We start from the raw sequence: 57,671 nt of genomic DNA, 5'->3' as shown, positions 1-57,671 counted from the left end.
AGGACCTTGTCAGCGCCGCCTCTTTCGCCCTCCTCCCTGAAGACGACCTGTCTTTGGCCGAACTCCTCAAATCGCCTCTCATTGGATGGAATGAAGATCAACTCTTTGCCGTCGCTTATGGCCGAAAAAAAGAGGGACAGAAGAAATCTCTCTGGAGCATTTTAAAAGAAAAAGGAGACGCCGCAGTTCTGTCTTATCTGGAAGATCTGATCCGGCAGGCGGGGATCACCCGCCCTTACGAATTTTTCAGCCGTCTTCTCCAATCTCCCTGCCCGGCAGACGAACAAAGCGGGCTTCGTTCCCTGAAAAAACGGCTGGGTGAAGACGCCATTGACCCGCTGAATGAATTTCTAAATATGGCCCTTTCCTACGAAACAGACCATATTCCAAACCTTCAGTTCTTTTTAAACCTGTACGAACGAGACTCCGTAGAAATTAAACGGCAAATGGAAAATGCAGGAACGGCCGTACGTGTCATGACAATCCACGGTGCCAAAGGCCTGCAGGCACCTATTGTTATTCTGCCCGATACCATTCGAAATTCGAAGCCTGTCCAAAAAGAGCAGCTTCTCTGGCCGGACCGCTCCAACTATCCTGTCCCCATTTTTTCTCCCCAGAAAAGCGGCCTGCCGGAAAAAGCCGCAAATGCCTGGAAAAATATGGAAGAGCGGCTGGATGAAGAATATCGCCGCCTTCTTTATGTGGCCATGACCCGCGCCGAAAACAGGCTGTATATCGGCGGTTATACGGGATATAAAGCGCCGCAACCTGAAAGCTGGTATTATGAGGTCGAAGCAGGAATAAAAAGCCACCCCGGCACTGAAGCTCTTCCTTTTGAAAAGGAACCGGAAAAAATCACTCTGCAACTCTCCAACCCGGAAACAGGGAGTCCTGACAGAAAAAAGGAAGGGAAAGCAGAAGAAAAAGCTGCAATAGCGGCACCGGACTGGCTCTTCCGTCCGGCGCCGGAAGAGCCTCATCCCCCTCGTCCCCTCGTGCCTTCCCGGCCTGCGCAAGAAAGCCCGGCGGCGGCATCTCCGCTTGATGTAAAAGATAAAAACAGGTTCCAGCGGGGACTCCTGACCCATAAGCTGCTCCAGATTCTTCCCGAACTGCCACCGGAAAAACGAACAAAAGCGGCCAAACAATTCGTTATTCAGCACGGACATGCCCTTTTCGAAGACGTTCAGGAAAATATCGTGACGGAAACGATGTGCATTTTAGAAAATCCGGACTTTTTATCCATTTTTGGCGCCGGATCGATGGCAGAAGTCCCCGTAACGGGGCTTTTAGACGACAAAACGCTTATTTCAGGGCAAATTGACCGACTTTTGATTACAAAAGATAAAATTTTAATCATGGATTATAAAACCAACCGACCACCGCCGGAAACAGAAGAAGATATACCCGAAATTTACAAAGCCCAAATGGGAGCGTATAAAGCGGCCTTGCAAAAAATATATCCTGAAAGATCTGTGCGCTGCGCCCTCATTTGGACAGACGGCCCCCGGTTTATGGAGCTTTCGTTATAAGGGCGCAAGTAACCTTGGCCCTTGCCCTTCCGAATCAGATTTTATAGAAACGTATGATACATATTCAAAACAGAGGCTTTTAAAAAGGAACAATACATGACGCAGCAAATTTCCGATGCAGAATTTAAAAATGAAGTCCTGGGCGCAAACGGTCCGGTCGTTGTAGATTTTTGGGCGGAATGGTGCGGCCCGTGTAAAGCCCTCTCCCCGATCGTTGACGAGGTCGCCGGGGAAATGGAAGGCAAAATCAAAATGGTCAAAGTCAATATTGACGAAAACCCCCAAAGCCCGACACAGTACGGTGTACGCGGTATTCCAACCTTAATTGCCTTTAAGGACGGAAAAGTTCTGGATACGAAAATCGGCGGAATGTCCAAAGCCCAGTTGGTTCAGTGGATAGATTCCCTCGTATAAACTTAAACCTCCCTGAAATCCGGGAATACCGCTTTTAGACGTTATCAAGAGAACGGGGGCCGTCCAAATGAAGGACAGCCCCCGATGTAATATGTTTAAATTTTCTAAGACTTATTTAACGTCAGAGAACTCCTGAACGCCCCATGCATCAACAGATGTTGCGTTGGCGCCGTCTTCCCCGATCGTTGCCTGCATGGCTTCGTAGACGATCGGCAGGGCAAACAGACCACCACCGGCTGCCAGACGAATAGCACCATGTTGAAGAGGCGTGTTGCTCGGATTTTCAACGTGATCCTTGATTTTCAAAATCCCCAGAACCCCCAGAAGAATTCCGACCATGTAGGACACACCCGTCAGCAGACCGGGAAGATCCTGAATGGATTCGGAAATGTTATCCGAGATCGTGCTGAAGTTTTTTGCAGCATGAGCACTTTCAACACCGCTTACCATTCCGGTAAAAAGAGCTGCGCTCATCATCAAACTTTTCTTTCTTAAAAATTTCACCATGTTTTTTCTCCTTTTGAATATCATGTTATTAAAAGCTGGAAACTTTTAATAAAGAAAATGTTTTTAAAACCTATCTAACATTGTTTCCTGCTATACTTAAATTAGACCACATCTTGACCAAATAAGGCAAATTTGTGCGCAAGGAAAATGAACAAAATTCACTTAAGTTATTGATTTAAAACAGAATAAAAATTTTATTTTTTTACGAAAAAACACCCTTTTTCCAAATAAGGCCAAAATAAGGCACCCCGTTTCAAAAGATTACCGGCGGATGCAACATCCCTTTTCTTCAAAGAAACGTCTTAAAAACCCGGATATAGAAAGAATTATTCTTGATCGGACGCCGCTTCACCGGAAGGGAATTCCCCTTCTTTGTCTGCCGTGTCTCCCATATCTTGCGATGAGCTGACTTTTGGTTTTCCGCTCCCCGTAGAATCGGGAGAAAGAACCATAATCATCTGCCGGCCTTCCATTTTAGGAGACAACTCAACCTTGGATAAATCAGCCAAATCATCACGAAACCGACTGAGCATATTCATTGCCAGATCCTTATGCGCCATTTCCCGTCCACGAAAACGAAGCGTCACCTTGACTTTATTTTCATCCTTCAGAAAACGCTGCGCATTCCGCAGTTTGACATTGTAATCATGCACTTCCGTTGTCGGACGCATCTTGATTTCCTTGATTTCGACCGTTTTCTGTTTTTTACGGGCTTCATTGGCTTTTTTCTGCTGTTCGTACCTATATTTTCCGTAATCTAATATTTTACAAACAGGGGGATCCGCATTGGGGGAAATTTCTACCAAATCCAGACCAATATTTTCTGCGGCTTCTATTGCTTCCGAAAGGCTTGAAACGCCGAGCATTTCTCCATCCGCGCCAACCAGACGGACTTTTTCCGCTGTAATCTGGTCATTAATCCGCGGTCCTTGCGGTTTACGGGGCTGAAAAGGGGGTTTGGCTATGGTCGAATCTCCTTAAAATTATTAAAAAAACAGCTCATTAAAATCTATCAAAGACAAATGAAAGAATAGTGAACAGGGCATTAATAGGGGGCTTTAACCTCATTTGCAAGGGATTCCAGAGCCTGCTCCAGAGCTTGCACATCCTGATCGTTGCTGCCGAAACGGCGAATGGCAACCGTTTTTTCTTCCGCCTCACGCGCACCTACGACAAACAGGACAGGCACCTTCTGAAGGGAATGCTCCCGCACCTTGTAATTAATTTTTTCGTTGCGAATATCCAGTTCAGCGCGAATATTTTTCGCTTTCAGGGCTTCATAAACGGTCCGCGCGTACGCATCCGCTTCGTTTGTAATGGTTGCCACAACGCACTGAACAGGCGTAAGCCAGAGCGGCAATTTCCCGCCATAGCTTTCGATCATGATTCCGATGAAACGCTCCAGCGTCCCTAAAATTGCCCGATGCAGCATAACAGGACGGTGACGCGCACCATCTTCGCCAACATAGGAAGCGTCCAGACGCTCAGGCAAAACGAAATCCAGTTGCAACGTTCCACATTGCCACGTCCGGCCAATTGCATCCTGCAAATGAAACTCCAGCTTCGGTCCGTAAAAAGCACCCTCGCCGGGCAAATCCTCATAAGCGAGGCCCGCTTGCTCCAGCGCATCCCGCAAACCTTTTTCTGCACGGTCCCAGACCTCGTCCGTTCCGGCGCGCTGCTCCGGCCGCAGGGCCAATTTCACATCAATTTTTTCAAAACCGAGATCGGAATATATTTTTTGAAGCAATTCACAAAAAGAAACGCTTTCTTGCGTAATCTGGTCTTCGCTACAAAAAATATGGGCATCATCCTGCGTCATTTGCCGCACACGCATCAGACCATGCAGCGCACCATGGGCTTCATTCCGGTGACAGCAGCCAAACTCAGCCATACGCAAGGGCAAATCACGGTAGGATTTCAATCCCTGCCTGAAAATCTGGACATGCGCGGGGCAGTTCATCGGCTTCAAAGCCATAAGGCCCGCTTTACCTGACAGAACAGGCCCTTCATCGGAAGTATTCGGAACCTCATCCGGAACCACAAACATGTTTTCGCGGAATTTTCCCCAATGGCCAGATGCCTCCCAAAGCTTGTTATCAATAAGCTGTGGTGTTTTGACTTCCTGATAACCGGAATCTGACAAACGGCGGCGAATATAGGCTTCAAGCTGGTTATAAATCACGTAGCCCTTGGGATGCCAAAAAACAGAGCCCTGCGCTTCTTCCTGCAAATGGAAGAGATCCATTTCTTTTCCCAGTTTGCGATGATCGCGTTTTTCTGCTTCCTCAAGCTGGGTCAAGTAGGCTTTTAAGTCCTGGTCATTCCGCCAGGCCGTGCCGTAAATGCGGTGAAGCTGCGCCTTGTCCGAATCCCCGCGCCAGTAAGCACCCGCCATTTTCATCAATTTAAACGCCGTGCCCACATGTTTGACGGATGGCAAATGCGGCCCCCGGCAAAGGTCAAGCCACTGCCCCTGCTTATAAACCGTGATGGTTTCGTCTTCCGGCAAATCTTCAATGAGTTCGGCCTTATAGGATTCCCCCTTGCCTTTAAAATACGAAATGGCTTCGTTACGATCCCAGACTTCGCGCGTAATTTTTTCACCGCGCTCCACAATCCTGCGCATCTCTTTTTCAATTTTGTCGAAATCTTCGACCGAAAACGGCTCCTCACGGGCAAAATCGTAGTAAAACCCGTTCTCTATTGTCGGGCCAATCGTTACCTGCGTACCGGGAAAAAGATTCTGGACCGCCTCTGCCATAACGTGCGCGCAATCATGCCGGATAAGGTCCAGCGCCTCTTCATCCTCGCGCCGGACAATGGCGACGGCCGAATCTTTTTCAATGGGCAGGGATAAATCCGACAAAACACCGTCAATCCTGATGGCCACAGAAACCTTCGCCAGGGATTTGGAAATGCTTTCCGCAATTTCCATTCCCGTGACCCCCGCGCCATATTCGCGTGTAGAGCCATCGGGCAATGTAATTGTAATATTCTCAGGCATCCTGTTTTCCGCTGTTTTCATAGACATGATTATTAAATCCTAAGCCTGCGCAACGCCAGCTTTTATTTCATCTAAAAACATGAATTCCAGCGCCTTTTCAACATGGATTTTCGTGGTGTCAAACAGCGGCACAGATGAATCGCCGTGATCGATCAGCATTGTAATTTCGGTACACCCCATCACAATCCCCTGCGCGCCGCGCTTAATAAGCTCATTAATGACATCGCGGTAAGCAACGCGGGAAGATTCCTTCACCTGTCCCTTTGTCAGTTCGTCATAAATAACATTATTCACGATCTCCCGCCCTTTTTCATCCGGCACAAGAACGTCAATCCCTTTATCTTGCAACCGCTTTTTATAAAAATCCTGCTCCATGGTGTAGCGGGTCCCCAAAAGCCCGACCGTTTTGATTTTGCTTGTGACAATGCGGTCTGCTGTAGCTTCCGCCAAATGAAGGAATGGGATATGAATAGCAGACTCTATCTGGTCAGAAACTTTGTGCATGGTATTTGTAGCCAAAATAATAAAATCGGCGCCGGCACGCTCTAAAGCGCAAGCCTCTGCCGCCAGAATCTTCCCTTGCGTGTCCCAATCACCTTTATTTTTCAGATCAATAAACTCCTGAAAATCTACCGAGGAAAGAAGAATTTTCGCGTTATGCGCGCTGCCGAGGCGTACACGTACACCTTCATTGAGCCACTGGTAATATTTTACCGTTGATTCTGGAGAGAGGCCGCCGATGATACCGATTTTTTTCATGTCGCGTTCGGGAAAAACTACCGCTCGTTCATCGCCTTATCGAGCGTCTTGACGAAAGGTTTCAAGAGATATTCCATGACGGTTTTTTTACCGGTCATGATATCCACGCTGGCAACCATACCCGGAATAATAGGCAAAATCTCTCCGGCGCGCTTGAGGGAATTTTCTTCGGTCAGGATTGTCACCATGTAAAAACTTTCGTCTTTTTCGTTCATCACCGCATCCGGGGAAATAGAAACAAGCTTGCCCTTCAACCCCCCGTAAATCGAAAAATCATAGGCTGTAATTTTAACAACCGCCGGCTGGTCGGGATAAAGAAAAGCAATATCCTTTGGGTTAATACGGGCCTCAACCAAAAGCTGGTCGTCCTTGGGAACAATCTCGATAAATTCCTGTCCCGGCTGGACGACACCGCCAACCGTATAGACCTTCAGATCCTTTACGAAACCATTCACCGGAGATTTGATATCCGCACGGATTTTCCGGTCTTTAAGTCCTACAAGACCTTCCTTGATCGAGTTCATTTCGATCATTTTGGCGGACAGCTCCGTCTGGGCCTGCGCGCGCGCCTGGGACTTGATATCCTCAATCTGGGCTTCCGCCTCTTTAATCGCAGCTTTCGCGCGCGGAATGGCGGATAGAACCCCGTTCAGCTCCGTTTCCGTTTGCTTGATACTCCGGTCCAGTTGCAACAATTCCATTTTCGGGGCCGCGCCGCTTTCCACCAACGGCGCAACCATTGCCTTTTCTTCTTTGGCCAGATTAAGCTGCCCGCGCACGTCATTGGCCCGAATCTGAAGCTCCCGAAGTTCCTGCTCGCGCTGGCTTTTCTGCTGCTGAATAACCAGGGTTTGGCTCGTGATTTTATCCTGATTGGCACGGTAGGAATTCATTTCTTCCGTCACGGATTGCGGTGCACCCTCCATGACATTATCCGGAAATACCGGAATTTCACCGGCAACTTCCGCCTGAAGCCGCGTTACCGTAGCCAGCAACCCCAAATGTCTGGCCTGCCCGGACCCCAGATCGGATGAAGCAGCGACGTCGCTAAGACGCACAAGAACCTGTCCGGCTTTTACCTCGTCGCCCTTCTTGATAAAAAACTCCTCGACAATCCCGCCTTCCAGAGAGGAGATTTTCTGCACTTCACTGGCGGGAATGACTTTCCCGTCCCCGCGCGTTACCTCATCGAGCGCGGCCCAGTTCGCCCATAAAATGAACACCGTAAAAAACCCGATGATCCCCAGCATTAAAAGATGTTTGGACAGCCCCAGATCTTCATCCGTATCAAAAAACCGGTCCGCACGGGCTCCCAGCCTATCCATTCCGCCATGAATCCAGTGACGCTGCGCCGCCTGCCAGTCCGCCTCATTGTTCATGTTTAAGTCTTCAGGGGCTTTTTCCCCCGGCGACTGCCCGGCCATTTGCTGCATAGCCTTGGCCAGACGCGGATCATGTCCTGTCACTTCTTTGATCGGTTTTTTCTTCTTCGAAAAAAACATGTCTAGACCTTCGTTTTCTCTGCGGCAGTGCCATACTGGCGGCCCTGAAGTTTCTGAATTACTTCCTCTTTAGGGCCGTAAGCCACCATGCGCCCACGATCCAGCAAAATAAGCTTGTCCACCAGCGTCAGCATAGACCCTTTATGCGTAATCAGGATTGTCGTGCGGCCCTGACTCAGTTTTTCCAGACGCTTGCGCAGACGGTTTTCGGACGCCGGGTCCATGGCGGCCGTTGGTTCATCCAGAATAAGGATCGGCGGATCGTAAAGAAGCGCGCGCGCGATTGCGACAGACTGGCGCTGCCCCCCGGACAGGGATTCACCGCGCTCCCCTACCTGCGTATCCATACCGGCCTGTGAATCGCGTAAGAATTCCGCAACTCCTGCCAGCTCCGCCGCACGCAGCACCGCCCGGTCAGGCGCCATCTCATGCCCCATCGTAATATTTTCACGCACAGAACCGTAAAAAAGCTGCGGGCTTTGCTGAACGGCCCCGACATTCCGGCGCAAGTCTCCGGGATCGATTTGCCGGACATCCGTTCCGTCGAGCTGCACCGTTCCGCTTTCCGGCTGATAAAGATTGATTAAAAGCCGTTCGATTGTCGTCTTGCCGGACCCCACCGCGCCGATCACCCCGACATGCTCGCCGGGTTCAACCGCAAAGCTCAAATGGTTCAAGGCGGGAACCGTTTGTCCCGGATAATGAAACAGGACATCCCTGAATTCGATTTTTCCCCGGATAGTCGGCATGGAAATGAAATGCGTTCCTTTGGGCCGTTCCACGGGTTTTTTCATCAAGTCATTCAGTTGATTCAAAGATTCACGGGATTGATGCAGGCGTGTCAAAAGCCCCGCAATCTGTGCAAGAGGGGCCATCGCACGGCCCGTCAAAATAACGCAGGCCACCAGAGCCCCCATCGAAATTTCAGCTTCACTGATAAGGAACACACCCACAATCACAACCACGACGCTGGCAATCTGCTGAATAAATGTCGCAAAATACAGCGCTAGGGAATTCATCTTTTTTGTTCTAACGGAGGTACGGGAGGATTTTTCCGTCAGTTCCTCCCATTTACGCTGCGTATTGCCTTCGGCGGCCTGTACCTTAATCGTCTCAAGCCCGCTGATCGTTTCAAACAAAAGCGCATTTTTAAGCGCGCTTTCCATCATGGATTCCTTGACTGCTTTTCGAAGAGCCCCTTGCATGAAAAAGCCCATGACCAGAACAATGGGAATGGCCGCGAGCGGCACAAAGGCAATAGGACCGCCGACGATGGCAATAATCGCAATAAACAAAAAGATAAAAGGAAAATCTATCAGCGCCGCCATTGTTGCGGAGGTAAAGAAGTCCCGAATCGTTTCAAATTCGCGCATATTGCTGGCCAAAACGCCCGCGCTCGCCGGACGCGCCGCCATCGTCATGCCCATCATTTGTTCGAAGAGCCGCGCGGAAATTTTGATATCCGCTTTCCGCCCCGCATGGTCCAGAAAATGAGACCGCAAAATTTTCAGAATAAGATCAAAGCAATAAACGGTTGCCACGCCGGCAGCAAGAACCCACAAAGTCTCGAACGCGTTATTGGGCACGACGCGGTCATAAACATTCATTACAAAAAGGGACGAAGCCAGTGCAAACATGTTGATCATGGCCGCCGCCATAATCACTTCGGCATAAATACCCCTGTTTTCCCACAAAGCAGACCAAAACCAGTCACGCGCCGTATCAATTGCTGCGGGCCCCGCGCGATCGTCTGTCCGTGCGATAGGACGGATATAAAAAGCATAGCCGGTATAAAGGTTTTTAAGCTTTTCCAGATCAAGCGGCTGCCTCTCATCCTCGGTCTCAGGGAACTGGACGATAAACTTTGTTTCCGGATGCAGCCGTTCGATCGTCTTTGTGCCGCCGAAAAGCGTTTTCTTTTCCGCATGCTGAATACTCCAGAGCACGCAGGCCTGACCGTTTTCCAAAACCAGAACGCAGGGAAGGTTCGGAGCGATCGCCAGCGCCTCTAAAGAACGCTCCGCCAAACGGGCATGCAAATCGGCCCTTTCTGCCGCCCGCCCAAAAAGGACGGGGGTAATGCCGCTTTTAGGAATAGGAAGACCGGACGTTAAAGACGCCGTACTTGTACGTCTGCCATAATGGGCCGCCGTAATTCTAAGACAATCCACCAACGGATCATCGATCGCAATTCGATCGGCCTCCAATGGCCAGGAATCCATCTCCTTGTTGTGCTCATCGCCTTCCGGCAATCCGGGATCTGCGGCAGAATCGGACGCTTCCTCGACAGACGACTCTGGCAAAGGCGTTTCTGAATCAGGCTGTGTCTGGCCCGTCTTTTTCCCCGGGCCGGGTTTTGAATTCGTCACAAGAGAACCTTGCGTTTAGTTTTGTTTAGCGATCAACCTGTTCGATATTCACACTAATCTGATCGCTTTCACGCGGATAAGCAACGCCCAAAGTCGGCAGAAGCTGTCCCTTTACAGCGACCAGACGGAAGATTGAAAACATCTCCAGGAATTCAGCATTAATCGTATTTGTACGGGAAACAAACAGCTCGTTTTGGGCATCCAGAACATCCAGAAGCGTCCGGCGATCCAGCGAAAACTGATCCTTATAGGCCCGTACGACTTCGGCATTGGCAGCCGCCTGTGCAGAAAACTGACTGGCGCGCTCTCCGGAGGAAACCATTCTCGCCCATGTTTGACGCACATCGTCTTCCAGCGCACGGGCTGTCTGGTCACGGGATTCCTTCGCCTGTTGATGACGGTGCGTAAACTCGCGCACGCGGGCCATGTCCGCGCCGCCGCGATAAAGATTCCAGTTAACCACCAAAAGGGCGGAAGCGCTTGTATCCCTGCCTTTAACTCCTCCCAGGTTATCCCCCTGGGTTGCGTTCAGTTGCAGATCCAGTTCAGGATAAAGCGTTGAACCCGTGGCCTGATATTCAGCATAAGCCACATCAATATCGGATTCGACAATGTCCAGCGTCGGACTTTGAGTCAAAGCGGCCATCACCTCCTGCTCAACATCCGCACTAATCGCATCGACCGGAATGGCCGGCAAGACGAGGTCTTTGGGCATATCGCCAACGGCGCGGTGAAAGCTGGATTCGGCAATGCGAAGCTGCTCACGGATACTGGATTCCTGCGCCCGCGCCGAAGCCAGACGCGCCTTGATTTGTTCCATATCAGCCTGCGTCGAACGGCCGGCGTTTACGCCTTCCTCAATCATCGCCATAATAGCGACATGCTCGGCAACATTTTCACGCGTAATATCAAGAAGCTCGCGCTGGCGCATCACTTCAAGGAAAAACTCCACAATCGACAATCCAACGAGTTCGGCCGTTTCCTTCACACGGTGAGCGGAAGACTGAACACGGTGTTTCTGGCGTTCATTTTCATATTTTGTTGCCCAACCGTCAAAAAGCATCTGGGTCAGAGTCAGGCTGCTGTTATAGCGCCACAATGACTCCGTGTCGTCACCAACCCCAGCCCGCGTCGACACGTCATCCGTATATTCATATCCGGTATCTCCCCGGAAATCGATGGAAGGGTACCAAAGCCCGCGCGCCTGATTCAGCTCTTCATCCGTGGCCCGGCGGGACGCCGCAACAACGCCATATTCAGGATTCGTCATAACCCCTTCGGATACCGCCTCGGACAGGCTCATCTCCATCGGATTGTCCTGCGCCTGTGCAGAAGGTGAAAACACAAGAAGAGCAACGCAGGAAACACTCAGCGCTGCCAGCTTAATCCAGTCGGTTGTCATGATATGACCCTCATTTTTTAATAATAACTTTAACTCGCTTATCACGGTGCCAAAAGGTCCATTTTATACAGCTGTTTAGCCACCTGACCCGTCAGTTATCCCTTTTTTTAGGGCGCAGCGCAAGATGTTTTCACAAAAACAACGGGCTAGCACGGGGGTATAATGTATAAAATATGAAAAATCAAACGGTTTTTTTGAGGGGTAAGTCATAAACCAAGCGCCGCAGCTCCTGCTGCGGCGCAAATAGTTTATTTTATTAGACTTAATTAATGTTTAAATGATGATATTCCCGTCATTCACCATTTCCACGATATCAAGGTCGCCGACGTCTTCCAGACGGGCCACGTCAACCGCGTTCGCCGCATCGCCGGAACCGGATACGTCCACGGAAATCACCGTGTCGCCGCCTTCCTCGCGCGCATATACGAACTCATTGATCGCTTCGGCCACCGCCTGATCGTCCCCATCCAGCAAAGCAGACAGGTCCAGATTGTCGCCTTCCGCAGCCTTGAAGCCCATAATGGTCGCGGCGCTTTCCTGAATAGCCCCGAAGAGGAAACTATCCGTTTGTCCGTCCTGAGCATAAAGCTCGACAGCCGGTTCTGAAGCGCCCTCGACTTCCTGCGTCTGGAACCATGCATCCACAATCTGGCCAACCGTGCCGTCTTCATACGTGAATGTCGATTCATGGCTGACCCAGTTGCCTGCAAGCGTGTAGTCCACATCCGCCGCGCTCAGGCTGATCGAAGCGATCCCCATCTGCGCCAACGTATACATCTCCGCACTATCGCTCACGCCGTCCGCATTGACATCCTGCCACACAATCAGGTCGTTCCAGATCGCATCCCGCGCATCTATCACACCGTCATTGTTCGAGTCGTAGCTGGCCAGGTTCGCAAAACCGTCCGCATACACATCGGTGTTTCCGAACAGCTCGGACTGGTCGTTGATCACGCCGTCTCCGTTCCGGTCCAGCGCCAGCAGCGCATCGTCCCGCGCAACCCAGCCAACCTGTTCCAGATCGACATCGTTGTCCATGTCAAACAGGATGCCAGCTTCCAGACCAACAAGTTCCACGCCGTCCCCGTCCAGATCCAGGACAAGCGGGTCATAACCGATCGTCTGATAAAAGTAATAGGCTGACATCTCGGCATTGGCCACATCCGTATCGCCATCCGAATCCCGCATCGTGTAGGTAAAGTCGATGCTATCCTCTCCCCAGTATGACATCCAACCCGTCCAGGTATCACCTCGCGCGTGAAAGATAGCTGTCCCGTCGTCATGAACTTCCAGGGAACGGGGGCTTCCCAGATCAACAGTTACAACGCCGCCCGGCGCAGTCGTCAGGTCATACGTCGTGCCGTTCACCGTGAAATTCGTGACCTTCACATCGCCATTGTCCGCACCGGGAACGTCGTTCGACAACAAATTAATCGTGCTCGTCCGAACCCCGTAAGCGGCACTGACAGAATCGTCCATCGCCACAGGACCGTCATCGCGAACATTGACGATCACGCTGCCTGTTCCCGTATCCCCGTCCGCATCCGTTGCCGTTACGCCGAAGTTCAGCGTAATCACATCGTCAGGATCGCTCGCGTCCGCATGGTCCAGGGAAGCAAACTGCTGATAGCTGTACGTGCCGTCCGCATTCACCTGAAGCGTAAAGACCGTCGTGCCCCCTGCGGCGCCCGTATAGGTATTGGTCCCCGCATTGAACGTCACTGAAACCGCAACACCATTGTGTGACAGCGTGCCGCCAAGCTGGGATCCACCGGAAGAGAAGAGTCCGCTGCCGCTCAATGTGCCCGGACCGTCCCCGCCATAGTTCACGTTCACCGTGCCCGGCTCCACAATGTTCAGGTTCGTCTCGTCCACCGTTTCCACCGCGTTCACAACGATAGGTTCATCGTCATGTGCCGTGACTTGAATAGACAGGTTCGCCGTATCGCTATCGCCGTCATAATCCTTCATAGCGTAACTAAAGCTATCCACGCCATCCACATCATCGACAGTCACAGTATACTCATAGCTTCCGTCACTGTTCATGACGAGCGTTCCATACGCTCCGTTAATGGTTGCAGACCCGCCCGCCGGGACAGCCGCTGTCGTGCCGCCAAAAGTGACTTCGGTAACCGAACCCGGCTCATCTGCGCCAACATTGTCGTTGGCCAGAACATTACCTGAAACGGAAGTCGCAGGATCAGTGAGGCTGGTCGTGTCGTCCATTGCCACAGGACCGTCATCATAGACACTGATCCTGATACGGCCTGTTCCCGTATCGCCATCCGAATCCGTTGCCGTCACACCGAAGTTCAGCAAAATCATATCGTTGGCATCTGCGGTGTCCGCATGATCCAGACCCGCAAGCTGCTGGAACGTGTAGTCCCCGTTTGTGCTGATCTGAAGCGTAAAGACCGTGACCGCACCGGCAACACCTGTATAGGCATTTGCGCCTGCATCGAAGGTCACCACAACCGGAGTCCCCTCGTGTGTCAAAACGCCGCCCGCTCTCGAACCGCTGGACGTAAAGCGCCCGTCTCCCATCAAAACGCCGGGCGTATCTGCGCCGTAATCTATGGTCACTGTGCCGCTGACCGTATCAAAACCGTCCGTCTCATCAACGGTATTTCTTGCGTTGATAACATTCGGCTCATCATCCGGCGTTACCTGAATAGACAGTTCTGCCGTATCCGTATCGCCTTCCGAGTCCGTCAGGCTGTAAGTGAACATTTCAATCCCGTCAGGATCTTCTGCCGTAGCCTGATATGTCCAAGCGCCGGTTGCATCCATCGTGAGGGTTCCAAACTCCGCCACGATCGTTACAGATCCTCCCGCCGGAACCGCATAGTCCGTTCCGTCAAAAGTCACGTTTGTCACCGTGCTCGCATCGTCCTCGCTCATCTCGTCATTGTCTGTCACATTTCCGGAGATAAGTCCGTCTTCTTCTACCATGGCACCAAGATCGTCATATGCCACAGGCGCGTCATCGTGAACGTGAACCGTAATCGTTCCCGGCGCCGTATCCCCGTCACCATCCATAAGGGTTATACCGAACTCCAGCGTAATAATATCGTTCGGATCGGTTGAGTCGGCGTGATCGATTGTTTCAAGCAATTCAAATCTGTAATCGCCATTATCCTGCACTTCGATCGTAAAGATCGTCGTGCCGCCGGCTGTTCCTACATACCCCTGCGCCGTCGGAGTCACATCAACCGGGATACCTTTATGGGTCAAAGCACCGCCCATCAAATATCCGCTTGCCGCAAAAGATCCGCTTGAAGAAATCGTGCCGCCACCATCGACACCAAAATCTACATCCAGATGCCCGTTCAGAACCATCGGTCCCGGTGTCAGGTTTGTTTCATCTGCCGCAATCTCTTTCGAAACGGCCACAGGCTCGCCATCCGGCGTCACACGAATATCGAGTGTCGAAACCGAGGTATCACCATCCCCGTCCATTAACGTGTAGGTGAAGATTTCATTTCCGTCCGGGTCTTCTGCTGTCGCCTGATAAGAATAGGTTCCGTCAGAATTCATGACGAGCGTTCCAAAGCCGGCAGTAATCGTCACAGATCCGCCATTTGGAATATTGTAAGTTGTGCCGCCAAATTCTATTTGCGTGAGATGACTGTCTCCATCTTCGCTCAAGTTATCATTTGCCCGGACATCCCCTGTGATAAACTGGTCCTCTTCTGCGCTGTTCCAGTCATCGACCGTGGAAAGTCCGTCATCGGCCACATCGATTGTGATGACGCCGCTATCGGTATCTCCATCGCTGCTGACCACATCCACGGAGAATAGGAGCTGAACAATATCGTTATGATCAGAACCATCCGGATGATCCAGCGTCTCATTCTGCGTATAAACATACTGGCCCGTTGCCGGGTTGATCGTCAGCGAAAAGACGATGGCCCCGCCGGCCGTGCCGACATAACCCGCACCTGTCTGTATCACGACAACCGGCACGCCGCCCGATGTTAAAGCAATCGCGCTTCCGCCGGCCATTGCTTCGAAAACGCCTGCAGGCTGAACGGAGCTGACATCCGCGCCAAAATCCGTATCCAGCGTATCCTGATAGACAAGCGGGCCTTGATCGAAATTGGTTTCGTCTACATTGCCCTGGCTATCGCCGATCGTCGGCACATCATCTTTCACACGGATATTGACGGTTGTGCTGACGCTGTCTCCATCCCCATCCGTAACATCCACACCAAAATGAAGATCGATAATCTCGTTCTGATCGTTTGGATTACCGTGATCCAGCGAATCCAGAAGCGTGAACGTATAATCGCCGTTATCAAGAATTTGTAACGTAAAGATCGTCGTGCCGCCGGCTGTTCCGACGTAGGTGTCACCCACCAGAGAAACCGTAACAGGCACGCCCTGGTGCGTCAAAGCACCCCCTGCCATATCTCCGTCAGCAGAGAAGTCATTATTGGGCGTTACATGTCCGGTATCGTCCGCACCAAGATCAAAGTCTACAGTCCCCGTAGCTACAGCGCTGCCGATATCCGTTTCATCAACCACATTGTGAACGCTGTGAGCTATCGGCGCATCATCGGCAACAAAAACCTTCAGTGAAGACGTAACGCTGTCACCATCCGCATCCACCGCCTTGATCCAGAACTCCAGAGTAATCACATCCTGCGGGTTAGCCGGATCGGCATGATCGAAGGGTTTGTATTGCGTATAATTGTACGCTCCGGTTTGAGGATCTATTGCAAAGGTAAAAACAGGATCGCCGCCGGCAAAGCCTTCATACCCGTCGGATGTCTGGGAAACAACAACCTCAACACCCTGGGATGTAAGTGTAGAACCAACCGACCCTTTTGCTTTGAAGATATTGACCGGAACAATATGGCCTGGCGCATCTCCACCGTAATCAGCAACAACAACACCCGTTGCAACCAGTGGCCATACATCGCTCTCATCCAGAAATTCTTCGGGAAAAACAACTTGAGGTATATAGTCCGGCGCAGCCTGTACAGAAGGCTCTTCAAGGAGAATATTCTCCGGTACAAATTGAGGCGCTTGATAATTCAGTTGTGTTGGATTAATAGCCCCAATTGCCTGAGCGTCCGAGAACGGCGCGGCGGAAACCGTGCTTCCGTAACCATATCCGCTATTCGAGCTCGAAGCAGACGGCTCCCCTGCGGCAGGTTCAACATCTGCAAGCGCATTGGCCAGCTCGGCCAGTTCATCAAGGGATTCTTCCATGGTTTCTTCGCCTGCGGCGGGCTCTATATTGGCAACGTCGTCACCTGACTCCGTTCCGGTACTTGCAACCTCTGCGCCTTCCACTTCAGAGTGGCGAATCGTTGTTTCCTCCACTTCTTCTTCAGCTTCAGCCAGAACTTCCCCGCTATCCGGTCCGCCCATAACAAGATTTTGAATCGTTGCAATCAGCTCTTCATTTGTTGCTGTGCAGATTTTGCTTTCCATGCCAAGTTCAGGCGCATCGTTCCACGCCATGGCTTCTTCATAGTTCGTCAGAATAATCTGACCGCCGTTCGTAAATTTCATGACGAATTGCCCGTCTTGCGTATAAGCTTTCTCGGGCGTAGACATATCAAAATTAAATATATAGTCCTGACCGGGCTCAAGCGTAATCTCGCGTATAACACCTTCCGCCGGCTCGCCGATCATCATTTGATTGTCGTTATTCGACTGGGCCGCAAGGGAGTCGGCCAGACCATTCTGGAGAAGGGCAGGATCAACCATGGTTCCATCGGCAAGGTAGAGGAGGTTCCCGCCGTCAACCAAAGATTGGAAATTCGCAATCGTAAGCGTTCCGCCATCGACAAAGCTGATCTCCAGACCGCCATTTGCATTCACACTGATTCCGCTCATATCGCTGGCATCAAAAGACAAATTCGCAGAATCTCCTTCTGGAATAATGTAATCGATGGACGTCCCCGTTTCTGGTTGAGCCAGAATTAAAGTGTTACAAGTCATTTGTGCCTCTCCTCTTTTAAAACCGCGGTTTCCCTTTGTCCCAAGATCGAATGTTAGCGATAAAAGCTAAACAAAGTGTTTACGAAAAATATTTTTTGCCCTTTAAAAAATATCCATAAACAGCTAACAAACATCCCTACATTTATTATGTTAAAGAATACGGGTGAGACGGCGCAAATTTTTTAAGGGGGCTGATTAAGACTCTGTTAAGATTTAGCGCACAGCAACACAAAAACCAAAAACGCCGTGACTTTCATCACGGCGTAATTGATTGTTTTTATTCAGATTTTGAAGTTTTCAGGACCTAGACAATGATATTCCCGTCATTCACCATTTCCACGATATCAAGGTCGCCGACGTCTTCCAGACGGGCCACGTCAACCGCGTTCGCCGCATCGCCGGAACCGGATACGTCCACGGAAATCACCGTGTCGCCGCCTTCCTCACGCGCATATACGAACTCATTGATCGCTTCAGTGACACCGTCATGCCCTTCCAGAACCAATGACAGGTCAAGGCTATCGCCTTCGACGGCATTAAAATCGACAATTCTATTCGCGGCATCGCCAATCGCCTGAATCAGGAAGTTATCTGCTCCAACCTCGCCATAAGCCGTTGCATCGCCAAGCACTTCTATCTGGTTTTTGTCGCTTTCAATTTCCTGTATCTGGAACCATGCATCCACAATCTGGCCAACCGTGCCATCTTCGTACGTGAATGTCGATTCATGGCTGACCCAGTTGCCTGCAAGCGTGTAGTCCACATCCGCCGCGCTCAGGCTGATCGAAGCGATCCCCATCTGCGCCAGCGTATACATCTCCGCACTATCGCTCACGCCGTCCGCATTGACATCCTGCCACACAATCAGGTCGTTCCAGATCGCATCCCGCGCATCTATCACACCGTCATTGTTCGAGTCGTAGCTGGCCAGGTTCGCAAAACCGTCCGCATACACATCGGTGTTTCCGAACAGCTCGGACTGGTCGTTGATCACGCCGTCTCCGTTCCGGTCCAGCGCCAGCAGCGCATCGTCCCGCGCAACCCAGCCAACCTGTTCCAGATCGACATCGTTGTCCATGTCAAACAGGATGCCAGCTTCCAGACCAACAAGTTCCACGCCGTCCCCGTCCAGATCCAGGACAAGCGGGTCATAACCGATCGTCTGATAAAAGTAATAGGCTGACATCTCGGCATTGGCCACATCCGTATCGCCATCCGAATCCCGCATCGTGTAGGTAAAGTCGATGCTATCCTCTCCCCAGTATGACATCCAACCCGTCCAGGTATCACCTCGCGCGTGAAAGATAGCTGTCCCGTCGTCATGAACTTCCAGGGAACGGGGGCTTCCCAGATCAACAGTTACAACGCCGCCCGGCGCAGTCGTCAGGTCATACGTCGTGCCGTTCACCGTGAAATTCGTGACCTTCACATCGCCATTGTCCGCACCGGGAACGTCGTTCGACAACAAATTAATCGTGCTCGTCCGAACCCCGTAAGCGGCATTGACAGAGTCGTCCATCGCCACAGGACCGTCATCGCGAACATTGACGATCACGCTGCCTGTTCCCGTATCCCCGTCCGCATCCGTTGCCGTTACGCCGAAGTTCAGCGTAATCACATCGTCAGGATCGCTCGCGTCCGCATGGTCCAGAGAAGCAAACTGCTGATAGCTGTACGTGCCGTCCGCATTCACCTGAAGCGTAAAGACCGTCGTGCCCCCTGCGGCGCCCGTATAGGTATTGGTCCCCGCATTGAACGTCACTGAAACCGCAACACCATTGTGTGACAGCGTGCCGCCAAGCTGGGATCCACCGGAAGAGAAGAGTCCGTTGCCGCTCAACGTGCCCGGACCGTCCCCGCCATAGTTTACGTTCACCGTGCCCGGCTCCACAATGTTCAGGTTCGTCTCGTCCACCGTTTCCACCGCGTTCACAACGATAGGCTCATCATCCCTCGGCGTGACGCAGAAAGAGAACTCTGCGGTGTCGCGGTCGCCGTCATAATCTTCCAGGACGTAGGTAAAGTTGTCTATTCCGTCCGGGTCGTTGTTATTGGCCGTGTAGGTATAAGCCCCGTCGCTGCCGATCACCAGCGTGCCGTAATGACCGGAAACCGAAACCGTCCCGACCAGAGGCACGCTGTGATGCACGCCGTTAAACACCACTTCCACAACATTCGTCGGACGGTCTTCGCTCAGCTCGTCATTGCTTCTGACATTCCCCGAAACGCTGTGGCTTTCTTCCACAACCTGATGCCCGTCGTCATACGCCACGGGCGCATCGTCATGAATATGGATCAGGATATTCCCGGCCGCTTCGTCCCCGTCGCTGTCCGCTATCGTCACACCGAAATCCATCGTGATAATGTCGTTCGGATCCGTCGCGTCCGCATGGTCGATATGATCGAAAAGCTGGAAGCTGTAATCGCCGTTATTCTGGATATCCAGCGTAAAGACCGTCACGGCCCCGGCCATACCCACATAGCCCGTCGCCGTGGTCGTCACAACCACCGGAACGCCGCCGGATGTCAGGGCCCCGCCCATCAACGACCCGCCGGGTGTAAAGGTCCCGCTGGGCGTAATCGTGCCGGCCCCGTCAATCCCAAAATCCACCGCCAGATGCTCGTTAAAGATCATCGGACCCGGCGTCAGGTTGGTCTCATCCACCGCCAGCGTATCCGAAACCGCCACAGGCTCGCCGTCCGGCGTCACGCGGATAGACAGGCTCGCCGTATCGCTGTCCCCGTCATCATCCCGAAGCGTATAGGTAAACACGTCCGTCCCGTCCGGGTCCCCGATATCCGTCGCCGTGTACGTATAGGTCCCGTCCGAATTCATCACAAGCGTCCCCAGAGAGGTCGTAATCGTCGCAGACCCGCCGCCGGGAACAGGATATGTCGTCGCCCCGAAGACCACCTGCGTCACGATATTCGGATGGTCTTCGCTTAAGTCGTCGTTGGCCACAACGTCGCCCGTAATAAACTGCCCTTCTTCCGCGCCGTTTATGTCGTCAACAGCCACAGGGCCGTCGTCGGCCACCTCAATCTTGATGATGGCATGGGCCGTATCATGGTCGATGCTTTCCACTTCAACCCCGAATTTCAGCAAAATCACATCGTCGGGATTGCCTGCATCCGGATGATCCAGCTCTTCATTCTGCGTATAAACATACTGCCCCGTCGCTGGATTGACCGTCAGCGAAAACACGATGGTCCCGCCGGCCGTGCCCACATAGCCCGTCGCCGTGGTCGTCACGACAACCGGAACGCCGCCCGACGTCAATGCAAGCGGGTTGCTGCTTTCATCCAGCGCCTCAAAACCGCCGTCCGGACCGATCGACCCGATCTCCTGCCCGAAATCCGTAATCAGCGTATCCGAATAGACCAAAGGCCCGCCATCCAGATTCGTTTCGTCCACATCGCCGTTGCTGTCGCCAATCGTCGGCACATCGTCTTTCACGTAAACCGTCAGGACGCCGCTATCCGTATCCCCGTCCGAATCCTCCGCCTCAACTCCGAAATTCAGGTTGATGATATCGTTCGGATCATTCGGATCCGCATGATCCAGAGTTCCCAAAAGCTGGAAGGTGTAATGACCGTTGGAATCCACATCCAGCGTAAAGATCGTCGTGCCGCCTGCAGCGCCCGTGTAAACTCCCGTCCCCGCATTGAACGTCACAACAACAGGAACGCCGCCGGACGTCAAAACCCCGCCAAGCTGCGAGCCGCCCGATGTGAAAACGCCGGTGCCCGCAAACGTCCCGGGACCGTCAGCCCCAAAATCCGCCTGAAGAAATCCCGTCTCCGTAATCGGACCCAGATCCGTCTCGTCCACAACCTCCACCGCAGGTTGAACCAGCACCGGTTCATCGTCCGGCGTGACGCAGAAAGAGAACTCTGCGGTGTCGCGGTCGCCGTCATAATCTTCCAGGACGTAGGTAAAGTTGTCTATTCCGTCCGGGTCGTTGTTATTGGCCGTGTAGGTATAAGCCCCGTCGCTGCCGATCACCAGCGTGCCGTAATGACCGGAAACCGAAACCGTCCCGACCAGAGGCACGCTGTGATGCACGCCGTTAAACACCACTTCCACAACATTCGTCGGACGGTCTTCGCTCAGCTCGTCATTGCTTCTGACATTCCCCGAAACGCTGTGGCTTTCTTCCACAACCTGATGCCCGTCGTCATACGCCACGGGCGCATCGTCATGAATATGGATCAGGATATTCCCGGCCGCTTCGTCCCCGTCGCTGTCCGCTATCGTCACACCGAAATCCATCGTGATAATGTCGTTCGGATCCGTCGCGTCCGCATGGTCGATATGATCGAAAAGCTGGAAGCTGTAATCGCCGTTATTCTGGATATCCAGCGTAAAGACCGTCACGGCCCCGGCCATACCCACATAGCCCGTCGCCGTGGTCGTCACAACCACCGGAACGCCGCCGGATGTCAGGGCCCCGCCCATCAACGACCCGCCGGGTGTAAAGGTCCCGCTGGGCGTAATCGTGCCGGCCCCGTCAATCCCAAAATCCACCGCCAGATGCTCGTTAAAGATCATCGGACCCGGCGTCAGGTTGGTCTCATCCACCGCCAGCGTATCCGAAACCGCCACAGGCTCGCCGTCCGGCGTCACGCGGATAGACAGGCTCGCCGTATCGCTGTCCCCGTCATCATCCCGAAGCGTATAGGTAAACACGTCCGTCCCGTCCGGGTCCCCGATATCCGTCGCCGTGTACGTATAGGTCCCGTCCGAATTCATCACAAGCGTCCCCAGAGAGGTCGTAATCGTCGCAGACCCGCCGCCGGGAACAGGATATGTCGTCGCCCCGAAGACCACCTGCGTCACGATATTCGGATGGTCTTCGCTTAAGTCGTCGTTGGCCACAACGTCGCCCGTAATAAACTGCCCTTCTTCCGCGCCGTTTATGTCGTCAACAGCCACAGGGCCGTCGTCGGCCACCTCAATCTTGATGATGGCATGGGCCGTATCATGGTCGATGCTTTCCACTTCAACCCCGAATTTCAGCAAAATCACATCGTCGGGATTGCCTGCATCCGGATGATCCAGCTCTTCATTCTGCGTATAAACATACTGCCCCGTCGCTGGATTGACCGTCAGCGAAAACACGATGGTCCCGCCGGCCGTGCCCACATAGCCCGTCGCCGTGGTCGTCACGACAACCGGAACGCCGCCCGACGTCAATGCAAGCGGGTTGCTGCTTTCATCCAGCGCCTCAAAACCGCCGTCCGGACCGATCGACCCGATCTCCTGCCCGAAATCCGTAATCAGCGTATCCGAATAGACCAAAGGCCCGCCATCCAGATTCGTTTCGTCCACATCGCCGTTGCTGTCGCCAATCGTCGGCACATCGTCTTTCACGTAAACCGTCAGGACGCCGCTATCCGTATCCCCGTCCGAATCCTCCGCCTCAACTCCGAAATTCAGGTTGATGATATCGTTCGGATCATTCGGATCCGCATGATCCAGAGTTCCCAAAAGCTGGAAGGTGTAATGACCGTTGGAATCCACATCCAGCGTAAAGATCGTCGTGCCGCCTGCAGCGCCCGTGTAAACTCCCGTCCCCGCATTGAACGTCACAACAACAGGAACGCCGCCGGACGTCAAAACCCCGCCAAGCTGCGAGCCGCCCGATGTGAAAACGCCGGTGCCCGCAAACGTCCCGGGACCGTCAGCCCCAAAATCCGCCTGAAGAAATCCCGTCTCCGTAATCGGACCCAGATCCGTCTCGTCCACAACCTCCACCGCAGGTTGAACCAGCACCGGTTCATCGTCCCGAACGGTAAAGGAAATGGAAGCCGTATCCGTATCCCCATCAAAATCACGAAGGGTATAAACGAAGGCATCTACGCCTGAATTATTACTGCTGCTGTTAAAAGCCGTATAGGTATAAAGCCCGCTGGAATGAATAACCAAGGTTCCGTGCTGTCCAAGGATAGATGTAGACCCTCCATTTGGCACGGGATAGTCCGTTCCGTTTAACCTTACGCTCGAAACAACATTCGAGTCATCTTCACTCAGTTCGTCATTATTCGTGACGTTACCGGAGGCAACGCCGCCGGACAGCACATTTGCATTCCCGTCATCATGCGCAATCGGCGCATCGTCCTGAACGGTGACATTCACGACCGTGTTTGCCGCATCCCCATCGGAATCTGTGGCCACAATGCCAAAATGCAAAACAATTTCATCGTTCGGATTGCTTGCATCCGCGTGATCAAAAGGCTCGTTCTGCGTGTAAACGTAATCGCCCGTGCTTGGATTAATCGCAAAGGTAAAGACAATTGTTCCGCCCGCCATGCCAAGATAACCTGTGGCTGTCGGAGAGACGACAACCGGAACACCGCCGGATGCCAAAGCGCCGCCCATCAACGATCCGCCGACGCTGAAACTTCCGTTCGGGGCAATGGTACCCGGTCCGTCATTCCCAAAATCAACAACAACCGTACCGCTCCCGACAAGCGGCCCCAGATTCGTCTCATCCAGAACATTTCCCGGAGGAGACACCAGATTGGGCCTGTCATCCTGCGGAAGAGGGGGTTCTTCAAGAAGAGTAAATTCTGGAAAAAACTCGGGAGCCACATAATTAAGGGCCGTTTGTCCCAACGGTCCGATCGCGCCCGGTGCGTTCAAAGGATCGTCGCCCGGCGCACTTGCAAAACCATATCCTGTGTTTGCCAGAGACTCGCCGGCAGCCGGCTCGACCTGTGCAAGTGTCTGCGCCACATTTTCGCCGGCGGCCGGCTCGATTTGCGCGACTTTTTGAATTTCAGATGTCCGAATTTCGGCCTGAGGCTCCTCTTCTTCGCCGGCGGCCGGTTCTATATCCGCAGGAACCTCTTCACCCGGAACGGCCATGACAAGATCCTGAATGGCTGCGACAAGCTCTTCATTCTTCACCTCGCAAACCTTGCTGCTCATGCTAAGCTCAGGCGCATTGGCTGACGCCATGGCTTCCGCATAATTTGTCAGGACGATCTGCCCGCCGTCATCAAAAGAAACGACAAACTGACCATCGTCTGTTGTAACAGCTTTCCGAGGCGTATTAAGACCAAATGTAAAAACATAGTCTTGCCCTTCTTCAAGCGTAATTTCCCGAATGACCCCTTCCGCCGGACGATCAATCAACACCTTGTTGTCATTGGCTTCTTTGATGAAAGAACTTCCCAGACCGCTTTGAAGCAGCACGGGATCAACCATCGTTCCATCGGATAAATAGAGGAGATTGCCACCGTCAACCAGCGCCTGGAAGTTCACAATTGTAAGGGATCCGCCATCCACGAAGCTGACCTTGAGGGCGCCGTCCTGTGTCAGACTAATGCCATCCATATCCTGAGGCCCGAAGGACAACCGCGCCGACTCTCCTTCCGGAATTCTATAATCGATAGAGGCTCCCGCTTCTGGTTCCGCCAGAATTACATTATTACACGTCATTTGCGTCTCTCCTCAAAAACTCGTGAATGACAGGGCTTCCCTGCACAAAGTAAACAATTCGTTAATATGGCCATATTTATTAGCGCTTTTCGGAGTCATATGTCAATGATTATGTTAAAAATCATCCCTTTGGGTAGTCCTTATGGATAACAAATCACACCCCTCCGAACAACCGATATTTCACGTCCGTAAACTCTTCCAGCCCCATATTCCCTCCTTCCCGTCCAATGCCGGATTCCTTGATTCCACCGAAAGGCGCCAGTTCCGTTGCCAAAAGCGGTTCATTGACAGCCACCATGCCGTATTCCAGGGCATCGGACACGCGCCATATCTGGCTATAATCCCGGCTGTATATGTAAGAAGCCAATCCATATTCCGTATCATTTGCCCTGTGTATAACATCTTCTTCCTCTTCAAAGGAAAAGAGGGCGGCCACAGGACCAAAAACTTCTTCTCTGGCGATTCGCATCGTGTCCTTCATGCCCGTCAAGACAGTCGGCGCGTACCCCAAACCGCAGCGATCTCCCCCCGTTTCAAGCTTTGCGCCTTGTGCCAGCGCCTCCGAAACCAGGCCTTCCACTTTCCGGACAGCCTCCTCATTAATCAGCGGCCCAATGGTCGTTCCTTGCTGGTCGCCTTTGCCTACACAAAGATCTTTAACCCGCTCTACCAGCTTGCCGGAAAATTCGTCATATAAAGAGGCATGAACGTAGATCCGGTTGGCGCTCGTGCAGGCCTGCCCGGCGTTGCGGAATTTACAGGCCATGGCGCCGTCCAGGGATTGCGCCAGATCTGCTGAGGGGAAGACAATAAAAGGCGCATTGCCTCCAAGCTCCAGCGAAAGTTTTTTAATTTGCGGCGCGGCTTTTTCCATTAACAGCTTCCCCACAGCCGTAGAGCCGGTGAAGGATATTTTTTTTATGCGGCGATCCTCTGTCAACACATCGCCTATTTCGGGCGTGTTTTTTAAAGAAGCCGTCACAACATTGAATATTCCCGCGGGAAAGCCCGCTTCCTGCGCCAGCGCTGCCAGCGCGAGCGCGGAAAAAGGGGTATCTTCCGCCGGCTTCAAAACGACCGTGCATCCGGCCGCAAGCGCCGGCGAAACCTTGCGCGCAATCATGGCGGAAGGGAAATTCCACGGCGTAATCGCCCCCACGACACCGACCGCTTCGCGCGAAACAATAATTCGGGCATCCCTTTTGTGTGCGGGGACAAAATCGCCATAAACACGCTTGGCTTCTTCGGAAAACCATTCGACAAGCGCAGCGCCGCCCAGAACTTCGGCTCTGGATTCCGCGAGCGGTTTTCCCTGCTCCAGCGTCAAAAGCCTTGCGAGATTCTCGGCATGCGCCCGAATAAGTTCAAACCATTTATGGAGAACGGCAGCCCTTTCCTTCCCCGTCTGCGCTTTCCACGCCGGGAAAGCCTCTTGCGCAAACGCAACGGCCCGAAGCGCATCGGCCCGCCCCATATCCGGGACGCTTCCGATTTTTTCCGAATCGGCAGGATTGGCAACGTCGAAAACATCGCCTGTTTCAGCCCCAACCCACTGTCCGCCCAAAAAAGCTTTCGTTTTAAGAAGGCCGGAAAAATCTGAAGCCATTGTCTTTCAGTCCCTTGTCGTTGAATAAAGCAATCTCGTTTGAGGAAGAGTCTAGGTGAGTCGCGGCAGGAAAGGAAGAAAAACCGCCGGGTTTTCATTCGCTTCTTAAGCCAAACCCTTTCTGCCTTCCTTCAAAACTTTTCTTGTTTTGACAAAAATATCTTGTTTTCTTGAAATAATATTTCTTTTTTTAGAGAACGGTTTTGTGGATAAATCTGTGCTCTAAATAAATTCCCAAAAGAGTCAAAAAGAGTTATTTGTTGCAATAAAATTTCATGTAGCTAATACAAAACAAAATAACCTTTCAAAAAAGACTCGACTCCTAGAAAACCTTGAGTCAATCTCAACCCATCAACCGGACATTATTTCCGACCAAAAGGAAACGCCGATGAGGTGGTCCGGATTTGAGAGGATGCTTTGGTCGGCATCCTGGGTTTTGAAAGAACAGGTACGGGCCACGTGTTTGTATCTGGACGTCAGGGCTCAAGGGATAGACGGTACGTAGACGAATGGCATGCCCAAGGCCCGTGTTCGCACACGTTAAAATGTTTGCAGGGTCTGCCAAAAGCGGGACGTACACTCAACGTCATATTCCGGTAATATCGGTGCCTGAATAAAAAGATTGCAATGGGCCCGGTGCGTGGTTTAGTCAGCCACGATAAATTAAGTGCAGCTGCGGGCGCAGTTGCGAGGTATCGGAGAGGTGTTGGTGTACATCATTCTTTCTCCGGCGACCTGGATCTAGGCGATGACCCCTGCAGGGTTTACCGGTGCTTGCATCCGTAAAGATTTGCAGGAGCATGCTTCCCAAAACAGGGCCCCGGTGCTGTTTCGTTTTAAATGTGATCTTTTCAGAGAATATTTGAATGCGGAACGTTAAAGCATCGGGGTTCTTTTTTACCTTTTTTTGCCTTTCCATCGCCCTTTTTTTGTTTCAGTATGAGATGCTGGAAGTCATAAATCTTGTCTTCGTGCACCATTATTGCTAAAAAACTCTGCGTAAGCGGCGGTGACGCGGCACCATGAAAAAATTAATGGAATAAATCAAAAATGGGCTTCCAATTTCAAAAACTTTCTCTTCTGATTGCTGAAGATACAGACCCAATGCGTAAACTGTTGGTGTCCGTTCTGGAAAGCATGGATATCGGTACAATAAATACCGCGCCGAATGGCGAAAAAGCTTTCAAGGCATTTCAGGCAAGCAATCACGATATTGTTCTGACAGACTGGCAAATGGAACCGATGAACGGCATTGATCTGGCCCGTGAAATTCGAACAAATCTCCTCTCCCCCAACCGCATGGTGCCCATCGTTCTTATTACCGGCTACAGCGCTTGGCCGCGCGTAGAAGAGGCCCGAAATGCAGGTGTTACAGAATTTCTGGTGAAACCTTTCACCGCCAACGATCTGGCCCGCCGGATCGCCCATGTCATTAACAGTCCCAGAGATTTTATCGAAACGCAGGACTTTTTTGGGCCGGACCGGCGGCGGCGCAAAGATCCTAAATTCAAAGGCCCTTTTAAACGGGAGGGTGATAATATGGGGCAAGACTCTGTCGACTTAATTTTCCAATCATAAAAAAATATAAATAAAACAGGCGGATAAGAGATAAGAAAGCATGGAAAGAAAACAGGAAAAAGCAAACGTCTATAAGGCCAACCGGATGCTCCAGCAAAAAGTCGGGTCCGGGCCGCTTGACGAAAGGGCTGTCCAGCGCAGTCAAAAAGCCATCGATGAAAACGATGTCGATTTTACCCCCTTGGGCATGCGGTTTTTGGACCTGTTGGAAGCTGCCGTAAAACAGGCCGGGGACGAATCTATCGACATGAAGACACGCAAACAGGCCCTGACAAGCCCGGTGATGGAACTCAAAGCCAACGCGGCGATTTTTCACTATTCCCTGATCGGAAACCTGGCCAATATCATGCTGAGCTTTCTCGAATCAATTGAGGAACTGGACAAGGATGCCGTCTCGATCGTGGGGGCGCACCACACGACCCTTCATGCCATTGTCATGAAAAAAATGAAGGGCGACGGCGGAAAATACGGCGATATTCTTACCGGCGAACTCAAAGACGCCTGCGCGCGTTATTACGCCAAAAAGAAGAAGAAGAAATAGCCTTTTAAAAACTAAAAATACAAACGCTTTGCCATCTTGACCTGATCCAAATTCGAGATTTCGTCAAAAACCGCGTCCGGAAGTGGCGCGTCAAGAGAAACGAGGCAAACGGCCGAATCCCCCTGCGGCGTTCTTCCCAAACGGAAATCAGCAATATTCTGTTTGTGTTTTCCCAGAATGCTGCCCAAAGCGCCTATGAATCCGGGCTTGTCGTCATTCCGGACAAAAAGCATGTTCTCCGTCAACGCCGCCTCGATCGGAACTTCCTCGATTTCAACGATCCGCGGTTCTTTGCCCGTGAACAAAGTTCCGATGACACTGCGGGTGCGTTCTTCCGTTTTGACCGTCATGACAATCGCGCTGCGCCAGTTTTGCGAGACGCCGCAATGCGTATCCGAAATTTCAATGCCCCTGGCTTGCGCCGCCGCTCCCGCATTGACCATGTTAACCGTCTCAAGCTGGTATTTAAGCAAATTCGCTATCAAAATGGACGTTAACGGGCGCGTATTGTGATCGGAAACGGTTCCATGATATTCGATATGAACCGCCGTAATGGCATGGTCCGTGATCTGCCCTGCGAAACTCCCCATCTGTTCGGCCAGTTTCATGTAGGGTTTCAAACGCGGCGCATCTTCCGCTGAAATAGAAGGCGTATTTAAAGCGTTCGTTACCGCGCCCGTCGTCAGGAAATCCGCCATTTGCTCCGCCACCTGAATGGCCACATTGACCTGCGCTTCGGTTGTCGCGGCCCCCAGATGGGGCGTGCACACAACGTTTGGATGTCCGAAAAGAACATTCTCCGTTGCGGGCTCGACTTCAAAAACATCCAGCGCCGCACCTGCTACTTTGCCAGAATCAAGTGCCTCCTTTAAATCCGCCTCCACGACAATGCCGCCACGGGCGCAGTTAATGATACGGACGCCGTCCTTCATTTTGGCAATCGCTTCTTTGTTAATCAGCCCCAGCGTTTTTTCATTCTTCGGCACATGGATCGTAATAAAATCAGACCGGGCGAAAAGATCGTCAAGATCAACCTTTTCAACGCCGAGTTCTACCGCCCGCTCCTCCGTTAAAAAAGGATCAAACGCAATCACGTTCATTCGCAGCCCTACGCCACGATCCGCGACAATCCCGCCGATATTTCCGCAGCCGATAACGCCCAGCGTTTTGCTGTAAAGCTCCGTTCCCATAAATTTTTTCTTTTCCCATTTGCCTTCATGGGTTGAAGCATTGGCCTGCGGAATTTGCCGCGCCAGCGCCATCATCATGGAAATTGCATGTTCCGCTGTTGTAATGGAATTCCCGAAAGGCGTGTTCATCACAATCACGCCCTGATCCGTTGCCACCTTTACATCGATATTGTCCACCCCGATTCCGGCCCGGCCAATGACTTTGAGGTTCTTGGCCGCTTTCAGGATTTCAGGAGTCACCGTCGTCGAAGAGCGGATAGCCAGACCATCATATACGCCGATGCAGGCGGCAAGCTCTTCCGGGGACATGCCGGGTTTTATATCGACCTCGACACCTTTTTTGGTAAAGATTTCCTCGGCGAGAGGATGCATTTTATCGGAAATGAGAACTTTAGACATTTTTCAAAACTCCTAGTTTTGTCTTGTTTAGGAAAACAGGACTTCTTGATACGCCACTCTTCGGGAAAGTCAAACGGGTTTTTTACTTCCGGCCATGTTAGCCTCCGAAAATAAAAACCGCGCCGGTCCGGAAGAATTCCAAACCGATGCCCCATCCATGTATTGTCTGGTTTTTTAAAAAAACCTAGGCGGCTTTCTGGACTTCCTGGGTCTTTGCGACGTCATAGGCCCAGTCAAACCACGGCATCAACGCCGCCATATCCGAAGGATCGACCGTCGCACCGCCCCAGATACGAATGCCCGCCGGCGCGGCGCGGTAAGAAGCCACATCGTAAGCAGCCCCCTCTTCCTCCAGAAGTTTCACCATTTTTTTGATAAAGGGCAGGCGCTCTTCTTCCGGCAGGGAGGTAAACCACGGATCCGCCACTTTCAGACAGATAGACGTGTAGGAATTTGTTGCCGGATCATCGGCGAGGAAGTCAATCCAGTCCGTTTTGGCAACCCAGTCTTCAACGACCTTGAAATTGGCCGCGCTGCGCGCAATTGTTTCTTTCACGCCGCCAATGCTTTCGACCCATTTCAGCGCATCAATACAATCTTCCGCCGCTATCATGGAAGGCGTGTTGAGCGTTTCCCCCTGAAAAGCGCCCTCAATCAATTTACCCCCTTTGGTCAGGCGGAAAATTTTCGGCAAGGGCCGGTCCGGCGTGAATGTTTCCAGCCGCTCTACCGCGCGCGGAGACAAAACCAGCATGCCGTGCGCCGCTTCCCCGCCCAGCACTTTTTGCCAGCTCCACGTCACCACATCCAGTTTTTCCCACGGCAGATCATAGGCAAAAACGGCCGACGTCGCGTCACAGATAGTCAGTCCCTGACGATCCGACTTGATCCAGTCCGCATTCGGCACGCGAACGCCGGACGTCGTGCCATTCCAGGTAAACACGACATCGCGGTCGGTATCCACTTCGCCCAGATCGGGAAGCTGGCCGTAACCGGCTTTAAAAACACGCACATCCTCAAGCTTAAGCTGCTCATTCACATCCTTGATCCAGTCCAGCCCGAAGCTTTCCCAGCCCAGTATGTCTACACCGCGCGCCCCCAGCAAATTCCACATCGCCATTTCCACGGCGCCGGTATCGGAGGCAGGCACAATCGCGCAGCGGTAACCCTCCGGCAAGCCCAAAAGATCCGCATGGCGGTCAATCACTTCCTTTAATTTGGCCTTCCCGCCGCCTGCACGGTGCGAACGCCCCAGCCATGCCCCTTCCAATGCAGCCGGCGACCACCCCGGACGTTTTGCGCAGGGGCCGCAGGAGAATTTAGGATTCTTCGGTTTTGTTGCTGGTTTTTCCATGATTTTTTTGCCTTTAAAAAAGATTCAATCCTTTGGAAGGAGTAGAAAATTCTGCTAGAACTGTCCAGTATTTTGTTGGAGGGCACATGACCAAACTGAGCGTCAATTTGAACAAAGTCGCCCTGCTGCGCAACCAGAGGGATATCGGCTACCCTTGCGTGGTCGAAACCGCCCGGATTGTTCTGGACGCCGGCGCACACGGGATTACCGTCCACCCGCGTCCCGACGAACGCCACATAAGAAAAAGCGATGTGACGGACTTATCGAATTTTCTTGAAGACCGGCCGGATAAAACAGCCGAATTTAATATTGAAGGCTACCCGAGCGACGATTTTCTTGCGCTGGTTTGCCGCACGCCCTGCCATCAGGTGACGCTCGTTCCGGATGCTCCGGACCAAAACACCTCCGATCATGGCTGGAACATCGCTGAAAACGAGATCCTGCTTAAAACCGTTATTGGCAAACTTAAAAATGCGGGGCGGCGCGTCTCCCTGTTTGTTGATCCCGACCCCGATATCCCGGCTAAAGCCGCGAATGTCGGGGCAGACCGGATAGAGCTTTATACCGGCCCGTACGCCTTGAACGACATCCCGCTGGAAACATATGTACGTACGGCAGAATCGGCGCTGGAAAACGGGTTGGAGATCAATGCCGGACATGATTTGAACCTCGATAATCTGGGACGCTTTCTTGACTCCATCCCTGAAACCGCGGAAGTCTCCATCGGCCACGCAATTACTGCCGATGCGTTGATTTACGGTTGGAACGGCGCCATCGCAGCCTATTTAAGCGCCATAAATTACGGCCTCAAAAAAACCGCAACCGAAAAGAAAGCCTCATAAATGCCCTTCATCCTGACCCTTGTTTCTTCAGACAAACCGCTCTGCGCGGGGCATCTGGCCGGCATGGAACGTTTCGCCGAATCGCAGGGTATTGACCTGTCAAAAGCCCCTCTCTGGCTTGCCCCCCATAAAGCGGCAGAAATCGGTCTTTCAACCTGTTTAAACCCCGGGCAAATGGCGCAGCTTCGCGATGCCCTTCACGCAGATAAAATAGATGTATTTTGCAGCCCCGCCAAAAACCGGCGAAAAAAACTCCTTCTGGCGGATATGGACTCCACCATCGTTGACTCCGAAACGCTGGATGAACTGGCCGGCCATATCGGAATTAAAGACAAGGTTGCCGCCATCACCGCCCGCGCCATGAATGGCGAGATTGAGTATCAGGCAAGTTTGAAAGAACGTGTCGCCCTTTTAAAGAACCTCCCCGAAGAGGCTTTAAAACAAACGCTGGAGGCCACCAGAATATCTTCCGGTGCAAAAACCGTGGTAAAAACCATGCGCAAGCACGGGGCTTTATGTGTTCTTGTCTCCAGCGGTTTTACCTTTTTTACGGCGTCTATCGCCGGCCAATGCGGTTTTTCACAACATCACGGCAATGTCTTGGAAATAAAAAACGGTAAATTAACGGGGAAAGTGCATGAGCCGATTCTCGATAAAAACGCAAAGCTAAGCTATCTCCACCACTACAAACGCAATCTGGATCTCGGAAAGGAAGACACCCTTGCCATTGGAGACGGAGCCAACGACCTTCCCATGCTGGAAGCCGCCGGCCTGGGCGTAGGCTACCACCCCAAACCCGTTCTGCAGGCGGCCTTGCAGAACTGTATCATTCACGGAAATCTGGCAGCGCTGCTATACGTACAGGGGTACAGGGAAGAAGAAATTTCGGCCTGATTCTTTTAACTTTGAAACCTTTGGTCTTTATTAACCAATTTCGGTACAATGTAAGGAATGAGCAAGAAGAAATCATATAATTTTATTGTGCCGCAGGACGAGCTGGACGAGCTTCTCCACCGCTACTGCCGGAATTACACAAAACTTGCTGCGGAAGGCCGGTTCGACCGGATCGTCGGGCGGGATGAGGAGATCGACAATGTCATGCTCATCCTGCTGCAGCGGAACCGGAAAAACGCCTGTATGCTCGCCCCCGCAGGGGTTGGTAAGACGGCACTGGTCGCGGGGCTTGCACAGGCTATCGTTGCTGAGCGCGTACCCGAATACCTTAAAAACGCGCAAGTGATAGAACTCGACATGCCGGCCATGGCCGCCGGAACCTCCAACCCCGGAGAATTCCAGGCGCGCTTTATTCCCATTTGCAAGGGTCTGGCAGAGCGCTACCACCACCCCGAATATCCGCGCTATATCATGTTTATTGACGAAATTCACACCATCATGCCCACGGTAACCGGCTCCGCCTACGCCGGCTTGTCGGAGGTGATGAAACCCTACATGACCGTGGGGGATTTGCACATTCTGGGCGCCACGACATCCGAGGAATACCGTCTTTATGTTCAGGTGGATATGGCGCTGGACAGGCGGTTCCAAAAAGTACATCTGAGAATGCCGAATGCGGAGGAAACGCTCCAGATTCTCAAAGGTGTGCGCCCAAGCTATGAGCGACACCACCAGCTTAAAATTCCGGATGAATGTCTCGAAGAAGTCGTCAAAATGACCGAAGAACATATGCGGAAACGAACCCAGCCGGATAAATCCATCATTACAATGGACGCGGCCTGCGGCTGGCAAAATATGTTCCGGGGCGAAGACCGTACCCTTTCGATGGATGCCATTCACATGATGGTTGCCAAGGAAACGGGGCTGCACCCCGGCGCGCTGTCCGAAAACGCAACGATTTCAAGAGGCATGGTTTTCGATCCGACCAAAAGCGCGAAAGTTACTATCGGCGCCAAAGACTTTCAGGATGTGGAAGGAAACAAGAAACGCCGCGAAGAAGGCGAACAGAAAGCGGAAGAGGAAGCGGCGGAAGAGAAAAAAGAATCCGGTTTCCACGGCCCCGGCAGTTCTATCCTGAAAGACGACGCCGAGAAAAAAGAAAAGCCGCCGCCCAGATAATTTGCTCCTGAAAGCGTCAGTCCATTTATTGCTTTAAATTTGAAATCAGGCGGCCAGGCTTGAATTTTTGGTGATAGGCCCTTCTGCGCGGCCATGAATAAATTGTTCCACATAAGGGTTGCCGGAATGGTCCAGATCCCCGACGGGGCCGTGCCAGACAATTCTACCGTCAAAAATCATGGCAACATGATCGGCGATTTTCCGGGCCGAAGCCATGTCGTGCGTGATGGACAGGGCGGTCGCGCCGAGTTCCTTCACATTTTCGACAATGAGGTTGTTAATGACGTCCGCCATGATGGGGTCGAGTCCGGTGGTCGGCTCATCGAAGAAAATAACCTCCGGCGCAGTGGCGATAGCGCGGGCCAGCCCGACGCGTTTTTGCATGCCGCCGGAAAGCTCCGCCGGATACAAATCGCCCGATTCCGGGGCAAGGCCCACTTGCCGCAATTTCTGAATGGCAATCTCATGGGCGTCCCGGCGGTTCATTTTCTGCACCTGTATCAGGCCAAAAGCGACATTTTCCCAGACCTTTAGAGAATCGAACAGCGCCCCGCCCTGAAACAGCATACCGAATTTACGCATCATTTTGTTGCGATCCCTGGCTTTTGAGCCAATCGTCTCCCGGCCGTCAATAAGGATAGAGCCTTCATCCGGGGACAGGAGGCCCAGAATACATTTGAGCATAACGGATTTCCCCGAGCCGGAGCCGCCGATAATGACCAGAGATTTTTCCGGCTCCACCGCCAGATCCACGCCGCGTAAAACCTCTTTGGTTCCAAAGGATTTTTTGACGTGTCCCAACTGGATTTTGGGAGTTACTCCTGCAGGGGCGGGCTTCATGAGAAAAACACCTGTGTCATAATATAGTTCACAATCAAGATAAGGATGGAGGCGGAGACAACCGCATGCGTTGTGGCATTGCCGACCCCTTGTGCGCCGCGCCCGGAGCTGAATCCGTGATAACAGCCCATTAAGGACACGATCAGGCCGAACACGCCGGCTTTCCAGAGGCCGGAAACCACATCAATGCGTTCCAGAATATCCCATGTCTGGGTCAGGTAATTTCCCGGTGAAAAGCCCAGATTATAAATACTGACGATATAGCCGCCGAACACACCGATGATGTCCCCGACCAGAACCAGAAGCGGCAGCATCAGAGTTCCTGCGATGACGCGCGGGGCGATCAGATATTTAAACGGGTTGACGGAAAGCGTCCGGAGCGCGTCAATTTGTTCTGTCACGCGCATGGTGCCTATTTCGGCGGCGATGGCCGCACCAACCCGTCCGGCGACCATCAAACCGGCCAGAACAGGGGCCAGTTCGCGGGTGACGGATAAAACCACGACACCCGCCACGGCCCCTTCGGCGTTAAAACGTGTAAATCCGGTATAGCTTTGCAGGGCCAGCACCATCCCGGTGAACAAGGTCGTCATGCCGACAACAGGCAGGGAATAATAACCGATATCAATGAGTTGCCGCCCGATCAGCCTTGGATACCACGGCGGCGCAACGCAGTGGGAGAGGGATTTTCCAATGAAAATGGATAACATTCCCACACTTTGCAAAAAAGACAGGATGCTCCCGCCCACGGCTTCACAGATGTCGAGAAGGTAATTGACAACGGTTTTGGTTTTTTCGAGGCCTTTTAGCGTTGTTTCGGAAGTCATAAGCGCCTGATTTCATTTTTAAAAGAAAATGTCTACCGTGTTTTTTCTTCTCTGAAAAGCCCCAATGAGAAGAACTCCCCGTTTTTAGCTGTGTGTAAGCTTTTCAAGATTTATCTATAACGGGTTAAAAAAGATCAGGAATTGGAGTAGGATGCCATCCATGCATTCCCATTCTCATTTTCTGGCCCCCGGACAAGCCGTTCAGCCCGGTTATGCTCTGCTGGCGTCCTTTTGGGCACTTGGAACCGTTCTGGTCCTCATTACGATCAAGGCATATGCTTACTGGCAGTCAGGCTCGGCGTCTGTTTTGGCCACTTTGATGGATTCTTTCATGGATGGCGGCGTTTCTCTGGCGATGCTCCTTGCAATCCGGCTGTCCCTGAAGCCGGCGGATAAGGACCATCGGCACGGTCACGGAAAGGCCGAAGCCCTGGCGGCGTTGTTCCAGTCCGCTTTTCTGGCGGGCGGAGGGTGTTTTCTGGCTTTTGAATCCCTCAACCGTTTTTTTGAACCGCGGGTGTTAGAGCACCATATGATCGGGATCGGTGTTTCGGCGGCGGCGATTCTTCTGACCCTGATTTTGGTAGGCGTTCAGAAATTTTGTCTTAAAAAAGCGCCTTCTTTGGCGATAGAAGCGGACCACGCGCATTACAGAACCGATATTTTTCTCAATAGCAGTGTCATGCTGGCGCTTTTTGCGGATTATCAGGGCTGGGCTTCCTGGATCGATCCGGTAACGGCGCTCCTTGTAGCAGGCTCTTTCGGGGCAGCGTCTTTTAAAATCGGGAAAAGCGCGACGGATATGCTGATGGACAAAGAATTGCCGGACGCCGTGCGGGAACGGATCAGGGAAATTGCCAAAAGACACGACGATGTGCTGGGACTCCATGACCTGCGCACCCGCCGCTCCGGGATGGTGCTGTATCTGAGCATGGATATCGAGATCGATCCGGAATTTACCCTGAAAGAGGCACATGCCGTGGCTTTGGCACTGGAGCGTGATATTATGGCGGATTATCCTCACGCCGAAATTATGATCCACATGGACCCTTACGGTATTCCACACAAGGAAAGCCGCCATAATGTAAAGGGAGTGCATCATTGATGCCCGTTCTTCTGGCCGATATTGGCGGGACGCATATCCGTTTTGCACTGAGAGGAGCCGAAGGGCCGCAAAACATCAAAAAATACAGGCTGGATAATTTCCCGGATCTGAAGGCAGCAGTACAGCATTACATGACGGAAGAAGCCATGCCCCCCCTGTCTTCCATGGCGATTGCCGGCACGTCCTGGCTGGAAAACGGCAAAATCCGGTATCGGCGGGACAGGACGAAAGCGCCTCTGGACATAGATCCGGAAGGGCTGGCCTCTCATTTGGGCCTGCAAGACCTGTCTTTTCTGAATGATCTGGAGGCGGCCTGTTACGGCCTTTCATGCCTTGCGCCCGGCCAGACCGAAATCCTCCGGCAGGGAGAAGGCTCGCCGCCCAATCGTGATCTTTGCCTTCTCAGTGTGGGCACAGGGGCCGGGCACAGCTTTTATTTAAACGACACCCAGACCGTGCGGAAAAGTTTCGGCGGTTTTGTACCCTTGAATGTTCAGACGGACGATCAAAGACAGGTGCGGGATTATATCCTGAAAACCCACCCGCAAGACCGCGATCTGGCAATGGAGGATGTTGTATCCGCACGCGGTCTGCGCTGGATTTACGAGGCTTTTAGCGGCCTTTCCGTTGCCGGTCTGGAGGATGCGGCTTTTTCTCTCCTGCTTCAAAAACCGAACGAGGCGGCACGGCAGTCCGTCAGGGTGTTTTGCGAATTTCTGGGACTTCATGCCCAGATTTTGCTCGGGGTTTCTTTCGTTTATGGCGGACTGTACCTTACTGGCGGCGTGATTGATAACCTCATGGCGCATGATTTATTTAACAGGGGGGCCTTTGAAGATTTCCTGATCGCTGATACAGTTATGGTTGTGAAAAAAACGCAGGCGTCCGTTCCCGTTTTTTATTGTCTCGAACAAAATATGCCCCTTGTCGGGCTGAACAGATTTTCTCAAGCATGACTTCTAAAGCCTATCTTACCATTGACGATTCCCCTTCTACGCGAACGGATGATCTGGTCTGTTTTTTGAAGCAGAAAAAGGTTCCGGCGCTGTTTTTTTGCCGCGGCGAGTTTCTGGAGCAAAATCTGGTGATGGCGGTACGGATTATCCAGGGCGGCTTTCATTTGGCCAATCATGCCTTTTCACATCGGCGGGCGTCCGATTTGTCAACGGAAGAGATGATTGACGAAATCGAAAAAACGGAAGCGCTCATCGACCGGGCTTATGATCTTGCGTATGAAAAACGTCCTGCACAACGGTACTTCCGTTTTCCGCATATGGACCGGGGCTGCGGCGGCTGGATTGTCGATTATGACGGATTTCAGGGAAACGATTTGAAGGACGTCAAAACCTGCCTGACCGAAGGGCTGAATGTGATTAGCATGCAGCGCCCGAACTCGGAATTTGAAGCCAAAAAAAGGCACATTCAGAAATATTTAAAAGAAGCCGGATACACGGTGCCTTTTTCAGGCGTCACCCATAGCTGGTACAATAACCCTGAAATTCAAGAGGCGCGGGACTGCCTTTTTACCTTTTCCACCTGCGACTGGATGGTCACGCAGCGGCATCTGGGCAAGTGGCGCTATAAATCGCCGGATGACTTGAAACAGAAAATCGATCTGGACCGCTGGCTGAACAAGGAAAACAGTGTCAATATTGTTTTGGCGCACGATCAGGCGGAAATCGTTGATGTTACGATCGGCCTGGTCGATCATATGCTGGAAAAAGGAATTCAGTTTTTGGAAATTTCCGGAGGTTCAAATTAAATAAACATGTCTGGTATTCTGGTTTCTATTATTGCGGATTACGGGGCCTTGCACGATCTGGCTTTTGCGGAAGTGACGCAGAAGCTCTTTTATGAACTGGACGGTCTGGACTTTACGATAAAGGATTATTCCGTCCCGGCATTCGATACGGTAGCAACGGGCTTTGCGCTGGCCCAGACGGCGATGAATTCGAGGCTGGGCGGACGGCATAAATTCTATGTGAATACCGCCCCGCGCAAGGACAATCTGGCCCCGCGCGTCAAAAATGCCGGCGAAGGGCTGGCCTATGTGAAATTATATAATGGCGTGGAAATTGTCGCGGTGAACAGCGGCTATTCCCTGTCTTTTTTAAAAGAGGGCGCAGAGGAAATGCGCGAGATTAACTGCGCAAAAGAAGGGTCGCAGTTTCGCTCCCGCGATATTTTCCCGCCAGCTTTCGGTAAAATCGCCAAGGGCAATAAGAGCGAACTGGGCGCAGATATCCGTATGGCGGTTCCCGATTATCCCAAAGACGTTGTTTGCTACACGGACGGGTACGGCAATATCAAAACTTCCGTGAACCCTGAAAAGCTCGAAGAATTTAAAGGACAGGATGTAACCCTTGAAATAGGCGGCCGGCAGCAGCTTGTCCGCGCGGCGGAAGGGATTTTCGGCGTGGCGGACGGCCAGTTTTGTTTTGCCGGGGGGTCTTCGGGCTGGAACCTGCCGGGTGGCACGCGTCTGCGCTTTGCCGAAATCGTCAAGCGCGGCGGCAGCGCGGCGGAAACCTTCGGACTTCCCGCCGGCGGTATGGCCTTGAGCTGGCGAAAGCTGAACCCGTAAGTTTCTTGACTCTTCCGGTATAATTTTCAATAACGAAAGAGTAGCTTGAAAGGAGAAACCGATGACAAATGAGGGTAAGTCCTTGGCGCGTCAGGCGTTGGAGCAAGAAATTGCGAGGGTAACTGCGAGGGTAATTGACGAAATCGGAGCTGGGCTTGAAGAGATTCGAAAAGAGATTCGAAGTTGTCGTGAGGAATTGAGTGGAATAGGTCGTCATTCAGGTTTATCAGAGACCTTTGACTGTGCCCGCCGCTCTCCTGCCTTTTATAATCGTAATAACTGGCCTTCACCTGGGCGAGAAGATGTTGCTTCTTCCGAAACTTGGCTTGATAGGTTGGATGATTGCTTGGACGGGCCTCATCATCGCCCACCTGAGGAGAGAGTCTATCGCCCCGGGCGCATTCGGAAACAGCTAACGGGTGCGGGCTTGCGGACCTTTGGCCGAAAGATTGAATAGACTTTGCCAAATCTATATTGATTTTGAAACGGATCACTGTTAATGGATAACGCGTCTGCCGCTGCGCGGGTGTAGTTCAATGGTAGAACGTCAGCCTTCCAAGCTGAATATGCCGGTTCGATCCCGGTCACCCGCTCCAACCTCCTTTCGTGTCAGTCCCCGATCTCAATTTTTTGCAGGCGTTTTTGTGACCACAAATGGAATGTTGTTCCCGTCAGAAGGTTTACGGCAGCCATGGCGATAAACAATCCCTGCGGGCCGCCTATGTCATAACCGAGACACAGAGCCGGGATCATCAAAAGCAGCATTTTTACAACGATCATCGTGAAGGAATATCTGGGTTTTCCCATAGCGTTGAACGCGCTGCACCAGCTATTGACCAGATTGCTGAAGGCGTAGGAAAAAGGCACGATCCAGAAAAAGAGGGTCATATAGGCAATAACGTGCGGGTCGCTTGAAAAAAGACCTGCGATCGGCTTTGCGAGGACTCCCAAAATCACGGCGACACAAGCGGACCAGAGAACGTTGAATCCGATGGCAAGCTTCAAGGTTTCCTTTGTGCGGGCAAAGTTTTTTGCGCCGAAATTCTGGCTGATAATAGGACCCATCCCGATAGACAGGGCCATCAGAATGATAAAGGCAAAAGCCTCAATCCGGCTGGCAATGCCGAAAGCGGCAACCGCCGCGCTGCCAGAGGCGGACAAGATCCCGATAATAAAGGCATTCACCAAGGGATAAATAGTGTTGGTAATTCCGACGGGAAGAGCAATAGAGATAATCCGTTTGAAGGAGTTTTTGAATGTTTCCAGTTCCGGATAACGGGGGGAAAGGAGCAGTTTTTTCCGCCCGTATAAAACATACAAGGCAATAAAAGCGCCTAAAATTTCGCCGCAAATTGTTGCGATGGCAGCGCCCTGAAGCTCCAATCTCGGGAACCCGAAGAGGCCGAAGATCAAAATGGGGTCAAGAACGAGGTTGGTGAGAGCGACGCTGCCCATGATAAGGGCGGGCGTTTTTGTGTCTCCGCCTGCACGGATAGCCGCGTTTCCGATAATCCACGTGGCAACAAAAACAGGTCCCAGAAACCAGACCCGCATATATTTAAGAATTTTTGCGAGCATGTCTTCGTCGGCGCCCATCGCTGTAAAAATGGATTCCATGTGAAGATAGCCAAGGAGAGTTAAAAGGCTGCCCGCCAGAAAGCCTATCAGGAGGCCGTGTGTCACCACCCGCTTGACGGCATGTGGATTTCCTTCCCCGATCAGGCGCGCGGCAACGGAAGACATGGAAATGCCAAAGCCCAGAATAAAGCTGAAAATGATATAGCTCAGGGGAAAAGTGAAAGTGAGGGCGGCGAGTTTTTCCGTGCCCAGCCGTGCGACAAAAAACGTGTCGACCAGTTGAAAACTGATGAGCGCCATAATGCCCCAGATCATAGGAACGGACAGCCGGACCAGATGGGAACGGATCGACCCTTGGGTTAAATCTCCTTTACCGGCGGCGGAGGGAGCGGAATTTGTCATACAAAAATCGTCATTGTCTTCAGGAGGTTAAGGGCTTAGGCTTTATCTCTTTTATTGGACCGGATTTCAAGAGCAATTGACGCAGACTGTAAAAAGCACCCTGTTTCTGCCCTTTGAGAAGGGGGAAATAGACGTTCCGGAAGCCGGGGAAACGGCCTTGTTTCTCGGGGCGGAAACCCACCCTTTCCTGCGGGAATTTGCCCGGATAGATTGTTGCCAGTTCTGGCGCGCCCCGGCCAAAGCTATGGAAGCTGCCGGGTATCATGCTGCGCAAACGTTTCCCCCGCCGGAGCGTCAGGGGACCTATGCGGCTGTCCTTTGCCTCCTGCCAAAGCAGAAAGAGGAAGCGCAGGCATTTTTAGGCCAGGGGGCGCTGGCATTGTCCGACAGCGGAATTTTGGTGGCCGCCGCGGCCAATGACGCGGGCGGCGGACGGATTGAAAAATGGTTCAGGGAGATGGGCTTTTCATCGGTCCGGTATCTCTCCAAGCACAAGGCGCGTGTCGTCTGGGCGCAAAAAGACTTTTTGGAAAAAGGAGAAACGGCACAAAAATGGGCGGCGCAGGGGCAATTGCAACAGATAGCCATAGAAGGTGAAACCTGTTTTTCGCAACCCGGACTCTTTGGCTGGAACCGCATTGATGAAGGTTCGAAAATTCTCAAGGACTATTTGCCGGATAATTTGTCCGGGGTCGGGGCGGATTTCGGGTGTGGATACGGGTATCTGGCACGGCAGGTTTTGACTAAAAACCCGGGCATTGGAAGGCTTTATGCGCTGGATGCGGATGCGCGGGCGGTTCAGGCGGCGCAGAGAAATCTGGAAGGCTTTCCGGTCGAGGCGAAATGGGAAGATTTAACAACGCCGGTCTCAACGTTGCCACTGCTGGATTTTATTGTCATGAATCCGCCTTTTCATGCAGGGAAGAAAACGGATCAGGATACAGGGCAGGCTTTTATCCGTACGGCACGTACGGCTTTGAAAGCGGGCGGACGCCTTTTCATGGTGGCCAATGCGCATTTATCGTATGAGAGATGTCTGGAAGACATGTTTTCAGACGTTCAAAAACACGCCGAAAAAAGCGGCTTTAAAATTTTTGAAGCATGTGTTTAAGACAAAAAAATGAAACATATCAAAGCCATCATCTGGGATCTGGATAACACGCTCTACCGGTTCGACGAAATGTTCGTGCGGGCATGCAACGTGGCGGCCGCACGTACGATCTGTACCCTGGTAGATGATTTCACTTTTGAAGAAGCGCTGGTTTTGGCGGAAAAATCTTATGAGCAGCATGGCTATAGCGGCTACTGTTTTATCGAAGACAAGAACGTTGAGTATAGCGACTATCATTTTCCTTTTCATGACGCCATGGACGAAAAAATTCTGGGGCGCAATGAAGACATGTGCGCAGGGCTGGAGCAATTAAACCTTCCGCAGGCGATCGTCACCAATGCATCCCGCGGATGGGCGCAGCGCGCACTGTCGCATCTGGGGCTCAAAGAATGGTTTCCGGACGAGGTTATTTTTGCACTGGAAGATGCGGACTTCCAACCCAAATCGCGCAGCACACGCCCCTTCGAACTGGCGCGGGAAAAACTGGGGCAACGCGCGGAAGACATTCTGGTGGTCGAAGATTCCCTGCGCAATCTGACCGTGCCAAAGGATATGGGGTTTCAGACGGCGTTCATTCATCATGGAAGCAATATTAAACATATTCCGGATTTTGTGGATTACGCGTTTCCGGATACGGTGGCGCTTTTGAAAGAACTGGCCGCATGACGGCCTTGCCGTACCCCCACAAACCGCAACAGGGCCTTGAAAAGGTCACGTTTAAGTCTTTAATCCCGCCTGAAATTCTGCCATAAAGACCTCCATGCGCTGGATCGGAACATTATTTCTGTGGCTGTTTTCGCTGGGCTTTTTGGGGCTTATCGCGGGAATCGCCTTTTTTGGCTTTGTCCTTTCCTATTACAGCAAGGATTTACCGGATTACAGCCAGCTAAAAAATTATGAACCGCCGATCGTCACCCGCATTTATGCCGGAGACGGTCGCCTTCTGGCGGAATATGCGAAAGAAAAACGCATCTTTGTGCCCGTTGAAATCATTCCCGATACGGTCAAACAGGCGTTCCTGTCTGCCGAAGATAAGAACTTCTACGACCACAAGGGGGTAGACACATTTGCGGTAGTGCGTGCGGTTATCACAAATTTACGCAATTCCGGCTCCGGAAAACGGCTGGTGGGGGCCTCCACGATTACGCAGCAGGTGGCCAAAAACTTCCTGCTCACCAACGAGGTGTCCTATGAGCGCAAAATTAAAGAAGCCATTCTGGCCCTGCGCATGGAAAAAGCCCTGTCCAAAGACCAGCTTCTGGAACTTTACCTGAACGAGATTTTTCTCGGAAAGCGGGCCTACGGCGTGGCGGCGGCCGCGCTGACCTATTTCGATAAACCGCTGGACGAACTGACGCTTTCCGAGGCGGCCTATCTTGCCGTTCTGCCGAAGGCGCCCAACAATTACCACCCCATCCGCAACCATGATGAAGCGCTGGCACGGCGCAACTGGATTCTGGACCGGATGGCGGAAGACGGTCATATCACGCAAGGACAGGCCGAACTGGCCAAAGCCACACCGTTGGAAATGAGAAAACCCGCCGAAGACAGCCATGTCAGCGCCCCCTATTTTGCCGAAGATGTCCGGCGCGAGCTGGAAAAACAATACGGTCCCGAAAGCCTGTATAAAGGCGGCCTTGCCGTGCGCACCTCCCTCAACCCGGCTTTTGAAGACATCGCCCAGCGGGCTTTGCGGGAAGGGCTGATGGAATACGATAAGCGCCATGGCTGGCGCGGTGCGATCGAACATTTTGAGGACATACAGGACTGGACTGCAAAACTGGCAAAAACCAAGAAGCCTGACGGAATGCTCAAGAACTGGAGAATGGGCGTCGTCCTGAAAACGGATGATGAAAAAGCGGCCATCGGTTTTGGTGCCGGAGAAGACAAGCGCAACCTTATGCTGGAAGGGCTTGCCTGGGCGCGGAAATGCTTACAGGAATGCTATGCGCTCGGTCCCGAAATTACCTCCCCCGAACAGGTTCTTAAAACAGGGGACGTGATTATGGTCGAGGACATAGAAGGAAAACTGGTCCTGCGCCAAATCCCCAAAATCCAGGGGGCCATTATTGCACTTGACCCCCATACGGGACGCGTTCTGGCAATGGATGGCGGCTGGCAGCACGGAAGCTCCGTTTTCAATCGCGCGACGCAAGCGCAAAGGCAGCCCGGCTCCGCCTTTAAACCCTTCGTTTATCTCGCCGCGCTCAGCGAAGGCTTCACCCCCACCACGCGGGTTCTGGACGCTCCTTTCGTCATTGAACAGGCCCCCGGCGATTTCTGGCGCCCCACCAATTATTCCGGTGAATTTTACGGCCCGACTCCTTTACGCGTCGGAATCGAAAAATCACGGAACCTGATGACCGTCCGGCTGGCCGACCACATCGGCATGGACAAGGTAATCGATATCGCCACACGTTTTGGCATTGCCGACGATATGAAACCGTTCCTGTCTTACGCCCTTGGCGCCGGTGAAACGACCCTGCTGCGCCTGACGACCGCCTATGCCATGCTGGTCAACGGCGGCAAGAAAATTACGCCCACTTTTATTGACCGGATTCAGGACCGCCATGGCAAAACCGTCTTCAAGCACGATCAGCGTCCCTGCCCCAATTGCGGCACCCTTATTCGCTGGGAAGGTCAGAGCGTTCCCCAGATTCCTGATGAACGTGAACAGATTGTCGATGAACGCAGCGCCTATCAAGTCGTTTCCATCATGGAAGGCGTCGTTCAGCGCGGTACGGCCCGCAGCCTTAAAGACCTTAACCGGCCGCTGGCCGGAAAAACAGGTACCACCAATAAATCCAAGGATACCTGGTTCATCGGATTTTCACCGGATCTGGTGGTAGGCGTTTTCGCGGGCTTTGATGATCCTGTTTCTTTGGGGAAACGCGAAACAGGGTCTTCCGTTGCCGCGCCGATTTTTAAAAAATTTATGGAAGAGGCATTGAAAGACACGCTTCCAACTCCGTTCCGCGTTCCGCCCGGCATTAAACTTGTGCGCGTCAACGCCGCAACCGGACGGACCGCGATGCCCGGAGACGAAAATGTGATCTGGGAAGCTTTTGTCGCCGGCACGGAGCCAAATCTGGATGAATATGTTCTGGATACGGGCGTGATTTCCGGCGGCGGGCTAAACGATCCTTATGAGGAAGACCCTTACGGCTATGACCAGTTCGGCTATGGCGATTATTCGGGCACGTATGAGGAAAACAACAACGATCCTCAAAACAGCCGTTCCTATGACGACAGCCCTTATAACGGGTACACGCCCTCTTACGGCACCCACGACAGCAACGACCCTCTGAATTCCTTCAGCCGGGGCAACACAGCGCCTTCCACCGGAGGGCCGGCACAACAACCCGCCCGCCCGACAACGAACGACCCGGCCTTTACCGGAACAGGCGGCTTATACTAAGAATGTTGTGCCGGGAAGACAATTGCGTTACAAAACTCCTGTCTTAAGCGAGGAAAAACATGGCTGATTTTCACGAAAACTTCACCGAACACAAAAAAGTCGAAGGTCCGTCCAACCGGAATTTCGGGTTCACCGTGGGCGGTATTTTCGCGGCCATCGGGACGCTCAAAGCCACCCTGTCTGGCCTTGGTCTTTTTTCCGGCGCCTTTTTATTGATTGGCGCCGCCCTGCTGACAGTGACCGCCATAAAGCCCGACCTCCTGACGGGAGCCAACAGCGCATGGATGAAACTGGGCCTGCTTTTATTCCATGTTGTGAACCCGGTGATTATGCTGCTGATGTTCGCCGTGTGCTTTGTCCCGGCAGGAATCATCATGAAACTGGTCGGTTACGATCCGATGCACCGGACATTCGATAAAAAGGTCAAAAGCTACTGGATCAAAAAGGAAGGGACGGATTTACCCGCCCCCATGAAATATCAGTTCTAGGAGAAGAAAAATGGATTTTTTAAAAGAACTCTGGATGTTCCTGAAGGTGCGGAAAAAATTCTGGCTCCTGCCGATTCTCTTCATCATGGTTTTATTCGGCGGCCTGATCGTCCTGTCTCAGGGCAGCGCCATCGCTCCGTTCATTTACACGGTATTTTAGGATGGAATTTGTTGTGATTGGATATGACGGAAGCGATGAGAACGCGCTGGCGCGGCGGATGGCCGCCCGCGAGGATCATATCGCTTTAAGCGCAGAAATGGCCAGAGACGGCCACCAGAAAATGGCGGCAGCCCTTTTAGACGATCACGAAAAGATGACAGGTTCCGTGATAATTGTGGACTTTCCCTCCCGCACAGAACTCGACGCATGGCTTGAAAATGAACCCTATATAAAAGGCCGTGTGTGGGAAAAAGTTCACGTCTATCCCTGCAAAATTTCCCCCGCTTTCCAACAGGTCAAACAAAAATGATTGTTCTTGGCATATCCGCTTTTTATCATGACAGCGCCGCCGCGATTATCCGTGACGGCGACATCATCGCGGCCGCGCAGGAAGAGCGATTTACAAGATTAAAACACGATGCGGGCTTTCCAAAACAGGCGATAGGATTCTGCCTTGAAAAGGCTGGCGTAAGTCTGGATGAGGTCGATAACATCGTCTTTTTCGAAAAACCGTTTGCAAAGTTCGAGCGGCTTTTGGAAACCTATCTGGCCTTTGCCCCCCGCGGTTTTCAGTCTTTTAAAACAGCCATACCGCTCTGGCTCAAAGAAAAGCTGTTTCAAAAATCCATGCTCACGGACGAGCTGGCAAAAATAGGAAGCGACAAAAAAGCCCTTCAGAAAAAACTTCTTTTTGCCGAACACCACCAGAGCCATGCGGCCAGCGCCTTTTACCCTTCCCCCTTTGACGAGGCCGTCGTCCTCACCATGGACGGCGTTGGCGAGTGGGCCTCCACGTCCGTTGGCGTCGGAAAAGGAAACAGCCTGAAGATTGAAAAGGAAATCCATTTTCCCCATTCACTGGGACTGCTTTACTCCGCATTTACCTATTACACAGGATTCAAAGTCAATTCCGGCGAATATAAAATTATGGGTCTGGCCCCTTATGGGGAGCCAAAATATGCCGGTTTGATCACGGACCATCTCATCGACATAAAGGAAGACGGGTCCTACCGGATGGATATGCGCTACTTTGATTATGCCACCGGCCTGACCATGACGAATGAAAAATTTTCAGATTTGTTCGGCGGGCCGGCGCGCGACAAGGAAAGCGAGATCACCCAGCGGGAAATGGATCTGGCCGCGTCCGTTCAGGTCGTCACCGAAGAAGTTATGCGCCGGATGGTCCGCAGCCTGGCGCAGGAATATCAAGGGATCGACAATCTGTGCCTGGCGGGCGGAGTTGCGCTGAACTGTGTGGCCAACGGAAAAATCCTGAAAGAAAAAGCGTTCAAACGTATCTGGATCCAGCCCGCCGCCGGAGATGCTGGTGGCGCGCTCGGCGCGGCATTGGCGGCATATTATTTACATCACGGCAACCCCCGCAAAACATCCAACCAAACAGATGCCATGAAGGGATCCTACCTTGGACCTTCTTTTGACGATGCGGATATTGAAAGGCGGTTAAATAAAATCGGCGCAAAATTAAAACGTTTTTCCAACGATCAGGACGTTTTGAAATTGACCGCGAAAGCCCTCGCCGAGGAAAAGGCCGTGGGATGGTTTCAGGGCCGCATGGAATTCGGCCCGCGTGCCTTGGGGGACCGCTCCATTCTAGGCGACCCCCGCTCTCCTGCTATGCAAAAAACGCTGAATCTCAAAGTGAAATACCGCGAATCATTCCGGCCTTTCGCACCATCCGTCCTGCGTGAAGATATCGCCGAGTGGTTTGACCTGCAAGAAGACAGCCCCTATATGCTTTTGGTTGCGCCGGTGAATGACAACAAATGCAAAGAAATGAGCGAAGAACAAAAGAAACTCTTCGGCATTGAAAAACTCAATATTCCGCGCTCCGATATTCCGGCCGTGACACATGTCGATTATTCCGCGCGCGTGCAAAGCGTTCATACACAGACCAACCCGAAATATCACGCGCTGATCTCAGAGTTTAAAAAACTGACCGGATGCCCCGTGGTGGTCAACACGTCATTCAACGTCCGGGGCGAGCCTATTGTCTGCACCCCTGAAGATGCGTTCCACTGCTTCATGGGAACAGAAATGGATATGCTGGTGGCCGGCAACTGCGTTTTGTACAAAGAAGAACAAGACCAGGCCCTTGCCGCAGATTACAAGGACGCCTTCGAGCTGGATTAGGAATGTCAAACGCCCTTTTTGACACGCACCCGAAACTCACTTTAGGTTTTTTTGTGCTGTTTCTCCTGCTGCTGCTGGCGGGGCTAAGCGAGATTTTCCTGCGCTTTATCGTAAGCTATGACATTGGCTATTATACCGCCGTGAAAAAACAGGGAAAATATGAATATCCTTACGGCACAATTTATATGAATGAAGCGGGTTACCCCGATACGGCGTTCGACCTCGGGTCTTCCAAAAAACGCATCGGTTATTTTGGCGATTCCGTTGTCTTCGGCGTCGGGGCAGGGGCCGGACACCGTCTTAGCGATTTGCTGGAGGACAGATATCCGGCGTTTGAACACTGGACTTTCGGCATGATTTCCAACGGCATTCAGGATGACAGCATATTGCAAAAAGCCCGGGCATATAATCTGAACACGGTCGTTTACGCGTTTAACCTGAATGATATCCTTCCGCGAACCCCGCATAAAAATAAAGGCGAAGGGGTTTCCGAAAACGGCCCCTTCCTGTTTCAGACACAAAGATGGATTGGAACCAATCTGGACGGCCTGCTGCGGGGGCGGTCCTATCTTTATACGGCCCTGCGCACCGTCGCCAAAAACATTCTTGTCCGTCTGGGATATAGCACAACAGGCTTCAGGGCCGCCGAATTTTTTCCGTCTGAAAACCTGCCCCTTATCCAGGAAGTCGCAGGGCGGATCAATGATATGGCCCGAAGTCTTAAAAAAGAACATATAGATTTTTGCGTGATCCTTCTTCCCTATGAAATGCAGATTTCACGGGATGCCGAAAAAACATATGCCGCGCTCGGAATCAAATGGGAAAAGGGATTCGAAGACGGATCGACACAGGATATTTTGAAAAAAGACCTGAACATAAAATACATCTATGACGGACGGGACGCCTTTACAGGCCTGAAAGACACAATTCGAACGGGAGACTATTTTGTCTATAACAAAGGCGATAAAATTGATTTTAACCACCCCAACCGCGAGGGGCACGCCCTTCTGACCAAAGGCTTCATCCAAAGCCGTTCCTGCCCGTTTTTGAAATAAGGCTTAAAAGGAAAATTCTTTTTCAACGGCCTGACCGCGATTGACAAGAGTCACGATAACTTTTTTTCCAAAAAGTTTTTCAGTCAGGTTTTCTATCCCTTCCGGAGCGTTGATTTTAAAGAGCGCGCGTTGAGACTCTGTTTCATCCGGTATGATTTCCGGCGGCGAACTTAAAGAGATCCCCGGCGCTTCGACGATGATATCAGCCCCTTCAAACCCCTGCTGCGCCCAAGCCGTTAGAATAAGAGAGTCTTTTCCTAAAACGGCCGTATCCAGACGAAGCGTCTTCGTGTCTTTTTTGGAAGGCAGCGCGGCAAAAACCTCCCTCACCGTTTTTTGATGATCGCTTCCAAGAGCGGGTCCTTTTGGGATTACCAAAGAAACAGACAATGTTTGCGGAATACAGATTTTATTGCAGGCTAAAATCTTCATCTCCAGAGACAAATCAACCGCCGCCCCCTGACGTTCCGGCGTTATGGTTAGGGGCAAAAAAACTTCATCCTCATAGCCGTAACTATACATTCCAAAAGCCTCAAAACGCTTCGGAGGCAGCCATCCAACTTCAACATTTTTAACGTTCCCGGAGCCGGACCAATCCATTTCCGGTGCCAGACCCGTATCGCCGGGGCTGCGCCAATAGATGTGCCAGCCTTTTTCCAGCGTGCCTTTCAAAACGGCATCCAGTTGCTCCAGCGTGCCAACCCCTGTGACGGAAGGCAAAAAAACGGCGTGCATCGGCCGGGCCGCCTTCCCTTCCGATGTCCCTTGCGCCAAACCGGCCGGAGACAAAAAGAAAAAAAGCCCCAAAAGCCCTGTCCATCCCAATATTTTCACGCTTAAGTATCCTTGCTTTTCAAACCCGATTTTGAAATGATACGCAGCATGGGAACCAAAGACAAATCCTATCTGAAAGGCCAGCTTCTTCTGGCCATGCCGCAAATGGGCGACCCGCGATTTCACCGCTCCGTCATTTATGTCTGTTCGCATGATACCAAAGGGGCCATGGGGCTTGTGGTGAATCACGTTCTGCCGGGACTGAGCTTTAAATCCGTTCTGGAACAATTCGACATTACGCCCGACAAAAAAGTGTCTGAAGACCTCGCCCAAAGGCCCGTCCTTATGGGAGGCCCTGTTGAAAATGTCAGGGGGTTCCTGCTCCATGATAAAAATTTTATCACTTCCGACACAGTCCATATAGACGGCACTTTCAGTATCAGCAGCACGCTTGTAGCGCTGAAAGCTGTCGCCCGTGGAGAAGGACCGGACCATATGCTTCTGGCATTGGGCTATGCCGGTTGGGAAGCACAACAACTGGAACACGAAATTCAGGAAAATGCCTGGTTGACCGCCCCGGCGACGGAAGACCTTCTCTTTCATACCGCGCCCGATTTGATGTGGGACAAGGTTATGGCTTCTATCGGGATCAACCCGGCCATGCTTTCCGGCGCCGCAGGAAGGGCGTAACCATATGGAAAAAAAAATTCCTGAAAAACAAAAAGGGGTGACCCGCCTCGCAAAAGCCCTGACCCATTCTATCAACGGATTTAAGGCCTGTTTCCGCACGGAAGAGGCCTTTCGTCAGGAAGTTGCCCTTGCGGCCCTTCTTCTTCCTGCGGGCCTCTGGCTGGGAGAAAACGGGCTGGAAAAAAGTCTTCTGGCCGGCAGCGTTTTTATCGTCCTGATCGTTGAGATGTTAAATACGGCTGTCGAGCGGGCCATTGACCGCATCTCCCTGGACCATCACCCGCTTTCCGGCGAAGCCAAGGATATGGGATCGTCCGCAGTCTTGCTGTCCCTGATTCTGATGGGAGCCGTCTGGACGCTGGTCCTGTTTTTTTAAAGGGAAGAAGCTTAAGGAAAAAGATTAAACCGCCTCAATAACAACATCCGCTTTTGCCATGGGCGGCTCATCACTCAGGGTCAGGTGGAGGCGGGGCGTTTTCCCTTCGGGCGTTAACGCCTGCAGCCGCCTTAAGGCCCCTCCCGTCAGAACCAAAGAAGGTTTTCCGGCCTCATCGTTGATCACGCCGATATCGCGCATATAAACCCCCTGAGAAAACCCCGTTCCCAGTGCCTTGGCACAGGCTTCCTTCGCCGCAAACCGTTTTGCATAGGTGGCAATATATGTGCCTCCCCCCCGGCGCGTTTGCGCCTTTGTGCGTTCTTCGGGCGTAAAACACCGCGCAACAAAACGCGCCTCAAACCGGCCGAAAATTTTCTCCAGCCGCCGCATGTCCAGTAAATCCGATCCTGTGCCGATAATCATTTTTGTATTTACGTTTTTTGACCTGTAACTTCTTTGGCAACTTTGTGCACTTTTCTTTCAATCCTTTTACGGCGGGCGGTCCGCGCCCCTTTTATCATGTAATAGAAGGTGTAGTAAAAGGCCGGAAACGTGACAACGGCGCATATATACCCCCCCACCAGCATAGGCAGATAAATCTTCATAGGCTGGTCCATCATTTCTTCCATCGGCACAGGATCCGGCAGTTCATGAAACAAACCGCCATATCCCAAAAGCTCGAAAACAGCTTTTCCAACCTGATAGGAAATCCAGAACAAAACCGGAAAGGTCCAGGGGTTTCCGAAGAGGGATCCCAGAAAAGACGCCAGCCAGTTTGCCCGCAAAATCCAGCAAAAAAAGACGCATTGAATCAAATGCACGCCCAAAGTCGGCGTCCATGAGACAACACAGCCAATGGAAAGTCCTGCCGCGATTGAATAGGTTGAATCGGGAATGCGGATAGCACGGTGCTTTAAATACCGGAGCGTCCGGCCCCACCCCATCCGCGGCCAGATAATATTGCGCAAGCGCGCCATTCGGGACAAAGGTTCACGCCGTTGAAAAAGCATTTTTTAACGTCCCCTTACCGCCCTCTCGCCCGGTCCACCGTTGCAATTTCGGGCGTCGCGCGTAAAGCCGCAATCACATTGTGCAAATGCTTCGTGTCCGTCACATTGACGTCTACAATCATATCCCAAAAATCAACGCTGCGATTTGTAATTTTTAAATTCATGATATCCCCGCCGTTCTTGGCAATCACGGTCGAGATCGCCCCGAGAGAGCCGGGCCGGTTGTTCATGGTAATAATCAGCCGCCCGACCTGAAGCTCCGGCGCGTCCGCTCCCTCTCCCCATGAAACATCGAGCCAGCGCTCCGGCGTGTCCGCAAACGTCTCCAGCGTTTCACAGTCAATGGTATGAATCGTAACGCCTTTTCCTGTCGTTACAATCCCGACAATCCGGTCTCCCGGAAGCGGATGGCAACATCTTGCAAAATGCATCGCCATGCCCGGGATAAGCCCCTTGATCGGCAGCGGCGTACTTTTACCGCGTGTCCGGGAGAGTGTCTGCACTTCTTCGTCATTATCTGTTTTGGTTGCTTTTTTCTCGCCATCAAATTTATGGCCGGGGAAAATGGCCCGAAACACATCCCGGGCAGCAAAATGGCCGGAGCCGATATTCGCATAAATATCATCCACCTCCTCCACCCGCATTTGTTTTACAACACCGGCAACCGCTTTTTCCGTAAATTCATAATCTTCCTGTTGAAAGATTTTTTTCAGCATGGCCTGCCCCAGCGTAATATACTCCCCGCGCTGCTGCTGACGCACATAGCGGCGGATATGGGAACGTGCCTTGCCCGTTACCACAAAACGCTCCCATGTCGGAGAGGGATTTTGCGTCTTAGCCGTAATGATGTCTACCTGGTCGCCGTTTTGCAGCTTTGTGTTCAGCGGCGCAATCCGGCCATTAATTTTGGCCCCGACGCATTTATCCCCCACGCCGGAATGGATAGCATACGCAAAATCAACCGGCGTAGAGCCGCTTGGCAGCTCTATGAGATCCCCGCGCGGCGAAAACACATAGACCTGCTCCTGAAACAGCTCCAGTTTCGTATTCTCCATGAAATCTTCAGGCTTTTGCTCTGAATCCAGAATTTCCAAAAGCTCCCGCAGCCAGCGGTATTTCTTGATATCCTTAAGATCCGCTTTTTTCCCGCCCTTTTTATAAGACCAGTGCGCCGCTACGCCGAAATCGGCCTCTTCATGCATTTCCGCCGTCCGGATTTGAATTTCGATGCGCTGGTTTTCCGGGCCTATCACTGCGGTATGAAGAGAGCGGTATCCGTTGGGCTTGGGCGTCGAAATATAATCCTTGAAACGGCCCGGCACCGTCGAATAGTGGGAGTGAATAACCCCCAGCGCGTGGTAGCATTCCCCTACCGTCTCCACCACAATGCGGAAAGCCATCAAATCGGAAAGCTGTTCAAAGGCAACGTTCTTACGCTGCATTTTTTTCCAGATAGAGTAACGGGTCTTTTCGCGGCCGGTAATTTCTGCCTTAATCCCTTCTTCCTCCATCCTTTGCTTAAGGGATTCTATAATCTTTTTGACAAGCCCCGTCCCTTCCTTGCGCAAAAAAGACATCCGGTTTGACAGGCTTTCCCGCGCTTCCGGGTTTAAGTGCTCAAAACACAAATCCTCAAGCTCTTCTTTCAGATCGTGCACCCCGATCCGCTCGGCCAGCGGCGCATAAATTTCAATTGTTTCCTGCGCAATGCGAACGCGCTTATCGGGCCGATCGGCAAAATTATGGAGTGTGCGCATGTTATGAAGCCGGTCTGCCAGCTTCACCAGAAGCACGCGAATATCTTCCGACATCGCCAGAACCAGTTTCCTGAAATTCTCCGCCTGTTTTCCCTGCGCGCTCTGGCTTTCAATCTTGGTCAGCTTGCTGACCCCGTTGACAAGGTCCGCAACTTCTTTCCCGAACTTTTCTTTTAAATCGTTATATGTCGCGGGCGTATCTTCCAGCGTATCATGTAAAATGGCTGTGATAATCGTCGGCAAATCCATCCGCATATCTGCCAGAATGCCCGCCACAGCCAGCGGGTGCGTGTAATAGGGTTCGCCGGAAATACGCGTCTGGCCCTGATGCATTTCCTTCGCAAAATCAACGGCCTGCACCAAAGCCGCCTCATCCACATCGGGAGAGTAGGTTTTTATTTTCTCAAGAAGCTCTTCTTGCGTCGTCATGCAGTAATTTTATCCGCTTTTTGTGTTAAAGAGGGCGCTGTCAGCGTAACATGTGCACACACCAAAATCACGCCAAAAGCAAAAAGGGGCCCCTGAAATAACCCATAAAAAAAGGCCGGAACTTCCGGCCTCTTAAATATTTTTGGACAGAAACGGGAACCGCTACGCCTCCGATACGCCCGCCATGCTTTTTAGCGTAGGCTCCTCTGCGCTATCAGACATTTCCTCATCGTCGTCGTCGTCATCTTCCAACATTCCACCATGAGCGGAGAGCGTTCCCCACTCTTCTTCCCCGTCCATCATATCAATCACGTCTTCGTCGTCTTCATCAACGGAGATGATGCGCTGTTTCCCGAGGATAATGTCCTCTTTCAGCGCTTTAACATCCACGGTTCCTTCCGCGATTTCACGCAAGGCGACAACCGGATTTTTGTCATTGTCGCGATCCACGGTCAAAAGGGCGCCGGAGCCGATCTTGCGGGCACGCTGCGCAGCCACCATGACCAGTTCAAAGCGGTTTTCAAGTTTTTCGATACAATCTTCTACGGTAACGCGGGCCATGTCTGCTCCTCTATTCCTTAGATTAGAGCCGCTTTATAAGCATTTCCTTTGACAAATGCAAGCTTGATCTTAAAACTGTGCCCCATGACGCATGCTCCTTCGCCAGATTGCTCCCTTTGCCCGCGATTGGCGAATTTTCGTGCTGAAAACCGCCAAAAATTCCCGGATAAGTTCAACGCCCCCGTTCCTTCGTTCGGCCCCGAAAATGCGCAGCTTTTGGTTGTAGGGCTGGCCCCCGGCCTGCGCGGAGCCAATTTTACAGGCCGTCCCTTCACCGGCGATTACGCGGGAGAGCTTCTCTATCACACGCTCCTGAAATTCGGGCTGGCCAGGGGAACCTATAAAGCGGATCCGAATGACGGCCTGACGCTTGTCAATTGCCGTATCGCAAATGCCGTGCGGTGCCTGCCGCCGGAAAACAAGCCGACAGGGGAAGAAATCAAAACCTGCCAAACGTTTCTGCACTCCGAAATAGAGAACCTGCCACACCTCAAAGTTATCCTTGCGCTCGGCCTTATCGCCCATAACGCTGTTTTGAGAGTGGCCGGCGCAAAGCTCTCCGCCCATAAATTTACGCATAATGCGCACCATGATATCGGAAACGGCCTGACCTTATTCGACAGCTATCATTGCTCCCGCTACAACACCAATACGGGCCGCCTGAGCGAAGAGATGTTCCACGCCGTCTTTGCGCATATAAAAAGCAGTCTGGAAAACTGACTTTATTCGGCAGCTTTCGGCACGGCATCGGAGGAAACACCTCGGATCTTTCCCAAAAAGCCCGAAACCTGCTGCTGCAATTCCGCAGACAATTTTGAAAGCTCATTTGCAGCTTCCAGAACAATTCTGGAAGACTCGCCCGATGAACTGGCTGTTTCCTTAACGGAGAGAATGCTTGCAGAAACCTGCTGCGTTCCTACGGAAGCGTCCGAGACACTGCGCCCGATTTCAGCCGTGGCCGTATTCTGTTCCTCCACAGCCGCAGACATGGACCCGGCAGCCACATCTATATTTTTTACACTTTCGATAATACTCTCCATCGCGCTGGCGGAGCCATGGATAGCCTGCTGGATACGCGTGACACGCTCGTCAATCTGCTCCGTCTTTTGTGCCGTCTCGTTCGCCAGCTTTTTGACTTCGTCCGCCACAACAGCAAAGCCCTTTCCAGCCTCTCCGGCACGGGCGGCCTCAATCGTCGCGTTCAGCGCCAGCAAATTGGTCTGCTCGGCAATATCCTTGATGGACCCGACAACCTCTCCGATCGATTCGGCCATACTCTGCAATTTATGCACCTCCTCGCTTGTGCTCTCCGCCTCTTTCGCCGCATGGCCGGCCATGCCCGCGACCGTATTGATTTGCTGCGAAATTTCCTGCGCGGAAGAAGAGAGCTCTTCCGCTGCCGCCGCCACGGTTTGAACATTGGCATCGGCCTGTGTTGCGGCAGCCGCTACCGTATTGCTGATTTCCGACGTCTGCTCGGACGCGCGGGTCATCTGGGATGCCGTTTCCTGCATATTTTTGGAAGACTCCGCCAGCAACATAATCAGGCCGGCAATACGTTCTTCGAATTCATCCGCCAGTTTGTCCATCTCCGCTTTCTTTTCCCTTTCGGCCCTTTCTTCCAGACCGCTGCGCTGGCGCGCCTCCATCTCCATCTTGGCAATGGTGTTTTTTTTCATGACCCCCACTGCTCGGGCCATTAGTCCCAACTCGTCGCCCGAATCCAGATAGGGAACGTCGACGGACATATCACCGTCTGCCAGACGGTCCATAATATCTGTCAGGTTTTCCATCGGTCCGACAACTTTGCGGTTGGTAAACCAGAAAAAAAACAGCCCCACGCAAAGCAGTGTTGAAATCGTGGCCACACTGCCC

The 57,671-nt window shown here is 52.2% G+C and carries 43 protein-coding genes and 1 tRNA gene (2 of these 44 running past the window's edge); 23 read left to right on the top strand and 21 right to left on the bottom strand.

Annotation, left to right across the window (positions count from 1 at the left end):
- Window positions 1–1,532, top strand: partial view of a double-strand break repair helicase AddA gene (gene addA / locus H6853_02775; protein USO04211.1) — the 3' end only. 1,960 nt of this gene lie to the left of the window's left edge; the window shows 1,532 of its 3,492 coding nt (coding positions 1,961–3,492); the start codon falls outside the window, past its left edge; its stop codon occupies window positions 1,530–1,532.
- Window positions 1,533–1,628: 96 nt separating this feature from the next.
- On the top strand, window positions 1,629–1,946 hold the full coding sequence (trxA, locus tag H6853_02770; protein ID USO04210.1) for a thioredoxin: 318 nt from the start codon (window positions 1,629–1,631) through the stop codon (window positions 1,944–1,946).
- 111 nt (window positions 1,947–2,057) lie between these two features.
- On the opposite strand, the gene H6853_02765 is transcribed toward trxA, so the two are convergent.
- The 10 genes from H6853_02765 to H6853_02720 all read right to left on the bottom strand — a co-directional run bounded on the left by H6853_02765 (window position 2,058) and on the right by H6853_02720 (window position 26,500).
- On the bottom strand, window positions 2,058–2,453 hold the full coding sequence (locus H6853_02765) for a hypothetical protein (GenBank protein ID USO04209.1): 396 nt from the start codon (window positions 2,451–2,453) through the stop codon (window positions 2,058–2,060).
- Between the two features lie 326 nt (window positions 2,454–2,779).
- Window positions 2,780–3,418, bottom strand: coding sequence for a translation initiation factor IF-3 (locus tag H6853_02760; GenBank protein ID USO04580.1), 639 nt, complete (start codon window positions 3,416–3,418; stop codon window positions 2,780–2,782).
- A gap of 80 nt (window positions 3,419–3,498) precedes the next feature.
- A complete protein-coding gene (thrS, locus tag H6853_02755) occupies window positions 3,499–5,487 on the bottom strand; it encodes a threonine--tRNA ligase (GenBank protein ID USO04208.1) in 1,989 nt (662 codons plus the stop codon).
- A gap of 12 nt (window positions 5,488–5,499) precedes the next feature.
- A complete protein-coding gene (locus H6853_02750; GenBank protein ID USO04207.1) occupies window positions 5,500–6,219 on the bottom strand; it encodes an aspartate/glutamate racemase family protein in 720 nt (239 codons plus the stop codon).
- 17 nt (window positions 6,220–6,236) lie between these two features.
- Window positions 6,237–7,652, bottom strand: a complete 1,416-nt coding sequence (locus H6853_02745; protein ID USO04579.1) for an HlyD family type I secretion periplasmic adaptor subunit — start codon at window positions 7,650–7,652, stop codon at window positions 6,237–6,239.
- A gap of 71 nt (window positions 7,653–7,723) precedes the next feature.
- Window positions 7,724–9,943, bottom strand: a complete 2,220-nt coding sequence (locus H6853_02740; protein USO04578.1) for a type I secretion system permease/ATPase — start codon at window positions 9,941–9,943, stop codon at window positions 7,724–7,726.
- 172 nt (window positions 9,944–10,115) lie between these two features.
- Window positions 10,116–11,492: a TolC family outer membrane protein gene (locus tag H6853_02735; protein ID USO04206.1), complete on the bottom strand. Its 1,377-nt coding sequence runs from the start codon at window positions 11,490–11,492 to the stop codon at window positions 10,116–10,118.
- Window positions 11,493–11,765: 273 nt separating this feature from the next.
- Window positions 11,766–17,447, bottom strand: coding sequence for a type I secretion C-terminal target domain-containing protein (locus H6853_02730; GenBank protein ID USO04205.1), 5,682 nt, complete (start codon window positions 17,445–17,447; stop codon window positions 11,766–11,768).
- A 304-nt stretch (window positions 17,448–17,751) separates the two neighbouring features.
- Window positions 17,752–24,894: a type I secretion C-terminal target domain-containing protein gene (locus H6853_02725; protein ID USO04204.1), complete on the bottom strand. Its 7,143-nt coding sequence runs from the start codon at window positions 24,892–24,894 to the stop codon at window positions 17,752–17,754.
- A 154-nt stretch (window positions 24,895–25,048) separates the two neighbouring features.
- On the bottom strand, window positions 25,049–26,500 hold the full coding sequence (locus H6853_02720; protein USO04203.1) for an NAD-dependent succinate-semialdehyde dehydrogenase: 1,452 nt from the start codon (window positions 26,498–26,500) through the stop codon (window positions 25,049–25,051).
- 1,050 nt (window positions 26,501–27,550) lie between these two features.
- Here H6853_02720 and H6853_02715 point away from each other — a divergent pair.
- Window positions 27,551–28,078 (top strand): response regulator, encoded by a 528-nt coding sequence (locus H6853_02715; protein ID USO04202.1) that lies wholly within the window; start codon window positions 27,551–27,553, stop codon window positions 28,076–28,078.
- A gap of 40 nt (window positions 28,079–28,118) precedes the next feature.
- A complete protein-coding gene (locus H6853_02710) occupies window positions 28,119–28,619 on the top strand; it encodes a hypothetical protein (GenBank protein ID USO04201.1) in 501 nt (166 codons plus the stop codon).
- Between the two features lie 11 nt (window positions 28,620–28,630).
- Here H6853_02710 and H6853_02705 read toward each other — a convergent pair whose 3' ends face one another.
- Together H6853_02705 and H6853_02700 are read right to left on the bottom strand one after the other, a co-directional pair.
- Window positions 28,631–30,208, bottom strand: a complete 1,578-nt coding sequence (locus H6853_02705) for a phosphoglycerate dehydrogenase (protein ID USO04200.1) — start codon at window positions 30,206–30,208, stop codon at window positions 28,631–28,633.
- A gap of 184 nt (window positions 30,209–30,392) precedes the next feature.
- Entirely contained in the window at window positions 30,393–31,562 is a 1,170-nt protein-coding gene (locus H6853_02700; GenBank protein ID USO04199.1) for a phosphoserine transaminase, read from the bottom strand.
- An 86-nt stretch (window positions 31,563–31,648) separates the two neighbouring features.
- Here H6853_02700 and H6853_02695 point away from each other — a divergent pair, with 86 nt between their 5' ends.
- From H6853_02695 to H6853_02685, 3 genes are read left to right on the top strand one after another with little or no spacing between them, the layout of a single operon-like run.
- Window positions 31,649–32,404: a pyridoxine 5'-phosphate synthase gene (locus H6853_02695; GenBank protein ID USO04198.1), complete on the top strand. Its 756-nt coding sequence runs from the start codon at window positions 31,649–31,651 to the stop codon at window positions 32,402–32,404.
- The gene (serB, locus tag H6853_02690; protein ID USO04197.1) at window positions 32,405–33,298 is read left to right on the top strand and encodes a phosphoserine phosphatase SerB; all 894 of its coding nucleotides are present in this window, start codon (window positions 32,405–32,407) and stop codon (window positions 33,296–33,298) included. It begins immediately after the preceding gene.
- Window positions 33,299–33,355: 57 nt separating this feature from the next.
- Window positions 33,356–34,477, top strand: coding sequence for an ATP-dependent Clp protease ATP-binding subunit (locus tag H6853_02685; protein ID USO04196.1), 1,122 nt, complete (start codon window positions 33,356–33,358; stop codon window positions 34,475–34,477).
- Window positions 34,478–34,522: 45 nt separating this feature from the next.
- Here the strand turns inward: H6853_02685 and H6853_02680 are convergent, their stop codons facing one another.
- Window positions 34,523–35,317 (bottom strand): ATP-binding cassette domain-containing protein, encoded by a 795-nt coding sequence (locus tag H6853_02680; GenBank protein ID USO04195.1) that lies wholly within the window; start codon window positions 35,315–35,317, stop codon window positions 34,523–34,525.
- Window positions 35,314–36,144 carry an ABC transporter permease gene (locus tag H6853_02675; protein ID USO04194.1) on the bottom strand — a complete coding sequence of 277 codons (831 nt, stop codon included), beginning with the start codon at window positions 36,142–36,144 and terminating at the stop codon, window positions 35,314–35,316. Before H6853_02675 ends, H6853_02680 begins: the two co-directional genes overlap by 4 nt.
- Before the next feature lie 160 nt (window positions 36,145–36,304).
- Here H6853_02675 and H6853_02670 point away from each other — a divergent pair, with 160 nt between their 5' ends.
- The 5 genes from H6853_02670 (at window position 36,305) to H6853_02650 (ending at window position 40,429) form a co-directional block, all read left to right on the top strand.
- Window positions 36,305–37,249 carry a cation diffusion facilitator family transporter gene (locus H6853_02670; GenBank protein ID USO04193.1) on the top strand — a complete coding sequence of 315 codons (945 nt, stop codon included), beginning with the start codon at window positions 36,305–36,307 and terminating at the stop codon, window positions 37,247–37,249.
- Window positions 37,249–38,205 carry a glucokinase gene (locus H6853_02665; GenBank protein USO04192.1) on the top strand — a complete coding sequence of 319 codons (957 nt, stop codon included), beginning with the start codon at window positions 37,249–37,251 and terminating at the stop codon, window positions 38,203–38,205. Before H6853_02670 ends, H6853_02665 begins: the two co-directional genes overlap by 1 nt.
- Entirely contained in the window at window positions 38,202–39,011 is an 810-nt protein-coding gene (locus H6853_02660) for a polysaccharide deacetylase family protein (protein USO04191.1), read from the top strand. The genes H6853_02665 and H6853_02660 overlap by 4 nt, the downstream gene beginning before the upstream one ends.
- A 6-nt stretch (window positions 39,012–39,017) precedes the next feature.
- On the top strand, window positions 39,018–39,833 hold the full coding sequence (locus H6853_02655) for an SAM-dependent chlorinase/fluorinase (protein USO04190.1): 816 nt from the start codon (window positions 39,018–39,020) through the stop codon (window positions 39,831–39,833).
- A 522-nt stretch (window positions 39,834–40,355) separates the two neighbouring features.
- A tRNA-Gly gene (locus H6853_02650) sits at window positions 40,356–40,429 on the top strand.
- Window positions 40,430–40,442: 13 nt separating this feature from the next.
- Here the strand turns inward: H6853_02650 and H6853_02645 are convergent.
- Complete coding sequence (locus H6853_02645) at window positions 40,443–41,813, bottom strand: MATE family efflux transporter (GenBank protein ID USO04189.1); 1,371 nt, start codon at window positions 41,811–41,813, stop codon at window positions 40,443–40,445.
- Window positions 41,814–41,889: 76 nt separating this feature from the next.
- Between H6853_02645 and H6853_02640 the strand changes: the two genes are divergently transcribed.
- The 8 genes from H6853_02640 (at window position 41,890) to H6853_02605 (ending at window position 50,196) form a co-directional block, all read left to right on the top strand.
- The gene (locus H6853_02640; GenBank protein ID USO04188.1) at window positions 41,890–42,924 is read left to right on the top strand and encodes a methyltransferase; all 1,035 of its coding nucleotides are present in this window, start codon (window positions 41,890–41,892) and stop codon (window positions 42,922–42,924) included.
- Window positions 42,925–42,933: 9 nt separating this feature from the next.
- On the top strand, window positions 42,934–43,590 hold the full coding sequence (locus H6853_02635; GenBank protein ID USO04187.1) for an HAD family hydrolase: 657 nt from the start codon (window positions 42,934–42,936) through the stop codon (window positions 43,588–43,590).
- 94 nt (window positions 43,591–43,684) lie between these two features.
- Window positions 43,685–46,342: a penicillin-binding protein 1A gene (locus tag H6853_02630; GenBank protein USO04186.1), complete on the top strand. Its 2,658-nt coding sequence runs from the start codon at window positions 43,685–43,687 to the stop codon at window positions 46,340–46,342.
- 59 nt (window positions 46,343–46,401) lie between these two features.
- Window positions 46,402–46,830, top strand: a complete 429-nt coding sequence (locus H6853_02625) for a hypothetical protein (GenBank protein USO04185.1) — start codon at window positions 46,402–46,404, stop codon at window positions 46,828–46,830.
- A 10-nt stretch (window positions 46,831–46,840) separates the two neighbouring features.
- Entirely contained in the window at window positions 46,841–46,990 is a 150-nt protein-coding gene (locus H6853_02620; protein USO04184.1) for a hypothetical protein, read from the top strand.
- A gap of 1 nt (window position 46,991) precedes the next feature.
- Window positions 46,992–47,300, top strand: coding sequence for a hypothetical protein (locus H6853_02615; protein USO04183.1), 309 nt, complete (start codon window positions 46,992–46,994; stop codon window positions 47,298–47,300).
- The gene (locus tag H6853_02610; GenBank protein USO04182.1) at window positions 47,297–49,141 is read left to right on the top strand and encodes a carbamoyltransferase; all 1,845 of its coding nucleotides are present in this window, start codon (window positions 47,297–47,299) and stop codon (window positions 49,139–49,141) included. The genes H6853_02615 and H6853_02610 overlap by 4 nt, the downstream gene beginning before the upstream one ends.
- A 2-nt stretch (window positions 49,142–49,143) precedes the next feature.
- The gene (locus H6853_02605) at window positions 49,144–50,196 is read left to right on the top strand and encodes a hypothetical protein (GenBank protein USO04181.1); all 1,053 of its coding nucleotides are present in this window, start codon (window positions 49,144–49,146) and stop codon (window positions 50,194–50,196) included.
- Between the two features lie 3 nt (window positions 50,197–50,199).
- Here H6853_02605 and H6853_02600 read toward each other — a convergent pair whose 3' ends face one another.
- Window positions 50,200–51,030 (bottom strand): hypothetical protein, encoded by an 831-nt coding sequence (locus H6853_02600; protein USO04180.1) that lies wholly within the window; start codon window positions 51,028–51,030, stop codon window positions 50,200–50,202.
- A gap of 36 nt (window positions 51,031–51,066) precedes the next feature.
- On the opposite strand from H6853_02600, the gene H6853_02595 reads away from it, so the two are divergent.
- Both H6853_02595 and H6853_02590 read left to right on the top strand, forming a co-directional pair.
- Window positions 51,067–51,660, top strand: a complete 594-nt coding sequence (locus H6853_02595) for a YqgE/AlgH family protein (protein USO04179.1) — start codon at window positions 51,067–51,069, stop codon at window positions 51,658–51,660.
- Between the two features lie 4 nt (window positions 51,661–51,664).
- Window positions 51,665–52,036, top strand: a complete 372-nt coding sequence (locus H6853_02590; GenBank protein ID USO04178.1) for a diacylglycerol kinase — start codon at window positions 51,665–51,667, stop codon at window positions 52,034–52,036.
- A gap of 24 nt (window positions 52,037–52,060) precedes the next feature.
- Here H6853_02590 and H6853_02585 read toward each other — a convergent pair whose 3' ends face one another.
- The 4 genes from H6853_02585 to H6853_02570 all read right to left on the bottom strand — a co-directional run bounded on the left by H6853_02585 (window position 52,061) and on the right by H6853_02570 (window position 55,796).
- Window positions 52,061–52,462 (bottom strand): holo-ACP synthase, encoded by a 402-nt coding sequence (locus H6853_02585; GenBank protein USO04177.1) that lies wholly within the window; start codon window positions 52,460–52,462, stop codon window positions 52,061–52,063.
- 8 nt (window positions 52,463–52,470) lie between these two features.
- Window positions 52,471–53,049 (bottom strand): DUF2062 domain-containing protein, encoded by a 579-nt coding sequence (locus tag H6853_02580; protein ID USO04176.1) that lies wholly within the window; start codon window positions 53,047–53,049, stop codon window positions 52,471–52,473.
- Between the two features lie 14 nt (window positions 53,050–53,063).
- The gene (locus H6853_02575; GenBank protein USO04175.1) at window positions 53,064–55,235 is read right to left on the bottom strand and encodes a bifunctional (p)ppGpp synthetase/guanosine-3',5'-bis(diphosphate) 3'-pyrophosphohydrolase; all 2,172 of its coding nucleotides are present in this window, start codon (window positions 55,233–55,235) and stop codon (window positions 53,064–53,066) included.
- Between the two features lie 162 nt (window positions 55,236–55,397).
- On the bottom strand, window positions 55,398–55,796 hold the full coding sequence (locus H6853_02570) for a DNA-directed RNA polymerase subunit omega (GenBank protein USO04174.1): 399 nt from the start codon (window positions 55,794–55,796) through the stop codon (window positions 55,398–55,400).
- 84 nt (window positions 55,797–55,880) lie between these two features.
- On the opposite strand from H6853_02570, the gene H6853_02565 reads away from it, so the two are divergent.
- Entirely contained in the window at window positions 55,881–56,516 is a 636-nt protein-coding gene (locus H6853_02565; GenBank protein ID USO04173.1) for a uracil-DNA glycosylase, read from the top strand.
- Window positions 56,517–56,518: 2 nt separating this feature from the next.
- Here H6853_02565 and H6853_02560 read toward each other — a convergent pair whose 3' ends face one another.
- On the bottom strand, window positions 56,519–57,671 hold the 3' portion of the coding sequence (locus tag H6853_02560; GenBank protein USO04172.1) for a methyl-accepting chemotaxis protein. The gene runs 227 nt beyond the window's last position; 1,153 of the gene's 1,380 nt are visible here — the last part of the coding sequence; its start codon lies beyond the right edge, outside the window — the gene reads right to left on this strand; it ends in the stop codon at window positions 56,519–56,521.

The sequence above is a fragment of the Rhodospirillales bacterium genome (genome assembly GCA_023898765.1).
Lineage (GTDB): Bacteria > Pseudomonadota > Alphaproteobacteria > Micavibrionales > Micavibrionaceae.
This window is presented reverse-complemented; position numbering and strand designations above follow the sequence as displayed.

Coding starts and splice junctions, on each gene's coding strand:
- trxA (USO04210.1), top strand. CDS start 1,629: ATGACGCAGCAAATTTCCGATGCAGAATTTAAAAATGAAGTCCTGGGC.
- H6853_02765 (USO04209.1), bottom strand. CDS start 2,453: ATGGTGAAATTTTTAAGAAAGAAAAGTTTGATGATGAGCGCAGCTCTT.
- thrS (USO04208.1), bottom strand. CDS start 5,487: ATGTCTATGAAAACAGCGGAAAACAGGATGCCTGAGAATATTACAATT.
- H6853_02750 (USO04207.1), bottom strand. CDS start 6,219: ATGAAAAAAATCGGTATCATCGGCGGCCTCTCTCCAGAATCAACGGTA.
- H6853_02745 (USO04579.1), bottom strand. CDS start 7,652: ATGCAGCAAATGGCCGGGCAGTCGCCGGGGGAAAAAGCCCCTGAAGAC.
- H6853_02740 (USO04578.1), bottom strand. CDS start 9,943: ATGGATTCCTGGCCATTGGAGGCCGATCGAATTGCGATCGATGATCCG.
- H6853_02735 (USO04206.1), bottom strand. CDS start 11,492: ATGACAACCGACTGGATTAAGCTGGCAGCGCTGAGTGTTTCCTGCGTT.
- H6853_02730 (USO04205.1), bottom strand. CDS start 17,447: ATGACTTGTAACACTTTAATTCTGGCTCAACCAGAAACGGGGACGTCC.
- H6853_02725 (USO04204.1), bottom strand. CDS start 24,894: ATGACGTGTAATAATGTAATTCTGGCGGAACCAGAAGCGGGAGCCTCT.
- H6853_02720 (USO04203.1), bottom strand. CDS start 26,500: ATGGCTTCAGATTTTTCCGGCCTTCTTAAAACGAAAGCTTTTTTGGGC.
- H6853_02715 (USO04202.1), top strand. CDS start 27,551: ATGGGCTTCCAATTTCAAAAACTTTCTCTTCTGATTGCTGAAGATACA.
- H6853_02710 (USO04201.1), top strand. CDS start 28,119: ATGGAAAGAAAACAGGAAAAAGCAAACGTCTATAAGGCCAACCGGATG.
- H6853_02705 (USO04200.1), bottom strand. CDS start 30,208: ATGTCTAAAGTTCTCATTTCCGATAAAATGCATCCTCTCGCCGAGGAA.
- H6853_02700 (USO04199.1), bottom strand. CDS start 31,562: ATGGAAAAACCAGCAACAAAACCGAAGAATCCTAAATTCTCCTGCGGC.
- H6853_02695 (USO04198.1), top strand. CDS start 31,649: ATGACCAAACTGAGCGTCAATTTGAACAAAGTCGCCCTGCTGCGCAAC.
- serB (USO04197.1), top strand. CDS start 32,405: ATGCCCTTCATCCTGACCCTTGTTTCTTCAGACAAACCGCTCTGCGCG.
- H6853_02685 (USO04196.1), top strand. CDS start 33,356: ATGAGCAAGAAGAAATCATATAATTTTATTGTGCCGCAGGACGAGCTG.
- H6853_02680 (USO04195.1), bottom strand. CDS start 35,317: ATGAAGCCCGCCCCTGCAGGAGTAACTCCCAAAATCCAGTTGGGACAC.
- H6853_02675 (USO04194.1), bottom strand. CDS start 36,144: ATGACTTCCGAAACAACGCTAAAAGGCCTCGAAAAAACCAAAACCGTT.
- H6853_02670 (USO04193.1), top strand. CDS start 36,305: ATGCATTCCCATTCTCATTTTCTGGCCCCCGGACAAGCCGTTCAGCCC.
- H6853_02665 (USO04192.1), top strand. CDS start 37,249: ATGCCCGTTCTTCTGGCCGATATTGGCGGGACGCATATCCGTTTTGCA.
- H6853_02660 (USO04191.1), top strand. CDS start 38,202: ATGACTTCTAAAGCCTATCTTACCATTGACGATTCCCCTTCTACGCGA.
- H6853_02655 (USO04190.1), top strand. CDS start 39,018: ATGTCTGGTATTCTGGTTTCTATTATTGCGGATTACGGGGCCTTGCAC.
- H6853_02645 (USO04189.1), bottom strand. CDS start 41,813: ATGACAAATTCCGCTCCCTCCGCCGCCGGTAAAGGAGATTTAACCCAA.
- H6853_02635 (USO04187.1), top strand. CDS start 42,934: ATGAAACATATCAAAGCCATCATCTGGGATCTGGATAACACGCTCTAC.
- H6853_02630 (USO04186.1), top strand. CDS start 43,685: ATGCGCTGGATCGGAACATTATTTCTGTGGCTGTTTTCGCTGGGCTTT.
- H6853_02625 (USO04185.1), top strand. CDS start 46,402: ATGGCTGATTTTCACGAAAACTTCACCGAACACAAAAAAGTCGAAGGT.
- H6853_02620 (USO04184.1), top strand. CDS start 46,841: ATGGATTTTTTAAAAGAACTCTGGATGTTCCTGAAGGTGCGGAAAAAA.
- H6853_02615 (USO04183.1), top strand. CDS start 46,992: ATGGAATTTGTTGTGATTGGATATGACGGAAGCGATGAGAACGCGCTG.
- H6853_02610 (USO04182.1), top strand. CDS start 47,297: ATGATTGTTCTTGGCATATCCGCTTTTTATCATGACAGCGCCGCCGCG.
- H6853_02605 (USO04181.1), top strand. CDS start 49,144: ATGTCAAACGCCCTTTTTGACACGCACCCGAAACTCACTTTAGGTTTT.
- H6853_02595 (USO04179.1), top strand. CDS start 51,067: ATGATACGCAGCATGGGAACCAAAGACAAATCCTATCTGAAAGGCCAG.
- H6853_02590 (USO04178.1), top strand. CDS start 51,665: ATGGAAAAAAAAATTCCTGAAAAACAAAAAGGGGTGACCCGCCTCGCA.
- H6853_02585 (USO04177.1), bottom strand. CDS start 52,462: ATGATTATCGGCACAGGATCGGATTTACTGGACATGCGGCGGCTGGAG.
- H6853_02580 (USO04176.1), bottom strand. CDS start 53,049: ATGCTTTTTCAACGGCGTGAACCTTTGTCCCGAATGGCGCGCTTGCGC.
- H6853_02575 (USO04175.1), bottom strand. CDS start 55,235: ATGACGACGCAAGAAGAGCTTCTTGAGAAAATAAAAACCTACTCTCCC.
- H6853_02570 (USO04174.1), bottom strand. CDS start 55,796: ATGGCCCGCGTTACCGTAGAAGATTGTATCGAAAAACTTGAAAACCGC.
- H6853_02565 (USO04173.1), top strand. CDS start 55,881: ATGACGCATGCTCCTTCGCCAGATTGCTCCCTTTGCCCGCGATTGGCG.